Source organism: Rhizobium sp. BK512, from assembly GCF_014194915.1.
Classification (GTDB): domain Bacteria; phylum Pseudomonadota; class Alphaproteobacteria; order Rhizobiales; family Rhizobiaceae; genus Rhizobium.
On record NZ_JACIAS010000003.1, the window covers coordinates 630651 to 688321 of the forward strand.

The 57671-nt window shown below is 60.0% G+C and carries 53 protein-coding genes (2 of these 53 cut by a window edge); 26 read left to right on the forward strand and 27 right to left on the reverse strand.

What is annotated here, in order from left to right; translation table 11 throughout:
• From treZ to FHX06_RS13775, 3 genes are all read left to right on the forward strand, one after another.
• Positions 1–595, forward strand: the end of a protein-coding gene (treZ, locus tag FHX06_RS13765; RefSeq protein WP_183879662.1) for a malto-oligosyltrehalose trehalohydrolase. It extends 1235 nt beyond the left edge of the window; the window shows 595 of its 1830 coding nt (coding positions 1236–1830); its start codon lies off the left edge, out of view; the stop codon is at positions 593–595.
• A 76-nt stretch (positions 596–671) separates the two neighbouring features.
• Complete coding sequence (locus FHX06_RS13770) at positions 672–2135, forward strand: phospholipase D-like domain-containing protein (protein WP_112546346.1); 1464 nt, start codon at positions 672–674, stop codon at positions 2133–2135.
• A 94-nt stretch (positions 2136–2229) separates the two neighbouring features.
• Positions 2230–3054: an endonuclease/exonuclease/phosphatase family protein gene (locus FHX06_RS13775; protein ID WP_112969176.1), complete on the forward strand. Its 825-nt coding sequence runs from the start codon at positions 2230–2232 to the stop codon at positions 3052–3054.
• A gap of 14 nt (positions 3055–3068) precedes the next feature.
• Here FHX06_RS13775 and tehA read toward each other — a convergent pair whose 3' ends face one another.
• Positions 3069–4025 (reverse strand): dicarboxylate transporter/tellurite-resistance protein TehA, encoded by a 957-nt coding sequence (gene tehA, locus FHX06_RS13780; RefSeq protein ID WP_183879664.1) that lies wholly within the window; start codon positions 4023–4025, stop codon positions 3069–3071.
• A gap of 59 nt (positions 4026–4084) precedes the next feature.
• Positions 4085–4423, reverse strand: a complete 339-nt coding sequence (locus FHX06_RS13785; protein ID WP_183879666.1) for a carboxymuconolactone decarboxylase family protein — start codon at positions 4421–4423, stop codon at positions 4085–4087.
• A gap of 120 nt (positions 4424–4543) precedes the next feature.
• Between FHX06_RS13785 and FHX06_RS13790 the strand changes: the two genes are divergently transcribed.
• The gene (locus tag FHX06_RS13790) at positions 4544–5476 is read left to right on the forward strand and encodes an AraC family transcriptional regulator (protein ID WP_113210133.1); all 933 of its coding nucleotides are present in this window, start codon (positions 4544–4546) and stop codon (positions 5474–5476) included.
• Positions 5477–5494: 18 nt separating this feature from the next.
• On the opposite strand, the gene FHX06_RS13795 is transcribed toward FHX06_RS13790, so the two are convergent.
• A complete protein-coding gene (locus FHX06_RS13795; protein ID WP_113014475.1) occupies positions 5495–6400 on the reverse strand; it encodes a LysR family transcriptional regulator in 906 nt (301 codons plus the stop codon).
• A 110-nt stretch (positions 6401–6510) separates the two neighbouring features.
• On the opposite strand from FHX06_RS13795, the gene FHX06_RS13800 reads away from it, so the two are divergent.
• The gene (locus FHX06_RS13800) at positions 6511–7341 is read left to right on the forward strand and encodes an SDR family oxidoreductase (RefSeq protein WP_113210134.1); all 831 of its coding nucleotides are present in this window, start codon (positions 6511–6513) and stop codon (positions 7339–7341) included.
• Between the two features lie 6 nt (positions 7342–7347).
• Here FHX06_RS13800 and FHX06_RS13805 read toward each other — a convergent pair whose 3' ends face one another.
• Positions 7348–8343, reverse strand: coding sequence for an aldo/keto reductase (locus FHX06_RS13805; protein ID WP_113210135.1), 996 nt, complete (start codon positions 8341–8343; stop codon positions 7348–7350).
• A gap of 273 nt (positions 8344–8616) precedes the next feature.
• Between FHX06_RS13805 and FHX06_RS13810 the strand changes: the two genes are divergently transcribed.
• Entirely contained in the window at positions 8617–9507 is an 891-nt protein-coding gene (locus FHX06_RS13810) for a LysR substrate-binding domain-containing protein (RefSeq protein WP_183879668.1), read from the forward strand.
• Between the two features lie 3 nt (positions 9508–9510).
• Here the strand turns inward: FHX06_RS13810 and FHX06_RS13815 are convergent, their stop codons facing one another.
• The 9 genes from FHX06_RS13815 to FHX06_RS13855 all read right to left on the reverse strand — a co-directional run bounded on the left by FHX06_RS13815 (position 9511) and on the right by FHX06_RS13855 (position 18913).
• Complete coding sequence (locus tag FHX06_RS13815) at positions 9511–10053, reverse strand: transcriptional regulator (protein WP_113210137.1); 543 nt, start codon at positions 10051–10053, stop codon at positions 9511–9513.
• 119 nt (positions 10054–10172) lie between these two features.
• A complete protein-coding gene (locus FHX06_RS13820) occupies positions 10173–11249 on the reverse strand; it encodes an ABC transporter ATP-binding protein (RefSeq protein ID WP_113210138.1) in 1077 nt (358 codons plus the stop codon).
• 1 nt (position 11250) lies between these two features.
• Positions 11251–13179 carry a glycoside hydrolase family 127 protein gene (locus FHX06_RS13825; RefSeq protein ID WP_183879670.1) on the reverse strand — a complete coding sequence of 643 codons (1929 nt, stop codon included), beginning with the start codon at positions 13177–13179 and terminating at the stop codon, positions 11251–11253.
• A gap of 27 nt (positions 13180–13206) precedes the next feature.
• Positions 13207–14070 carry a carbohydrate ABC transporter permease gene (locus tag FHX06_RS13830; protein WP_113210139.1) on the reverse strand — a complete coding sequence of 288 codons (864 nt, stop codon included), beginning with the start codon at positions 14068–14070 and terminating at the stop codon, positions 13207–13209.
• Positions 14070–14981 (reverse strand): carbohydrate ABC transporter permease, encoded by a 912-nt coding sequence (locus tag FHX06_RS13835; protein ID WP_112969037.1) that lies wholly within the window; start codon positions 14979–14981, stop codon positions 14070–14072. Before FHX06_RS13835 ends, FHX06_RS13830 begins: the two co-directional genes overlap by 1 nt.
• An 82-nt stretch (positions 14982–15063) precedes the next feature.
• Positions 15064–16302, reverse strand: a complete 1239-nt coding sequence (locus tag FHX06_RS13840) for an ABC transporter substrate-binding protein (protein ID WP_112546200.1) — start codon at positions 16300–16302, stop codon at positions 15064–15066.
• A 40-nt stretch (positions 16303–16342) separates the two neighbouring features.
• Positions 16343–17365, reverse strand: coding sequence for a LacI family DNA-binding transcriptional regulator (locus tag FHX06_RS13845; protein ID WP_183879930.1), 1023 nt, complete (start codon positions 17363–17365; stop codon positions 16343–16345).
• A 187-nt stretch (positions 17366–17552) separates the two neighbouring features.
• Entirely contained in the window at positions 17553–17906 is a 354-nt protein-coding gene (locus FHX06_RS13850; RefSeq protein ID WP_049811517.1) for a hypothetical protein, read from the reverse strand.
• A 38-nt stretch (positions 17907–17944) separates the two neighbouring features.
• A complete protein-coding gene (locus FHX06_RS13855; protein ID WP_409564406.1) occupies positions 17945–18913 on the reverse strand; it encodes a GGDEF domain-containing protein in 969 nt (322 codons plus the stop codon).
• Positions 18914–19145: 232 nt separating this feature from the next.
• Here FHX06_RS13855 and FHX06_RS13860 point away from each other — a divergent pair, with 232 nt between their 5' ends.
• Positions 19146–20117, forward strand: coding sequence for an alpha/beta fold hydrolase (locus FHX06_RS13860; RefSeq protein WP_183879672.1), 972 nt, complete (start codon positions 19146–19148; stop codon positions 20115–20117).
• Positions 20118–20169: 52 nt separating this feature from the next.
• Here the strand turns inward: FHX06_RS13860 and FHX06_RS13865 are convergent, their stop codons facing one another.
• Both FHX06_RS13865 and FHX06_RS13870 read right to left on the reverse strand, forming a co-directional pair.
• Positions 20170–21066 (reverse strand): LysR family transcriptional regulator, encoded by an 897-nt coding sequence (locus FHX06_RS13865; protein ID WP_113014465.1) that lies wholly within the window; start codon positions 21064–21066, stop codon positions 20170–20172.
• A 108-nt stretch (positions 21067–21174) separates the two neighbouring features.
• Entirely contained in the window at positions 21175–21501 is a 327-nt protein-coding gene (locus tag FHX06_RS13870; RefSeq protein ID WP_312866556.1) for a hypothetical protein, read from the reverse strand.
• A 359-nt stretch (positions 21502–21860) separates the two neighbouring features.
• On the opposite strand from FHX06_RS13870, the gene FHX06_RS13875 reads away from it, so the two are divergent.
• Together FHX06_RS13875 and FHX06_RS13880 are read left to right on the forward strand one after the other, a co-directional pair.
• Positions 21861–22964: an NADH:flavin oxidoreductase/NADH oxidase gene (locus tag FHX06_RS13875; RefSeq protein WP_183879674.1), complete on the forward strand. Its 1104-nt coding sequence runs from the start codon at positions 21861–21863 to the stop codon at positions 22962–22964.
• 125 nt (positions 22965–23089) lie between these two features.
• The gene (locus FHX06_RS13880; RefSeq protein WP_183879676.1) at positions 23090–24208 is read left to right on the forward strand and encodes a flavin-containing monooxygenase; all 1119 of its coding nucleotides are present in this window, start codon (positions 23090–23092) and stop codon (positions 24206–24208) included.
• Between the two features lie 50 nt (positions 24209–24258).
• Here the strand turns inward: FHX06_RS13880 and FHX06_RS13885 are convergent, their stop codons facing one another.
• Positions 24259–25245 carry a phosphotransferase family protein gene (locus tag FHX06_RS13885; protein ID WP_183879678.1) on the reverse strand — a complete coding sequence of 329 codons (987 nt, stop codon included), beginning with the start codon at positions 25243–25245 and terminating at the stop codon, positions 24259–24261.
• A 310-nt stretch (positions 25246–25555) separates the two neighbouring features.
• On the opposite strand from FHX06_RS13885, the gene msrA reads away from it, so the two are divergent.
• From msrA to pepT, 16 genes are all read left to right on the forward strand, one after another.
• Positions 25556–26068 carry a peptide-methionine (S)-S-oxide reductase MsrA gene (gene msrA, locus FHX06_RS13890; RefSeq protein WP_029868850.1) on the forward strand — a complete coding sequence of 171 codons (513 nt, stop codon included), beginning with the start codon at positions 25556–25558 and terminating at the stop codon, positions 26066–26068.
• Positions 26069–26402: 334 nt separating this feature from the next.
• Positions 26403–29477 (forward strand): ATP-binding protein, encoded by a 3075-nt coding sequence (locus FHX06_RS13895; protein WP_183879680.1) that lies wholly within the window; start codon positions 26403–26405, stop codon positions 29475–29477.
• Positions 29478–29502: 25 nt separating this feature from the next.
• Positions 29503–30681, forward strand: coding sequence for a YcaO-like family protein (locus tag FHX06_RS13900; protein ID WP_183879932.1), 1179 nt, complete (start codon positions 29503–29505; stop codon positions 30679–30681).
• A 9-nt stretch (positions 30682–30690) separates the two neighbouring features.
• The gene (locus FHX06_RS13905; protein WP_183879682.1) at positions 30691–31434 is read left to right on the forward strand and encodes a TfuA-like protein; all 744 of its coding nucleotides are present in this window, start codon (positions 30691–30693) and stop codon (positions 31432–31434) included.
• A 44-nt stretch (positions 31435–31478) separates the two neighbouring features.
• The gene (locus tag FHX06_RS13910) at positions 31479–32663 is read left to right on the forward strand and encodes a hypothetical protein (RefSeq protein ID WP_183879684.1); all 1185 of its coding nucleotides are present in this window, start codon (positions 31479–31481) and stop codon (positions 32661–32663) included.
• Between the two features lie 19 nt (positions 32664–32682).
• Positions 32683–33225 (forward strand): hypothetical protein, encoded by a 543-nt coding sequence (locus tag FHX06_RS35580; protein ID WP_246715546.1) that lies wholly within the window; start codon positions 32683–32685, stop codon positions 33223–33225.
• A gap of 259 nt (positions 33226–33484) precedes the next feature.
• Entirely contained in the window at positions 33485–34195 is a 711-nt protein-coding gene (queC, locus tag FHX06_RS13920; RefSeq protein WP_183879686.1) for a 7-cyano-7-deazaguanine synthase QueC, read from the forward strand.
• Positions 34195–34551, forward strand: a complete 357-nt coding sequence (queD, locus tag FHX06_RS13925; RefSeq protein WP_113208345.1) for a 6-carboxytetrahydropterin synthase QueD — start codon at positions 34195–34197, stop codon at positions 34549–34551. The genes queC and queD overlap by 1 nt, the downstream gene beginning before the upstream one ends.
• The gene (queE, locus tag FHX06_RS13930; protein WP_246715547.1) at positions 34548–35276 is read left to right on the forward strand and encodes a 7-carboxy-7-deazaguanine synthase QueE; all 729 of its coding nucleotides are present in this window, start codon (positions 34548–34550) and stop codon (positions 35274–35276) included. Before queD ends, queE begins: the two co-directional genes overlap by 4 nt.
• 182 nt (positions 35277–35458) lie before the next feature.
• On the forward strand, positions 35459–36181 hold the full coding sequence (locus FHX06_RS13935) for a FadR/GntR family transcriptional regulator (protein WP_112546215.1): 723 nt from the start codon (positions 35459–35461) through the stop codon (positions 36179–36181).
• Entirely contained in the window at positions 36178–37344 is a 1167-nt protein-coding gene (locus FHX06_RS13940) for a PLP-dependent transferase (RefSeq protein ID WP_183879690.1), read from the forward strand. The genes FHX06_RS13935 and FHX06_RS13940 overlap by 4 nt, the downstream gene beginning before the upstream one ends.
• Positions 37345–37381: 37 nt before the next feature.
• Entirely contained in the window at positions 37382–38644 is a 1263-nt protein-coding gene (locus FHX06_RS13945) for an ABC transporter substrate-binding protein (protein ID WP_113014451.1), read from the forward strand.
• Between the two features lie 94 nt (positions 38645–38738).
• Positions 38739–39674, forward strand: coding sequence for a carbohydrate ABC transporter permease (locus FHX06_RS13950; protein WP_183879692.1), 936 nt, complete (start codon positions 38739–38741; stop codon positions 39672–39674).
• Between the two features lie 3 nt (positions 39675–39677).
• Positions 39678–40508 (forward strand): carbohydrate ABC transporter permease, encoded by an 831-nt coding sequence (locus FHX06_RS13955; protein WP_112969050.1) that lies wholly within the window; start codon positions 39678–39680, stop codon positions 40506–40508.
• 4 nt (positions 40509–40512) lie between these two features.
• Positions 40513–41571 (forward strand): ABC transporter ATP-binding protein, encoded by a 1059-nt coding sequence (locus tag FHX06_RS13960; protein WP_183879695.1) that lies wholly within the window; start codon positions 40513–40515, stop codon positions 41569–41571.
• A gap of 137 nt (positions 41572–41708) precedes the next feature.
• Complete coding sequence (gene pepT, locus FHX06_RS13965) at positions 41709–42941, forward strand: peptidase T (protein ID WP_113210157.1); 1233 nt, start codon at positions 41709–41711, stop codon at positions 42939–42941.
• 20 nt (positions 42942–42961) lie between these two features.
• On the opposite strand, the gene FHX06_RS13970 is transcribed toward pepT, so the two are convergent.
• The 5 genes from FHX06_RS13970 to FHX06_RS13990 all read right to left on the reverse strand — a co-directional run bounded on the left by FHX06_RS13970 (position 42962) and on the right by FHX06_RS13990 (position 47747).
• Positions 42962–43768 carry a cell wall hydrolase gene (locus FHX06_RS13970; protein WP_112546222.1) on the reverse strand — a complete coding sequence of 269 codons (807 nt, stop codon included), beginning with the start codon at positions 43766–43768 and terminating at the stop codon, positions 42962–42964.
• A 159-nt stretch (positions 43769–43927) separates the two neighbouring features.
• Positions 43928–44968 carry a sulfate/molybdate ABC transporter ATP-binding protein gene (locus FHX06_RS13975; protein WP_112546223.1) on the reverse strand — a complete coding sequence of 347 codons (1041 nt, stop codon included), beginning with the start codon at positions 44966–44968 and terminating at the stop codon, positions 43928–43930.
• 10 nt (positions 44969–44978) lie between these two features.
• Positions 44979–45866, reverse strand: a complete 888-nt coding sequence (gene cysW, locus FHX06_RS13980; protein ID WP_183879697.1) for a sulfate ABC transporter permease subunit CysW — start codon at positions 45864–45866, stop codon at positions 44979–44981.
• Positions 45856–46713, reverse strand: a complete 858-nt coding sequence (cysT, locus tag FHX06_RS13985) for a sulfate ABC transporter permease subunit CysT (protein WP_112546225.1) — start codon at positions 46711–46713, stop codon at positions 45856–45858. Before cysT ends, cysW begins: the two co-directional genes overlap by 11 nt.
• An 8-nt stretch (positions 46714–46721) precedes the next feature.
• Entirely contained in the window at positions 46722–47747 is a 1026-nt protein-coding gene (locus FHX06_RS13990) for a sulfate ABC transporter substrate-binding protein (protein WP_112546226.1), read from the reverse strand.
• A 356-nt stretch (positions 47748–48103) separates the two neighbouring features.
• Here FHX06_RS13990 and FHX06_RS13995 point away from each other — a divergent pair, with 356 nt between their 5' ends.
• Positions 48104–49117 (forward strand): porin, encoded by a 1014-nt coding sequence (locus FHX06_RS13995; RefSeq protein WP_112546227.1) that lies wholly within the window; start codon positions 48104–48106, stop codon positions 49115–49117.
• A gap of 90 nt (positions 49118–49207) precedes the next feature.
• Here the strand turns inward: FHX06_RS13995 and FHX06_RS14000 are convergent, their stop codons facing one another.
• The 6 genes from FHX06_RS14000 to kdpA all read right to left on the reverse strand — a co-directional run.
• Complete coding sequence (locus FHX06_RS14000; protein ID WP_113114452.1) at positions 49208–49663, reverse strand: PTS sugar transporter subunit IIA; 456 nt, start codon at positions 49661–49663, stop codon at positions 49208–49210.
• 29 nt (positions 49664–49692) lie between these two features.
• The gene (locus FHX06_RS14005) at positions 49693–50385 is read right to left on the reverse strand and encodes a response regulator transcription factor (RefSeq protein ID WP_112969057.1); all 693 of its coding nucleotides are present in this window, start codon (positions 50383–50385) and stop codon (positions 49693–49695) included.
• Positions 50382–53093, reverse strand: a complete 2712-nt coding sequence (locus tag FHX06_RS14010) for a sensor histidine kinase (RefSeq protein ID WP_183879699.1) — start codon at positions 53091–53093, stop codon at positions 50382–50384. The genes FHX06_RS14005 and FHX06_RS14010 overlap by 4 nt, the downstream gene beginning before the upstream one ends.
• A gap of 64 nt (positions 53094–53157) precedes the next feature.
• Positions 53158–53727, reverse strand: coding sequence for a potassium-transporting ATPase subunit KdpC (gene kdpC / locus FHX06_RS14015; protein ID WP_183879702.1), 570 nt, complete (start codon positions 53725–53727; stop codon positions 53158–53160).
• A 12-nt stretch (positions 53728–53739) separates the two neighbouring features.
• Positions 53740–55800: a potassium-transporting ATPase subunit KdpB gene (gene kdpB / locus FHX06_RS14020; protein WP_183879707.1), complete on the reverse strand. Its 2061-nt coding sequence runs from the start codon at positions 55798–55800 to the stop codon at positions 53740–53742.
• A gap of 210 nt (positions 55801–56010) precedes the next feature.
• Positions 56011–57671 carry the 3' portion of a potassium-transporting ATPase subunit KdpA gene (gene kdpA / locus FHX06_RS14025; RefSeq protein WP_183879709.1) on the reverse strand. 43 nt of this gene lie beyond the right edge of the window, so 1661 of the gene's 1704 nt are visible here — the last part of the coding sequence; the start codon falls outside the window, past its right edge; it ends in the stop codon at positions 56011–56013.

Below are 57671 nucleotides of genomic sequence, written 5' to 3' on the forward strand. Positions count from 1 at the left end.
CGATCCCGAGATGCTGGACGCGTTGACCGCGATCCTCCTGCTTTCACCTCATATTCCCTTTCTCTTCATGGGGGAGGAGTACGGGGAAAGGCGGCCCTTCTATTTCTTCACCGACTACACGGGCGAGCTCGCCAAGATAGTCCGCGAGGGTCGCATGGCGGAAGCCGAGGGTTTCGGCGGATTGAAGGCCGGCAGAAGCGTGGCCGATCTGCCTGATCCAAATGCGCCTTCGACCTTCGAAAATTCAAAACTCGACTGGCAATGGCGGGAGAACGAAGAGGGTCGGAAAAGCCTGGCTTTCGTCGCCGAACTCCTGAAGTTGCGCAAGACCTATATCGTGCCGCTGCTGCGGCAAAACTGGGCCATCGAGAGCGGTGTGCTCGAAGCGCCAGAAGGGGCGGTCGCCGTCTGGTGGAAGTTTGCCAACCTGACGCTGGCGCTGCGCGCCAATTTGTCAGGGCAGGCACTGGTCCTGCCGTCAATCGCGGGAACTGTGATCTACGAGCACTACGGCCGGGAAGCAAAGCCTGCCGAGAATGGCGCGCTGCCGCCGCTTTCGGTTGTCTTTGCCATAGATATTGAGCCGGCAAATTAAGCATCTGAAAAATTCGCGTCGTAAGCGAGCTCCGGACTGATTGAACGCAGGCCATTCGCGGCTATATGCTGTGGCGATGTTTCAGCTGCTGTCGACCTATTGGCCGCATATCCTCTTCGTCATCTCGATTGCCATGGGGGCAGCGGCGGCGATCCATGCCACCATGACCAAGGAAGAGGTCCGGGCTGCAACCGGCTGGGTGGGCGTCATCATCCTCTCGCCGATCGTTGGCGCGCTGCTTTACATGATTGCCGGCATCAACCGTATCCGCCGCAAGTCGCTGAGCCTTCGGCGTGATGCGCTGCTGCCTGCCGCCGATCTGGACGAGCTCGAGAAATTCGACGCGGAGACTGAAGCCGTCATCAGCCAGTTCGGCCGGCGTTTTGCTGCCCTGCAGACGCTCGGCGATCGCGTTACGCGCTACCCGCTGACGACAGGCAATACGATCGACATGCTGGAAAACGGCGACGAAGCCTATGCAGCAATGAAGACGGCAATCGATGACGCGCAGAGCAGCATCCTGCTCGAAACCTATATCTTCGACCGCGACAGGATCGGGCTGCGCATCGCCGACGCGCTGATTGCAGCCGTCAGGCGCGGCGTGGAAGTGCGTGTACTGATCGACGCCGTCGGGGCACGCTATTCGGTGCCGAGCATTCTCGGGTACCTGAAGGAAGGGGGCGTCACCGTCGATGTCTTCAACGGCAATGTCATCATGGGGCTCAGGCTGCCCTATGCCAACCTGCGCACTCACCGCAAGATCCTGATCGCGGATGGAAAGACCGCGTTGACCGGCGGCATGAATATCCGCGAAGGCTTCAGCGAGGAGGCGGTCGGCGGGAGTTTTGCCCACGACACGCATTTCAGCGTCAGCGGCCCGGCGGTTGCCGATCTCTTCGACGTCGCGGCTGAGGATTGGCGTTTCACGACAGGCGAAGTCCTGAACGCGGAGGCTTGGCGCATCGATCGGCCAGAACGCAAGCGCGGCGATCCGGTCTTCATGCGTGTCGTCGCTTCCGGGCCGGACCGGAGCGTGGAGACGAACCACAAGATGCTGATGGGCGCCTTTTCCGTAGCGCGCCAGTCGATCCGGATCATGTCGCCTTACTTTTTGCCGGATCGGGAGCTGATCAGTGCGCTGGCAACAGCAGCCCGGCGTGGCGTGGAGGTCGATATCGTCGTGCCCGCCGCCAACAATCTCGTTCTGGTCGACCGGGCGATGACGGCGCAGTTCGACCAGATGGTCAGGAATTATTGCCGCATCTGGCGTTCGACCGGCAGCTTCAGCCATTCTAAGCTGCTCTCCATCGATGGAACCTGGGCCTATGTCGGCTCCTCCAATCTCGATCCGCGCTCACTGCGGCTGAATTTCGAGGTGGATCTTGAAGTACTGAATGCGGGCTTTGCCGGCGAAATCGATGAGCGCATAGACGATGCCATCAAGTCCGCCACGCCCGTGACGCTTGAGGGGCTGTGGTCGCGGCCCTTCCTGGTGCGGCTTCTCGAAAAGGTGCTTTGGCTGGGTTCGCCGTATCTTTGAACGAGTTTTCGTGATTGCGGCATGGCAAGTTTTATTGCGCTGCCTATAATCTGGGAAAAAAGCTTTTCGAGCAATGGAGCCGGCGTTCCTTCCGATGCAAGCCAAAAAGAAAGACAGTCTCCCCGCCAGTATCATCGCTTCCATCAAGAATAGGAAGAAACGCGTCGAGACCTGGCGCGCCGGGCTGAAGCCGCGCAGTGACGGAACGCTGATCGCCTCCTACAATGTCCATAAATGCGTCGGCACCGATCGACGCTTCGATCCGGAACGCACGAGCCGTGTCATCCATGAGATCGATGCCGATGTGATCGCCTTGCAGGAAGCCGATACGCGCTTCGGCGAGCGTACCGGCATTCTCGATCTCGCCCGGCTGGAGCGCGATACCGGGCTTGTTCCTGTTCCAATTTCAGGGGCTGTGAAAGCACATGGCTGGCACGGCAATGTGGTGCTCGTGCGAAAGGGCCTGGTGCATGACGTGCATCAGGTGAAGCTGCCGGGCCTGGAGCCCCGTGGCGCACTGGTTGCGGAAATAGAGCTCGAATCTGGCGGCAAACTGCGCATCATTGCCGCCCATTTCGGGCTGCTGCGCCATTCGCGGGCACAACAGGCAAAGACGCTGGTCGATCTCATCAGCGACCGTCATGAAATGCCGACAATCCTGCTTGGCGATCTCAACGAATGGCGGCTCGGTGACCGCTCGTCTCTTCACACCTTTCAGATGGCCTTCGGTCCGCTGCCGCCCGCCGTTCCGAGTTTTCCGGCCGGCTTGCCGGTCCTGGCGCTTGACCGCATCATTGCCAACCGGAAAGGGATCATCTCCGCAGTGGAGGTGCATGACACTCCGCTCGCCCGCATGGCGTCCGACCACCTGCCGATCAAGGCGGTGGTCGATCTGCAGCAGGAGCTGGCAAGGACCTGAAATCGTTCGGGCTTTCAGGCCCGGACGGGAGCGGGAAGGAGCTTGCCTTTAAGCAGCAGCCACAGTGTGCCGATCGCGATAAGCGCAAGTGCGATATTGACCAGGATGAAGATCACCGGCGCAAGATGGCTGATCGCTCCAGTGTCGCCATGTCCCATCAGACGCAAGCCGGCAGTCGAAAGCGCCGTCAGGCCGAAGGTGAAGGCCCAGTATGAGCCTGCGAAGGGCTGCTGCATGATCCAGGGCAACTGACGGCCGACAATCAGAACCTGCAATATGGCGTAGCCGAACATGGCATGCACGAACATATCGGGCGCACCCCCGGTGACGCTGAGATAAGCGACACTGCCGACGGCAGGCGGGGCAATCTGGATGCCAAGAGTTGGCCGAAAGGGCGCGGCAAGTTCCGGGGCCATCAGCAGCCGGTGCAGCAGCACGGATTCGATTGCCAGCCACGAGAAGAACCCAGCGCCAAAGGCGAGCTGACCCCAATCGGCATAACCAAGCGTACCTGCCGCAATAGCGGTGACGAAGGAACCGGCAACCGTTGGCAGATAGAGGACCGGCGTGTTGGTGACCGGATCACGTCCGCCACGCCACAGCAGGCCGGTTCGCCACAGCAGGAAAAACAGGGTGACGGCAAATCCGACAATTGCCAGCGCTTCGGCCGCGATACGCGAATAAGGAAGTATGGCAAGTCCTGCCAACATGGTCGCAACACCGATCAGCCCGACAAAGCAGCACTGTATGGGATGTTCAAGCTCGGCCATCGCCTCCTTCGGCGCGACGAGCCATTTTGCAGCGTAGAGGAGAATGAGGATCAGCCAGATGGCGAAGCCGAGCAGGCTGATCGCCTCGCCTATATCAGGCGAGACGGGCCAGACGGCAGAGGCAGCGCGCCAGCTGTTGCCGAGCCCGACAACGCCGAGAACAATGCCAAAGAATGCAGCGGGTATGCGGGGCAGCAACATTTTCGTTTCTCCGGACTAATCCGGCGGGCGCTACGCCCCACCGGCAGGGCAGGTGGTCGTCACTTAGCAATAGCGTCGGCAGCGTCCATGACGCGAGCCGAATAGACAAGAGCAGCGCCTGCATTGACAGAAATTGCAACGCCGAGGGCTTCGGCAATTTCATCCTTGGTGGCGCCGAGCTTCTGGGCTTCGGTTGTATGCACGACGATACAGCCATCGCAACGAACGGTAACAGCGACGGCAAGAGCTATCAGTTCGCGCTGTTTGGCGTCGAGATGATTTGTCTTCTGCCCGGCCGTCGAAAGGGTCTGGTAGCCTTTGATGGTTTCGGGCGCGATCTTGGAGAGTTCGCCGATCCGGCCGAAGAGTTCGCTGCGATATTCCTTCCAGTCCAACATGAAAGTCACTCCATCTGAAATCAGCACCGGCGTGATTGCCTCTGCTTCTGGAAATGACTATGACCGCAAGAGCCGATACTTTGAATGCTCAGGAAGGTCATTTTCTAGCGCGATCGTCTCATGGATGTTTTAAGCCGCCTCATCGAACTTGCCCGCCTACAGCCAACGCTCGACATTCGCTGCCGACTGCAAGGCGCGTTTCATATCGATCACGAACCCGTTGCAGCAGGTACCCTGCCGTTTCATCTGATCCTGGGCGGCGACTGTCTCATTCGCCTCGGCTCCGGTCGTGAAATCACCTTGCACTCCGGCGATTTTCTGCTGCTGGCGCGCGGCGATGCGCATGCGATTATCGGTTTGCGGCCACGCGGAGAAATGCAGCCACTGCGCGTTACGACGGGCGGTATGTTGCCCTTGCGCGAAAATGGTCAAGGCGAGGCCGATGTCGACCTGCTCTGCGGTCATTTTGATTGCGCTCCAGGATCGGCAGCCTTGCTGCTCGACAGCCTGCCTGACGTCTTTCACGTATCGCTCGCTGCGGAATCGGAGGAAATGCTGAAGACGCTTGTTGCCATGCTCTACAGGGAAACAGCTGAAGAGAAGCCGGGAGCATTGGCGATTATCACCGCGACCTGCCTCTCGCTCTTCATCATGGCGGTAAGGGCAGGCAAGGCCTCGCCCATCGCATCGGCGGGACTGTTGCAGCTGCTTGGCGATGCCAGGCTTGGCAAATCCGCAGTGGCGATAATGTCCTCGCCGGCCCTTGCCTGGACGATTGATGATCTTGCCCGCCATTCGGCCATGTCGCGGGCAACCTACGCCCGGCAATTTCGCGAGCGCGCCGGAATGACGGTCGGCGCATTCCTGACCGATATCAGGATGATGCTGGCGAGCGACCTGCTGCTCCGGACGCGGCGAACGGTTGCAGATATTGCTGCAGAGGTCGGTTATGAATCCGAAGCCGCCTTTGGCAAGGCTTTCAAGGCACGACGGGGCATAACACCGGCCCGCTACCGTTCTGCGGAACAGGCAAGGCAGACCGGGCAGCAGTGATGGCGCAAGAACCGTGCGCTAGCCGCTGTGCCGTTCAACTTCCGTCAGGACGGAGATAAAGGCGCGCAGACTCTGCGGCACGTGCCTATGACCGGAATAGTAGAGGCAGAGGCCGGGAATCGGCGGACACCAGTCGTCAAGAACGGAGACCAGTTCGCCGCTGGCAAGATAGGGCCGGGCAACCCTTTCCGCCACATAGGCAATGCCAAGACCCTTCGCAGCCGCCTCCGCCATCAGTCCCACATGATCGAGCGTCAGTGCGCCAGACACCTCCATGGTCACTTCCTGTCCGTGTTTTTCAAACTCCCAGCGATAGAGCTTGCCACTCGGCATGCGCAGGCGAATGCAGCGGTGATGCCTCAGATCCTCCGGTGTTATCGGGGATTTGTGATTTCTCAGATAGGTGGGTGCGGCAACCGCAAGGAAGCGGGCCTCTCCACCGAATTCTACCGCGACCATATCGAGCGGTACGGATTCTCGCAGGCGGATGCCGGCGTCGAAACCTTCGCTGACAATATCCACCAGTCGGTTTTCGGTCACCACATCGAGCGATATCGCGGGATAACGTTCGAGAAAAAGAGGGATGGCCGTATTCATCAGCACACGGGCCGCAATCTCGCTGGCATTGATGCGCAGAGTGCCGCTCGGCTGACCGCTGAATTCGCCGACTGCGTCGAGCGCCAGATCAAGATCCCGCAACACGGGCTTCAGCCTGTCGAGAAGCATTTCGCCGGCTTCGGTGACTGCGACGCTGCGTGTCGTGCGGTGCAGCAGGCGCACGCCCATGCGCGCCTCCATGTTGCGCATCATGTGGCTCAGTGTCGAAGGCGATAAGCCAAGTTCGCCGGCCGCCCTGCGGAAGCTGCGGTATGTGACGATTGCCGCAAAGGCGTTGAGATCATCAAGTGTCGGCCGGTAACTCATGGGTATTTTTCAACAACTCATGCAAGTTTGAACGGATTATCACATCAATAATCACCTCTATCTTTGCTGTCATCAAGCCGCGATCCAGCGGCATCAGAAAGGTAGAGACGATGACGAAGACATGGTTCATCACGGGCACATCCTCGGGTTTCGGCCGGATCATGACCGAGAAGCTGTTGGCGCGCGGCGATCGGGTAGCCGCCACCGTGCGAAAGCGGGAGGCCCTGGCTGACCTTGAGGCGCAGTATGGCGAACGGCTCTGGGTCGCAAACCTGGACGTCACCGACGACCGGGCCGTTCATGCAGTCGTCGACACCGCCTTTCAAAAGATGGGGCGCATCGATGTCGTCGTCAGCAATGCCGGATACGGCCTGTTTGGCGCTGCAGAGGAGGTGAGCGATGCGCAGATCCGTCATCAGATCGATACTAACCTGATCGGCTCCATCCAGGTGATCCGCGCGGCCTTGCCGCATCTGCGTCAGCAGGGCGGCGGTCGCATCCTGCAGGTCGCTTCGGAAGGCGGACAGATCGCCTATCCGAATTTCAGCCTCTATCACGCGACCAAATGGGGGATCGAAGGTTTCATCGAGGCGGTAGCGCAGGAAGTTGCTTCCTTCGGCATCGACATCATCATTGCCGAGCCGGGACCGGCGGGCACGGATTTTGGCGCCGGTCTCGTCAGGCCGCTACAGATGGATGTGTACGAGGGCACGCCGGCCGGCCAGGTGCGCAGGGCAATTGCCGGCGGCTCGTTCAAGATCCTGGGCGACCCGGTGAAAATGACCGACGCGATGATTGCGGCGGCCGAAAAACAACCGGCACCCAAGAGACTTGCGCTTGGCAGCACGACCTATCAGTCGATCCGCAAGGCTCTGGGCGAGCGGCTTGCCGAGCTGGAAGCACAGAAGGAGATCACGCTGTCGACCGATATCGACGTCTGACTGCCCTCAGCGGTCGATCGTCGCCATGATCGTGTCGTTGTAGCGCTTGCCGGAAACCTTGCCGGGGGCAAGCGCTTCATCGAGCGCCTTCATGTGTTCGGCGCCAAGCGCGATGGAGGCAGCGGCGATATTGTCTTCCAGATAGGCGCGGCGTTTGGTGCCGGGGATCGGCACGAAATCGCTGCCCTTGTGGAGGATCCAGGCGAGCGCCACCTGGCCAGGCTTGGCTCCGAGCGAGGATGCAACGGAGCGGACGGCCTCGGCCGCGCGAACATTGGCGTCGTAATTTTCGCCCTGATAGCGCGGATCGCCACGGCGGAAATCGCCTTCCGGATATTCCTCTGCGCGCTTGACTTCTCCGGTCAGGAAGCCTCGGCCGAGTGGGCTGAAGGGCACGAGACCGATGCCGAGTTCCTTCAAGGCGGGAATGACGTCGGCTTCCAGATTGCGCTCCCACAGCGAATATTCACTCTGAACGGCTGAGACGGGCAGGACGGCATGAGCGCGGCGGATATTGGCGACACCGGCTTCGGAAAGCCCGAAATAGCGAACCTTGCCCTCCTTGACGAGTTCGGCAACGGTAGCAGCGACGTCCTCCATCGGGACAGCCGGATCGACGCGGTGCTGGTAGATGAGATCGATGTGGTCGGTGGCAAGACGCTTGAGCGAGCCCTCGACGGCGCTGCGAATGGTTTCCGGCCGGCTGTCGCGCTCGGTGCCGACCTGCTTGCCATCCTTCAGGCGAAAGCCGAATTTGGTGGCGAGCGTCACCTCGTTGCGGCGACCCTTCAGCGCACGGCTGAGCAATTCTTCATTCCTGTAGGGGCCGTAGACCTCTGCCGTGTCGAGAAAGGTGCAGCCGAGCTCGATGGCGCGGTGAAGGGTGGCGATGGATTCCGTTTCATCCGCCGGGCCGTAGGACTGGCTCATTCCCATGCATCCGAGGCCGATGGCCGATACTTCAAGTCCCTGGCTGCCGAGTTTGCGCTTCTGCATCATCATGCTCCTGCTTCTCAAATGGGAGAGGTCTATATAGACCCCGGCGCAGGATTATGAATGCGCGAAAATCCCGATAAACTGCGTGAGCGTTCAGCTGTTGCGGTGGTGCCGGTTGTTGCTGTCATCAGATGTGTAGGTGGCGAGGCGAAGCGCATCCATCAGGACGGCAATGATTTGCTTCCACATGGCGTTTCTCCTTTCGCCAGTGTTCTCTTCCTCTTGCGCGCAAACTTCAAACGAGCTTATCGTCGGTTTCGGATAACTTGAGGTTATGGGATGAAACGCGGCCGGCTTCCCCTGACGGCATTGCGCAGCTTCGAGGTTGCTGGCCGGCTCGAAAGCTTCACGCTTGCGGCGGAGGAACTGTTCATCTCGCAGGCGGCCGTCAGCCGGCAGATCCGCGAGTTGGAGCAACTGTTGGGTGAGCCGCTTTTCGAGCGGCGTCATCGCAGTGTTCTGCTGACGGGAAGCGGACGGAAACTGCTTGCCGTGCTCACTCCATCCTTCGACCGGATCGATGAGTGCCTGGAGGATATCCGCGGGGCTTCAATGTCTGCGGATCTGAAAGTCAGCGTCGAGCCTTCCTTTGCCGCTTGCTGGCTGGTGCCACGACTGCCGGAATTCCGCAAACGTCACCCTGACGTCGAGATCTTGCTCGATGCCGATCCGAGGACGATCGAATTTCGTACCGGGCAGGCGCAGATCGCGATCAGGCACAGCGCCACCGTCACTGCATGGCCACGAACGGAAAGCCGGCACCTGATCGATGTCCGCATGGTGCCGGTGATCGCATCCGATCTTCTGGAGCGTGGCACGCCGATCTCCTCTCCGCATGACATCTTTGCTTATGGGCTTTTGCATGAGGAAACCCGCGACGCCTGGAGCCGGTGGTTTGGGGCGGCTGGCCTTGCCATGCCCGAGACGGCGAGGGGGCCGGTCTATGCCGATGACGGCCTCGTGTTGCAGGCGGCACTGCGCGGCCAGGGCGTTGCGCTCCTTGATGAAGCCTTTGCAGAGGAGGAAATCCGGGGTGGCCGTTTACGACAGCTTTTCGATCTCGCTGTGCCGAACGGCGCCTATTGGCTGGTGACCCGCAGCTTCGACCGCCTTCCACCTCCGGCCGCGGATTTTGTACGCTGGGTCACCGAAAGCTTTCACAAGCACTGACGTCTACCCGCCTGTCGCCATCCGCTTTTGGGCGGCCTCGCGGACAAGCTTCCATCGGGTAAGCTCAAGCGTGGCGTCTGCCAATGCGCGATGCGCCGGGATTGCGACCTTGCTTTCCTCGATGATGCCGTCGATGAGCCTCGACAGCTCTGTCTCGGTGACAGTCGCTCCTGTCAATTCGCGCGCCGTGGCCATAAAGGCATCACGTGACTTGCCGAGCCTGAGAGCATGGCGCGGAAAGCCTGCGGCGCGCAGGAGAACGCTGAGCCATTTTCCGTCCCATGACGGCGCGCTCGCATAAAGATCGTGGCCGGTCAAAACCTCGATCATTTCGCTGGCGACCTGTTCCACCGGCACGCCCTGCGACGCGAGCAGTGCCTGCGGAATCCCGTGGATTGCTTCCGCATCCGCAGCCCAATCGTCCCAGTCGGGGGCAGGCCGGATCAAGGTCGAGTGCGAACGTCCATCCTCGAACACCCAGGCAACTTCGATGGGAACGCTTTTCTTGCTGAGGGACGAAGCCTCGAAGTCCAGGAAAACGATCAATGCAACGCGACAGGCGAGAGCTGCCCTCCAGCGAAAGAGTTTATCCCGATCGGACCGTGCTTCAAGTTTAGGGCGTCGGCTCGAACGAACAGGGAAATGCAGCCTAGCGCTGCCGGCATTTATTTGTCGAGCCGCGTGCCATCGGCGCTGAAGATATGCAGGTGGGCAGGATCACAGCTGAAAGCGAGCTGACTGCCGGTCGCAATGTCGCCAGATCCTCTATATTCGACGGTCAGAGGCTGACCGTCGCCAAGCTGACAGTAGAGGAATTGAGTCCCGCCGAGATATTCGTCGAAATCAACCCTTGCCGCCAGAACCCCATCCCGCGGTTCGGCAATGCTCAGATGTTCCGGCCGCGCGCCGAGCGTGATCTTCTGGCCCGCCGTCAGGCCCGCGCCGCCGATCGGCGAACGAATGCGGTTGCCGGCCACCAGGATGCTGCCGTCACCTACCCAGCTTGCCTCCAGCAGGTTCATGCGCGGCGAACCGATGAAGCCGGCAACAAAGACATTATTGGGTCTTTCGTAGATCTCGCGCGGTGTTCCCGCCTGTTCGATATGCCCGTCACGCAGCACGACGATCTTGTCGGCAAGGGTCATTGCCTCGGTCTGGTCGTGCGTGACGTAGATCATCGTATTGCCGAGCTCACGGTGGAGCCTGGCGATCTCGATGCGCATGGAGACACGCAATTCTGCATCGAGGTTCGACAGCGGCTCATCGAAAAGAAAGACCTCCGGCTTTCGGACGATCGCACGGCCGATCGCCACGCGCTGCCGCTGTCCACCAGATAGCTGGCCCGGTCGGCGGTCAAGCAGATGGTCGATCTTCAGGATCGCCGAGGCCGCCTTGACGCGGGCCTCGATTTCCGAGGCCTGCGTCCGCGCCATTTTCAGGCCGAAGGCGAGATTGTCGCGCACACTCATATGCGGATAGAGCGCATAGGACTGAAAGACCATGGCGATGCCGCGATCAGAGGGATCGAGATCGGTGACGTTACGTCCCTTGATCTCGATCTCGCCGTCGGTGACATCCTCCAGCCCGGCGATCATGCGCAGCAGCGTCGATTTTCCGCATCCGGAGGGACCGACGAAGACGACGAAGGACCCCTCCGATATGGTCAGGTCGATGCCGTGGATGACTTCCAGATTGCCGAAACTCTTGCGAATTTCGGTCAGCACGACGCCCGTATCCGCCATTTTATTCACCGCGCGCCTCTCCGGCTCTGACCCAGACGAGCATCTCGCCCGGTTCGCGATTGTCCCAGAAAGGATAGGGCACGAAACGCGCGCTCGCCTGTTTTGCGGCAGGCGGAGACGTACGGTAGAGCGCGGCGCCCCAATCGGCCGTGTCGCGGCTGATAGGAAGGTCGAGAGCGACTGCCCCGCGAAGGCCTGCAATTTCTGATGTCTTCGCCTGCGAGACATCGGCGGAAAGGGTAATGCCATTCAGCCCCTCGCCATTGTCGGTCTCCTCGACGCAATAGACGAGCGGACCGCGCATCAGCGCCGTGCGGCCGGCATCCTGGCGGACCAGCGGGTTGGCAAAGAGCTTACGGGCGGTCAGCGGGATCGAGAGATCCACTTTGTCGCCGCCCTTCCAATCGCGCTCGATACGCGCATAACCATCGATGACGACGGATTGCAGATCGAGCTTTTCGCCGTTGACGGAGAGCGCCGCACCTTCGGCCCATTCCGGTATGCGTAGCGACAGCGCGAAACGGGCGGGATGGTCGAGCGACACATCGAAATGGATCGCGCCATCCCAGGGATAGCGGGTCTGCTGGGAAAGCTCGACCTTGGCGCCGGCAAGATCAAAACGTGCCTTGCTTTCCCCGTAGAGATGGACGGCAATCTCGTCTTCGGCGATCGCATACATATAGGAGCCGACGGATGCGAGCAGGCGGGCAATGTTCGGCGGGCAGCAAGGGCAATGGTGCCAGATCCAGCGGTGATGCTTGCCGGCACTTTCCAGCGGGTTCTCGTAGAAGAAGCGCGTGCCGTCGAGCGACAGGCCGGCCATCGCACCGTTGTAGAGCGCCTGCTCCATGATATCGGCGTAACGACGATTTGGACCGCGGCCGAGCATGCGGTTCGCCCAGAAGACCAGGCCGACGGAGGCGCAGGTCTCTGCATAGGCGCTTTCGTTCGGCAGGTCGTAATAGTCGGTAAAGCCTTCGTTGGAGGCGGCCGGGCCGATGCCGCCGGTGACATACATCTGCTTGGTCGTCAGGTCGTCCCAGAGAGTCTCGAGTGCTGATGTCAGCGTATCATCGTTGTATTCGGTCGCGATATCGGCCATGCCGGCATAGAGATACATGGCGCGCACCGCATGGCCGACGACCTTCTTCTGTTCGCGCACCGGCAGATGAGCCTGGCCATATTCATAGGTCTTCTGGTGGAAATCGGCAGCACTGCGACCGTCGCGGGCAGCCTCGTCGGTGAAGAAATGCGGTTCGGTGCCGCGCTCGTCGATGAAGAACTTCGAGAGGTCGAGATATTTCTTCTCGCCGGTGACACGCGCCAGCTTGACCAGCGCAAGTTCTACCTCTTCGTGGCCGCAATAGCCGGGGAACTGGCCGGGGCCGTGGCCGAAGACCGTGATCAGGTAATCGGCATAACGGCTCATGATGTCGAGCAGCTTCTTCTTGCCGGTCGCCTGGTAATAGGCGACGGCGCCTTCGATCAGGTGTCCGGCGCAATAGAGTTCGTGATGGTCGCGCAGGTTCGTCCAGCGCCGGCCCGGCTGCACGCGTTGGAACCAGGCGTTCAGATAGCCGTCCTTGTCCTGGAGTTTCTCATACATGTCGATGATCTGGTCGACGCGGGCCTCGAGTTGCGGATTGGGCCGGCGGTAGAGTGAATAGGCCACGGTCTCGATCGACTTGCCGAGATCGCTGTCCCAGAACATCTGCGTCGTGCCGCCCCAGGGGCCGATCGGAATGACGACGCCGGGGCTTGGCTGCGTCACGTCGATTGCCTGCAGCATGCCGGCCTCGACACAGCGGTCGAGCAGCGTTTCGGCGGTGGAATCGCAGATCGCGTCCTGGCGATCGCCAAACAGCCCCTGCAATTCGACACTTGGCACGGGCAGGGGACGGAACTGGCGGTCTCTTTTCAGCTGGTTCATGGCTTCATCCATTTTGTTGAAAGGTCATCATTTCACCGCGCCGGCCATCAGCCCGCGCATGTAGTAGCGTTGCAGGAGCAGGAAGACGATCAGGCAGGGGATCGTCATCACGACGACGCCGGCCTGGACCGCGCCCCAGTTGATGGCGCCGAGGCGTCCGGCGCGCACAGCCGTCATCAGGACGGGAAGCGTGTATTTCTCATTGCTGGAGAGCAGCACGAGGGCGGCCAGGAATTCATTCCAGGCATTGAGGAAGGCAAAGATCGCGACTGTCGCAATACCCGGCAGGACCAGCGGCAAGAGAACACGGATCAGCAGTCGCAGGTCCCGGGCACCGTCGATGCGTGCTGCCTCCTCGATCTCCTTCGGCACGGCGTCGAAGGCGTTGCGCATCATGAAGACGGAGAAGGGAAGTTGCAGCGTGACATAGACGAGGGTCAGCCCCAGCAGCGAGTTGTTGAGGCCGAGCTTCGCCAGGATGATGAAGAGCGGCGTCAGGATCGACTGGAACGGGATCATCAGCGTGGCGATGATCAGCACGAAGAGGGCATTTTTCAGCGGGAAGCGGTAGCGAGAGAAGCCATAGCCAGCGAGCAGGCTGACGGCGACCGTCAGCAGTACCGTTGCCAGCGAAACCAAGAGCGAGTTGATCATGTGCCGCCAGATGCCGGCGCCGAACGTATCGAGCAGCGCATAGGCATCGAAGCTGACACCTGTCGTCGGCCATGGGGGCAGCGGCGGCAGGCTCGACTCCGTACCGTGTCGGAACGAGGCAAAGAGCGTGATGACGAAGGGCGCCAGGAAGAAGATCGAAATGGCGATCCCGGCGACATGATAGGCCGATTGCGACCTGAAGCGCTTGCGGGCGCGGCGTTCCCGTGAGGAGATCATCAGCGTTCCTCCCCGACACGCAGCAGCCAGAGCTGGACGATGGATATCGCCACCAAGATCGCCAGAAGAGCGATCGACAGGGCGGACCCGTAGCCCAGATTGAAGGATACGAAGGACTGGTTGAAGATGTAGTAGACGACCGAGATCATCTTGTTCTGAGGTCCACCCGAGGTCATGATGTAGAACTGGTCGAAGGCAAGGATCGACCCGGTGACCGAGACGATCAGCGCTAGCGCAATCGTTTTGCGCATCAGCGGCAGGGTGAGATGCCGGAAGCGCTGCCAGCGCCCGGCGCCATCGATGCGGGCGGCCTCCGTCAGTTCGGACGGGATGGCCTGCAGCCCGGTCAGCAGGATGATCATCGTAAAGCCCGCGATCTTCCAGACGACCATGACGATGATGGTCGCGAAGGCGGTATCGAAGCTTGCCATGATATTGGGGCTTCGCTCGACGAGGCCGAGTGCGCGAAGGGCAGGGCCGAAGAAGCCGCTATCGACATTGGCAAGCCAGACCCACAGAAGCGACGCCGTCGCCAGTCCCACCACGACGGGCAGGAAGATGATCGTCCGGTAGGTGCTGACGAAGCGGCGTTCCTTTTCGACGAAGATTGCCAGCGGGAAGGCGATCGCAAAGATCGCGATGGTCACGATGACGGTGTAGTAGGCGGTGAAATTCAGAGCCGCCATAAAGCGGCTGTCGTTCCACATGCGGGTATAGTTGGCAAAACCAATCCAGCGCGAGGCGCCCATCAGCGGCCAGTTGTGCAGGCTCATCCAGCCGGTGAACAGCACGGGCATGACGAAGAAGACGATGACGAGCGCCATGGCGGGCGCAATGTAGAGAAAGCCGCGCCATTGCGACCTTCGCCGTTTTCGGACAGCGCGCGTGCGCTGAGGACCGGAACCGGTCATCGAAACCTCCGCATTTTATAAGGTCTTCTAGCTTTGAATCGGCCGGGGAACTGCCACCGTCCCCCGGCCACGGCCGGGAGAGTTATTGGCCGCTGTCGATGATGGACTGCATCTCGGACTGGGCGTTCGAGAATGCGCCATCGACGTCGTCACCGAAGATTGCTGCGTTGGTGAAGGTCGCCCAAGGTCCGTTGGCGCTGTTGATCAGGTCATTGAACTGCAGCGTGTAGGGTGTCTTGGCCACAGCGATTGCCTTCAGGCCCACCTGCATGCGGGGGTCGAGCCCGGCAAGCACCTGGTCGGCAATATCGCCGCGTGTCGGCAGGCTGCCGTATTTCGCCAGGACTTTCTGGCCGTCCATCGAATAGATGTATTCGAGGAATTCCTTGACCGCATCGATCTTCTTCGTGCCCTTGGTGATGACGAAATTGTCGCCGCCGGCAAAGGACGAAGTCTTGCCGTCGACGCTGGGGATCAATGTCACGCCGAAGTTGATATCCGGATACTTGGTGACCAGCGTACCGATGGCAAAGGCGCCGAGGCTCTGTTGGCCGATCTTGCCGTTGGTGAAGCTCAGGAAGCTCGTACCATTGTCGCTTGCTGCACTTGCCGGAACGAGATCCTTTTTCACCATATCGCGATAGAAGCCGACCGCCTTGCGCATCTGCGGAGTATCGAGCGTCGCGGTCTTGCTATCCTCCGAAAGGATATCGGCACCGGCACCCCAGACGAGTGGCGTGAACGTGAAGATCATGCAGCCGCCACAGCCACCGCCCGAGAAGTAGAAGCCATAGGTATCGTCGCCGAGCTTGCGGATCTTTTCAGCGTTCGCCTCGATTTCCTCCCAGGTCGCGGGCGCCTTTTCGGGGTCAAGACCGGCCTTCTTGTAGAGGTCCTTGTTCCAGGCGAAGACAGAGGTTTCGACTGAAAGCGGCAGGCCGTAGATCTTGTCCTGATAGGTGCCGAGCTTGACATGCGACGGCGACAGCGAATTGAAATAGGGCAGGCTCTTGGCCCAGTCCGTCAGGTCTTCGAGCTGACCTGCCGCGGCAAAGGCCGGTGTGTAGATCAGGTCCATCGACAGGGCATCAGGCGCCTGGCCGCCGGCGATTGCCGTTGCATATTTCTGTACCAGTTCGCCGAAAGGCACTTCGGTGGTGACGACCTTGTTTTCATGGCTTGCGTTATAGGACTCGACGACCTTGTTGAAGGCATCGCCGATACCGGTGCGGACCCACATTTCGATCTTTTCGGCAGCAGAAGCTGTCGAAACCAGGCAGAGTGTGGCAAGGCTGGTTGCCACCAATAGACGCTTCATCATGGTTCTCCTCCCAATAAGGCGCGTCTCCTTCGCGCCGTTGCTATATTCCGAGGGTGTCTCCCCCGCATGACTGCCGCACGACGAGACGGCACGGCAGTTTCCTGATGCCAGGCTCCACCGGACGTCCCTCCGCAAGCGCCAGAACCGTCAATCCGGCCTGCCGCCCCAGTTCCTTCAATTCCATATCGACCGTCGTCAGCGGCGGCCGCGTCTGGCCGGCGACAATCTCCCAATTGTCGAAGCCGACCACCGAAACATCCTGCGGCACCCGAATGCCGCGTTCGCGCAGCGCATCGATGACGCCGCGCGCAATCTGGTCGTTGCCGCAGAAGATGCCGTCGGGCTTTTCGCCGCTGCCGCTCCACAATCTTGCGACGGCTTCGTGGCCCCAGCTTTCCGACCAGGCTCCAAACAGAACCGGCCGCTCCTCTCCCGCAACCTTACGATAGGCATCGGCACGCTCACGTACCGAAAAGAAATTCTCCGGTCCGGTGACATGCACGATCCGCTTGCGCCCGAGCTTTGCCAGCCATTCGATGGCAAGCCGCGCGCCCTGCGCATCATCAGAACTGAACGTCACGGTTCCCGGCGCTCCCTCCGTGAAGGCGTAGACGACGGGCACATTCAAATTCGACAGGTCGATCGGCAGCCGTCTGTCCAGACGCTTTCCTGTGGCGATAATGCCGTCGACCTGTTTGTCGAGCATCGCCTCCACATGAATCTGACCGAGTGCCGGATCCTCCTCGATCGCGCACAGGAAAACCGAAACGCCGTGATCAACGAGAGCATCCGATATGCCGGCCATCACCGGCAGGGTAAAGCGACCATAGGTATCGTTGGTAAGAAGCCCGATCGTGAAGCTGCGCTTGCTGAGCAGGCCTCTCGCCAAAGCGTTGGGTCTGTATCCGATCTCGGCCGCTATGCGCTTGACCCGCTCGCGCGTTTCCAGTCCCATCCGGCCTGTATCGTTGAGTGCCTTCGATGCCGTCGAGATGCTGATTCCAGCTGCCGCCGCGACGTCATGAATGGTAATCCGGCCTCTTTTTTCTCCTGTTGTCTCCAGTAACCCCTCCCATCGAGCTTGCGATGAGAAAAGCTTTTCTCAACAGAATTGTCAAGTGGGAAAAGGTTTGCGCAATTGCTTTGATCTTGAGCGGAGCTGCAGAAGATGGATGTACGATGGCAGATGATGAGCCGGCTTTTGGTCGAAGCCTGGCGCTGCGGGCTTGTTAGTGTGCGAACGCAATCACTTAGAGATAGCCGACGTGGTCGCCGAACGGGACATCTTCATCCAGGTTGCCGCTGCCGATGCGCTCGCTCTCACCGGACAGACGTTCTTCGTCCGGATCAGGGGCCTCGGCATGGGGGTGGGTGGAATGATGGTCCAGATGCCGGCCCGCTGCCGGATCATCATCCGCATCGATACGGTCTTCGTCGCTGTCAGCGGAATGATGCTCGTCTTTTTTTCCACTGCCGGCGGTGATCTTTGCCTGTCGCTCGGCGACCCAGGCATTGTCGGGTTCGGAGCCGATAGAGGTGCTGTGGTTTACGTGTGTGGCCGAGGAGGGTGCGGTGGGCGAGGTGGGCGCAATCTTTTCGACCATTGAAATTCCCTGGCTTATGGCCCGACTGGCAGGCTTGTCTATGATTTCTGTCGCCCAAGCGGGTGCGCGTGGGGATCGATGCTGATCTGGTCGCGACCCCTCATCTTGGCCGCATAGAGCGCCAGGTCGGCCCTGCGATAGATATCATTGGCATAGTCTCCGCTCATGACACAGGCAATGCCTGCGGAAAAACTGTAGCGGAAGCTGAGTTGGTCGGCCAGCGGACGGGACTGTCTGACGGCAACCAGCATGCGATTGACGATTTCTGCCGCTTCCTCGGGAGCCGTGTTCGGAAGAACCAGAACAAATTCCTCGCCGCCCACGCGGCCGAGAATATCGGTCTTGCGCACCATTTTTTGCAGCGTAGCGGCGAAATCCTTGAGAACTGCATCGCCCGCAGTATGGCCGAAACGGTCATTGATATATTTGAAATTGTCGATGTCGAGAACTGCGAGGCAACCGACTTTCTCCGGCTGGTGGCCATAATTGCGCACCAGCTCCTCGAGTTTTGACATCACGAAACGTCTGCTAGGGATGCCTGTCAGCTCGTCGGTCTGGGCGGCCTTGATTGCGCTGTCGCGATCTTGCCGCAGCGTCCTCTGATCGGAGCGGATCGATGTTACGTCGCTCGCAATACAGAGCATCCAGCCATTGGCCTGCATGGTTTCGGTCATCCATAACCAACGGCCGTCATGAAGGTCGGTCTCAAAGGCGCGAAACCCGCTTTTCCCTCGGCGGGCAAGCGTCGACAACAGCCAGCTCTCAAAGTCGGTCGCGGCAATGATCGTTCCGCGGCGGGCGTGAAAGTTGCGCCGCATCAGCTCGGCCCATTGGGGCTGTTCCTCTTCTGCGACAAACCAGGCATCGCGAAACGCGCGATTGGCAAAACGCAGCCGGTCATCCTGGTCGTAGACCGCGACCATGACGCCCGCAACGTCCATCAGCTGCGCCATTTGCAACATTGCTTCCGTGTCAGCCAAGGTCATCATGCCCTCAGAACAGATCATCATCAGCTTGCACTATCCGCCCCGCGTGAAGAAACAGTTAGCCGGTCTGCATATGCGCAGACCGTTCTGACATCATCAACAGTTGCGGTGCAATTCCTGCCAGGCTGCAATTATTCCTCCAAGTGGAATAATACCTTCCGCATTCTGCAGATTAACGGATTCCGGTGAATGGCTATTGTTGGTCCCAGGCCAGCACGGGCTGTTGGCGAATTTGTCAAAACGGAGAACTGAGATGAACAGACTGATCCTTTCGCTGATGCTGGCAACTGTCAGCTTTGCTCCCCTTTCCCAAGCTGTCGCCGCTCCTGCCAAGCAGGCTGCGATCACCCAGCAGGTGCCGGTGACCGTGCACTATCGTTCGGCCAAGATCGATGGCGTCAACATGTTCTATCGTGAAGCCGGTCCGTCCGATGGCCCGGTCGTCCTGCTTCTGCACGGCTTCCCGACATCCTCGCACATGTTCCGCAATCTCATTCCGCTGCTCGCGGATCGCTATCACGTCATCGCGCCTGACTATCCGGGCTTCGGTCAGAGCGATGCACCCGATCACACCAAGTTCGCTTACACTTTCGCCCATTACGCAGACATGGTCGATACGCTCATGAACGAACTCGGCGCCAAGAAGTATGCCATGTATCTCATGGATTATGGCGCACCGGTCGGCTACCGCCTGGCTCTCAAGCATCCGGAACGGGTGACCGGGCTGATCGTCCAGAACGGCAACGCCTATGAAGAAGGCCTGCGAGAGTTCTGGGATCCAATCAAGGCTTACTGGTCCGATGATGCCAAGGAAAAGCGCGAGGCCCTGTCCAATCTTGTAGTCCTCGAGACCACCAAGTTCCAGTACACGGACGGCGTCAAGGACCTCACCCGCATCAGCCCCGACAACTGGGTTCACGATCAGGCCCTGCTCGACCGTCCCGGCAACAAGGATATCCAGCTCGATCTCTTCCACGATTACGGCACGAATGTCCCGCTCTATCCGCAGTTTCAGGCCTTCTTCCGCGAACGCAAGCCGCCGACGCTGATCGTCTGGGGCAAGAACGACAAGATCTTCCCCGAAGACGGCGCACATCCTTATCTGCGTGATCTTCCGGACGCCGAAATGCATCTCCTCGATACCGGCCATTTTGCCCTCGAAGACAAGCTGGATGAAATGGCGCCGCTTATTCACGACTTCCTCGACCGCAAGGTCGCAAAGTAAAACTCGCTTATGCGAGAGCCCGCGCATCCAGAGGTGAATGCGCGGGCCTTTGCTAATTGAAGTGCCTGTTGGACCTCAGTTTTCCCACCGCAAAATCGATGAAGCTGCGTACCTTTGCCGAAGCATACCGGCCTTCCGGATGAACGACGTGGATCGGCAGGGCTTCTTCCTCGTAATCGGACAGGATCGTGCGCAGTTCACCTGCCTCGAGCTGCGGTGCGATCTGATAGGACAGGACGCGCGTCAGGCCCCAGCCGGAGGCCGCCGCCGAGATCGCAGCTTCATTGGTGCTGCAGTAGAGGCGCGGATTGACCCGCACGGTCGACTTCTTCTGCACGCCGAATCGCCATTCGAGCGATGTCCATGCACTGGTCGATGCGATGATGCGATGGCGCGACAGATCGCTCGGGCTCATCGGGACACCGTGCTTTTCAAAATAGATGGGCGACCCGCAGATGACACGCCTCACCTGGCCGACACGTGTTGCGGTGAGGCCCGAGTCCGGCAGATGGCCGATACGGATGGCCACATCGATGCCCTCATCCACCATGCTGACAACCCGGTCGACGAACAGGCCACGACCGATGACATCAGGGTAAAGATCGAGATATTCCGTCATCAGCGGCAGGACGAACATTGTCCCGAACATGGCCGAGGTCGTGACGGTGAGGGTGCCCGTCGGTTTGCCGTAGGCGCCGGCAGCGATGGCTTCCGCCTCCGAGAGATCGGCGAGAAGTCTTTGGCAGTCCGCAAAATACTGGGCACCGGCTTCCGTCAGTTTGACAGATCGGGTCGTGCGCGCCAGGAGGCGTGTCCCAATGACCTCTTCCAGGGCGGACACGATGCGTGTGACTGCCGGCGGGCTCATATGGAGTTGCCGTCCTGCATCTGCAAAGCTCTCGGCCTCCGCAACCTTCACGAAGACCCTCATTGCCTGCCATCGATCCATGCGCCCCACATTCTCGTGAAAATCTCGGTCCCGCAGCAAGCTTTAAACGCTTTTATTCCGATCGCAATCTATCGGTCCCATAGCGTCAAGCCGCTGAACGGCAATCTTTTATCTGGCGGGCGATAGGTCCAGTCTCCTGATGAGGGCGGGCAGTTCCGACGCGATGTCCGGAACGCCGAAAGCCATCAGTTGCCGACTCGCGACCATGCTTGCCTCGTCATCACCGGCTTCGATCGCTAGTGCGCATTTCACGGCGATATCGACAAGCAGGTCGAAGCTGCCTCCGCGTTTTGCAGCATCGATCTCCGCGCCGCTCAACGCCAGATGTTTCGCCTCCGCCTCCAGCAATCGGACGGCGTGGGGATCATGTCTCGCGTTTGCGATGGCCAGTTCGATTTGTACGCGCATGATCGGGGTTATGAGATCTTTACTCACTTCATTCTCCAAAGGCTGCGAATAGCGGTCGTCTCTTCGCTCGCCGTTTCGAGCCTGTCGGCAAAGATGTCGGGTGACGCTTTGGCTGGTGGAGCGATCGCGAGCCGTTGGCCATTCGCAGACGGAACACCGTCGACGCATTGGTACACCTGGCCGCATTGGGCTTGAACAGGGGTTCTGCTGAAGACTTTCTTTCCAATAGCGAAACAATCGGACAAAGCCGCTCCGCTGAGGCTTTTTTTGCAAAAGCGGACCCACACCAAAGAACAGTTCCTGACACGCGGAGGCTCTGCTAACCGTCTTAAAACGCCGACAGAGTGCTATAAACCGAGACAACTGCATCAGCTTCGAGGAACGCCATGCCCCAACCCGTCCTGTTTTCTCCTTTCACCGTGCGCAGTCTTGAACTCGCCAACCGTATCGTGATCGCGCCCATGTGCCAGTACTCGGCCGTCGACGGCTGCATGACGGACTGGCATCTGATCCATCTCGGACAGTTGGCGCTTTCCGGTGCCGCACTTCTGACCATTGAGGCAACCGCTGTCGTTCCCGAAGGACGCATCACCTTTGCCGATGTCGGCCTTTATGATGACGCCTCCGAAGCCGCGATGGCCCGTACGCTCGAAAGCATCAGGAAATGGTCGGACATGCCAATTGCCGTGCAGTTGGCGCATGCCGGCCGCAAAGCCTCGACCGAGGTTCCCTGGAGAGGCGGCGGTCAGTTCGCGCCGACCGATCCGAACGGATGGCAGACCGAGGCACCTTCCGCCGTTGCCTTCAACCCGAACTACGTGCCGCCAACTGCGCTCGATCGCGATGGCATGAAGCGGGTCCGCGATGCCTTTGCCGCTGCCGCACGGCGGGCGGCGAAAATCGGCATTGATGCCGTTCAGATCCATGGCGCTCACGGCTATCTGTTGCACCAGTTCCTGTCGCCCTTGTCGAACCAGCGAACCGACGACTATGGCGGCTCGCTGGAAAACCGCGCCCGCTTTCCGCTGGAGGTTCTCGATGCCGTGAGGGATGCCTTTCCCTCCGATCGGCCGGTGACGATGCGCGTTTCTGCGACCGATTGGGTCCAAGGTGGTCTGGAGATTTCCGAGAGTGTGGAATTTGCCAGGATGCTCGAAGCACGGGGCTGCAACGCCATCCACGTATCGAGCGGCGGCCTGCATCCCTCCCAGGCGATCCCGATCAGCCCGAGCTACCAGGTGCCGCTCGCACGAGCAATCAAAAGTGCCGTCAAAATGCCGGTCATCGCCGTCGGCCTGATCACCGAGCCGACGCAGGCCGAGGCAATCGTGGCGACCGGCGATGCGGACCTCATCGCACTTGCGCGAGCCATCCTCTACGATCCTCGCTGGCCGTGGCATGCAGCCGCCGAGCTCGGCGGGCAGGTCAAGGCAGCCAATCAATATCTCCGCTGTCAGCCGCCGCAACTCAAAAACCTGTTTGCGAAATAGGACCGAGCGCAAATATCCGCGTATCCGCGCGCGGAAAACGCTGTCTGCGTGATCGTTGAGGCGGCTGTTTGACACCATGATTATGATGTACCCTTCCGGCCACATTAGATGGGCGGGAGGGGCTCATGACCGATACGGGCACAGTGATCGTCGGAGCAGGTCCCGCCGGTCTTGCCTGTGCGGCGGCGCTCAGGAAAAACGGCCGCTCCTCGTTAATCCTCGAGAGTGCAGACAATCTGGCTGCCTCGTGGCGAAGGCACTATGATCGGCTGCATCTGCATACCGCCAAGGCCCATTCAGGGCTGCCCGGAATGCCCATGCCGGGAGAGTTTCCAAGATATCCCTCGCGGCTGCAGGTGATCGACTATCTCGAAACCTATGCGCGCGCCAACGATGTCAGGATACGGTTTCGCAAATCGGTCACGCGTATCCGGCGGGAGCAAGGCTGGATCGTCGAGACGATCGATGGAGAAGCCTTCGACGCCCGAACCGTGGTGATCGCGACCGGGCTTTCCAAAGCCCCGATAAGGCCTGTCTGGAAAGGCCAGGAGAGCTTCGCCGGGAAGATCCTGCATTCCTCCGAGTTTGGCAATGCGAGGGCATTTGGCGGGGGCCGGGTGCTTGTCGTCGGCTTTGGCAATTCAGCCGGCGAGATCGCGCTCGAATGCGCTGAGGAGGGTCTTGAGGTCGGCATGTCTGTGCGCGGGCCGGTAAATATCGTCCCGCTCGAAATGTTCGGAATTCCGACTGCGACAATCGCCATTGCGCAACGTTACTTTCCGTACCGGCTGGTCGATGCGGTCAACGCGCCGCTTCTGCGTCTGCGCTACCGCGACATGGAGAGATTGGGGCTGCAAAAATCCACCGATGGTCCTCTGACCAACATGGCGGAGAAAGATCGCACACCCCTGATCGATATTGGAACCATGGCAGAGATCAGGGTCGGGAAGATCAGAATATACAAGGGCATTGAAAGCTCGGATCGTCAGCAATTGCATTTCGCCGATGGCCGATCGGCGGATTTCGACACCATCGTCCTGGCGACTGGTTACCGGCCCTTGCTGGAAGCAATATTGCCGGATTGTTCCGAGAGATTTGATGGCGCCGACAGGCCGAAAAGGGGAGATCTCCAGCCAGGGAGTGACGGTCTTTATTTCTGCGGGTTCAATCCGGCCTCAACAGGTCTTTTGCGTCAAATCGGCATCGAAGCCATCAGCATTGCTAGATCGATAGCGGAGCGATGAACGAAGCTCGGATCGAAATCCCATGAGAGCCAATGTCGGGAATGGCGGCTTCAGTAACGACGCCAAGAGCGAATTCCCATGGTCATCGTGCGGAGATCCCGGATCAATCCGCCGGGGCCGTTTTCGTTGGTGGGTTCGAGGCCGAGCTTCGTCAGCCAGCACCACATGCTGACCCGATGGAACAGCGTATAGAGCCAGAGCGCCCGCTCGATATCGGGATGATCGACAGGGCCATAGCCCTCGAAGATGGGTTTCTGGCTGCGCGGATCTTCATGTGCCGAACAAAAGAGCGCCTTTGCAAGATCGAAGAGCTTGTCCGCTGCCCGCGCATTGCCGAAATCGACAAGCCCACTGAGCTGAAGTCCGCCTGGATCGGTGCGCAGGGCCAGCACATTGCCCTGATGAAAATCGTCGTGGCAGAGGACGGCGCCGCTGCTTTCCCGCAGGAGGTCGAAGCTTCCTTCTGCCAGTTGCTGCAGACGACGCCCAAGATCGGCATCGCCGCCGAAGTCGCGGAACCGCCGGAACACATCCTCGAACGCTGATGTCATATAGTCGGTATTCGTCGGCATCGGCCTGGCGATCCCGTGGCCGAGTACGTAGCCATAGGCCGGCATCGGCATTGCATGGATGTGTCTCAGCAATGCACCCATCTGGCGGTAGGCATTGTCGATATCCGGCTCCGCCACCCACCCGCGTAGCGAGCGGCCGGGCAGCAGCGGCAGCAAGGCATATTGCAGCGGCAAGAGGCTTCGAGACCCGTCGATCTCAAGCCACTTTGGCGCAAGCGGCGTCAGTTCCGTGAACCAGCCGGCCACAAGCTTCTCCTTGGCCGGTCCCCATTCAGGTTCGTCGGGATAGATCTTGAGCACCAGCGGTTCGCAATCAGCGCCGGCGAAGTCGATCCTGTAGACCTCCGTGCTGCCGCCATGCAGGCGGGCAAAGCCGTCGGCGACAAGCCCAGGATCGAGATTTTGGACGATCCGCTGGATGGTTTCCCTATCGAGCTCCAAGGTCGTTCGTCTTTCCGGTGCCATCTGTAGTCCCTGGACGACGCGCGCAGCCATTTTCAAGATGCGAGGCCAGAAGTTGCGTACTGGAAAAAGCCACCCGGATGATCGGTCGGCGCGGAGTGGGCGCAGAATGCTGTGCCCAATACAACCGGTCAATCTCGTTCCGTCGAAATATGCCTTGGCTATGCGAGCTTCTGGAGGCCGGACGTCTCTTGATGAAGGTTTCGATGTCACTGTGGTGGACTGGCGATTATTGAGCCGAATACCCATATAGGCGTCAACGAAGCGCACCTGACGATTCCCGTCCAACTCGCGCATTGGAAAGGAAAGTTCTATGACAACAGAACGTGCAGTACTTGCTGGCGGCTGCTTCTGGGGAATGCAGGACCTTATTCGACGCCTTCCCGGCGTTATTTCAACGCGCGTCGGTTACACCGGTGGCGAAGTCCCCAATGCAACCTATCGCAATCACGGCAACCATGCCGAAGCGATCGAGATCATTTTCGATCCGCAAAAGACGAGCTATCGCGATATCCTGGAATTCTTCTTCCAGATCCATGATCCATCGACCCGCAATCGTCAGGGCAATGACATTGGCGCAAGCTATCGGTCCGCAATTTTCTATGCTGACGAGACCCAGCATCGCATTGCCGAGGACACGATCGCCGATGTGGATGCTTCGGGCCTCTGGCCCGGGAAGGTCGTGACGGAAGTCGTTCCCGTCAGCGATTTCTGGGAAGCCGAGCCGGAACACCAAGACTATCTCGAGCGTATTCCGAATGGCTACACATGCCACTTCGCTCGTCCGGGCTGGAAATTGCCGAAGCGGCAGTCGAACGTCGCTTGAGCGTTGTCGACCGGGAATATTGAACGGATTTGACGAGCGGCGGCCTTCCGGGCCGCCGTTTTGATTCACGAGATCATTTCAATCTGTCCGTATGGCCTCCGCATCATAATCAAACCCTTGTTTGATCATCTCGCTTGGGTGCCTGCCGCCATCGTGATATCCACCGCTTTCGGCGAGGGCGATGCGAGGAAATTGCACGCCCCGCTGGCGCTTTTTCCTGCGCCATTCCACGCTCCAGCGATCATGCATTTTGTCCGCCGACAATGCGGAAAACGTATGTTATCGTTTGCTTGAATAGAAGTGATTGTCGATGTTTTGAAGGCAGGAGCCGCGTATGACTCGCGACACGCCAATCGATAAACAGGGGCGGTCTGCAAGTATCACGACCGGCGATAGCCGCTCTTCTGAAATTCATGGCGAGCGGCGGGTCGTGACTGCGCTTTGCTATGATCTGGTCGGCTCTACAAATCTCTTCAATCTGATGGATCTCGAAGACTACCAGGATCTGCTGGCGGCCTTCCTGCAGGCGGCGCGCCAATCCATCACCGCGCATTCCGGCGTCATCCGGGTCGAAGCCGGGGACGGCGGAGTGGCGCTTTTCCCGATCGAACTCGGATCGAGAGATGCAGCATCGGCTGCTATCCGCGCCGGCCTTGGAATCGTTGAAGCGTGCCAGCGCCTTGCCCGCGATCTCAAACGCGACGACGTGCAAGTGCGTGTGGGGGTCGCCACTTCCGTTGCCCTCATCCGGGAAGCGCAGTTGCAGAACTGGATACACGAGCCCGTCACGGGTGCCGCACTCGCTCTTGCAACACGGCTCGAGGCTGCTGCCCAGCCAAACACCGTCCTGGTTTCGGACGAGACACGAAACCTCGCCGGTCGTTCCCACGCCTTCGTATCGGAGGGTACGCGCCTGTTGAAAGGCTTCTCGGAGCCCGAAAGCGTCTGGAGAGCGATCGGCCACAAACGGGAGGTCGACCGGTTTCACGCCTTCGGAAGGCTGGACGGTACTTTCATTGGCCGTGTCCACGAACTCGAACGGATCGGGCAAGCCTGGACCGCCGCCTCTGAAGGCAAGGGCAGGATCCTTGTCATCACCGGCGAGGCCGGTATCGGGAAGTCGCGGATGCTTCGGCAAGTCAGGCGAATGATCCATGCGGAGCCCGCAAGATCGCTGCTCTTCCAATGCCTGCCGGGAGGCGTTCGCTCGACGCTTCACCCGCTGCTTAACAGTTTCCCCCAGCGCCGATCCGAAACCGCTGACGGCGGACGCCTGACGGTCGATATGGTTGCCGCCCAATTCGCTCGACAGGGTATTCAGGATCCGGACGTCATCGACATTTTTTCTTATCTGCTCGGTGCCGATGGGCGCAATGAAGCTCTCGCAGGCAGTTCCCCCAAAGTGATACAACAGCGCGCACGACAGGCGCTGTCAAAGGCATTGAGCGTCATCTGCGAGGAAACGCCGCTGGTCATTGCCGTCGAGGACATTCACTGGATCGATCCGACTTCCGAGCATCTTCTTCACGAAGTGGCCCGGCTCGTGCCCATGCTGCCTGTGCTGCTGATCGTCACCTGCCGACCCGGTTCTGAGGCCGGCATGTTCGACGCGGACGCCGCGGAACATATTTCCCTCGGCCCGCTCGATCGCGATGAAACACGGCTGGCGATCGCGGCGCGCTGGCCGACGGACCGCCAGGATGCACTACCGCAGCTGTTCGAAGTAACCGAGCGCATATCCGGCGGCGTGCCGCTTTTCATCGAGGAAATATGTCAATGGGCCTCTGAAATAACGTCTAGGGACGCGATGAGCGTGCCCCCAAACACATCCCGCAGCCATGTTTCCGCCTTCGAAGGAATATTGGACTTGCGGCTCGAACACCTGGGTCCGGCCAGAGACGTTGCCCGTGCCGGAGCCGTTGTGGGCGATCGTTTCACCATTCCGCTGCTTCGCGCGTTGCTGCCGGACACGAGCAGGAAATCGCTCGTGCATGCGGCCGAAACGCTTTGCGAGACCGGGTTCTTGACCCGCGTGCGTGCTCATGGCGATGTCGCATATGGCTTTCGCCATGCTCTGATCCAGGAGACCATCTATAACGGCCTGCTTAAGACCCAGCGTCAGCTTCTCCACCGGCGCCTGTTCACGGCAGCAAACAGCAATCGTCCGGTCGTAAATTGGCTGGATGCGGGCGCACTTGCCCAGCACGCAGAGTCCGCAGGCCTCCGGGAGCATGCGATTGCATTGTTCATAAAGGCCGGAAAGGAGCTCGCCAGACGTTCGGCAATGGTCGAAGCGCGCCACCATTTTGAACGCGCCTTGGCGCTGTGTGAGTCCGTTCCCGGCGGTGCCGCCGATGGCTTATACCTCTCGGTGCTGACCGAGCTCGGGCCGCTGCTGACGGCAACGGTCGGTCCCAACTCGGCACCGGCGCGGATCCTTTACGAAAAAGGCGTCGAGGTCGCACGACGCCAGGCCAAGGAGGATCAGCCCAAGTGGTTTCCGGTCTATTGGGGTTGGTGGCTGACCGGGCAGAACTTCATGGAGATGCGCAGCCGTGCCCGTGAAGTTCAGGTCATGCTTTCAGGAATTGCCGATCGCGAGATCGAACTCCAGGTCAATCATTCAATCTGGGCGATCGAGTTCAATGTCGGCAGGCAGGAGGATGCCCAGAAAGCGATAAGGGCGGGGCTTGCGCTTTACGACGATGAGGCGGCCAAGGCGAGCCGCAACGTGTTCGGCGGCCATGACGCGAAGGTCTGTGGTCTCGGACAGTTGGCGCTATCCCTCTGGCTGACCGGCCAAACCGAGGCTTCAAGCAAGGCGCTTGCCGATATGGTCGCCTTTGCGGACAGCATCGCCCATATGCCGAGCAAGGCGCACTCGCTGGATACCGAGGCAGTATCGGCATTCTACCGCAACGACCATGCTCGTCTGATCGAGATTTCCAGCAGGATGGGTGATTTCGCGAAAAAACACGAACTGCAATCCTTATCTGCCCTCGCAATGCTCTTTCGCGGATGGGCGACTGCGCATGTTGAAAATCTGTCCCGCGGTCATGAGATGTTCCGCACGGGTTTGGCGCTCCTGAAGGAGCTTGGGGCCGTCGCGGATCTGCCGATCTATCTCTACATGCATGCGACCATGCTCGGCCATGCGCGCAAGTATCAAGCGGCGATCGATGTCGCCACCGACGCGATCCGTGAGGCGAGGGCGACAGGCCATGGTTACTGGCTAGCCGAACTCCACCGGCGTCGCGCGCTTCTGCTGTCGAGCGCCAAGGCTGAAAAGACGGCTCTCCTGTCCGATCTGAGAATCGCCCTCGCCATCGCGGAAGAGCAGGGCGCGGTTGCCTTGCTGCACCGGACGCAACGGTCCTTGAAGGAGCTCGGCCTTGCTGGCGAGTTCTGACATTTGCCCCGCAGGCGTCAGCGAGATGCTCTCGGCATTCTATGCCGGGATCAGAGATGGAAGCATGTCTCCTATACCTGCGGGATCGGACCCCGAAGATGCAGAGGCTTATTTCCGCTCCCTGCTGCCTCTCTGTCGTCGCGCCCGGATCACACGCATCGCCGACCTGACCGGCCTCGACCGGATCGGGCTTCCGGTCATCCAGGCCATACGACCCGCGGCATTGTCCGAAGTCACCTCGCTCGGCCGCGGATTGTCCAAAGCGACTGCTGCCATCGGTGCAATCATGGAGTCGCTCGAGCGCTATTACGCCGAGGCAATCCCTGCTTCTCGCGTCTTCGTGTCGACTGCAGAAAGACTGCAGGTTGGCGCCGGATTCTTCGATGGTTTCAGTCCCGCAGCTTCTCGGGAAAATTGGCGCGAGCGCGAGATCGACTGGATCATGGGCGTCGATATTGCGACCGGCGCTCTCACCCCCGTGCCGTTTGAACTTGTGCATACGATCTACACCGATCCACCACCTCGGCGTGACGGCGTCTTTTTGCGCACCACGACCGGCCTTGCATGCCACCGGTCAGACCTTGCCGCCTTGCTGCATGGGCTACTGGAATGCATAGAGCGGGACGCGATGGCGCGTGCTTTCGAAACCCACGGCCTTATGGACCGGATGAGGCTGTCGTTGTCGGGACTGGGAGCAGCGGCTCAAGATCTTCTGTCACGCCTCGCCGAGCACGGAATATCGGCTGCCTTCTGGTATGCGCCATCGCCAGCAGGGATCCCGGTCGTCTGGTGCCAGACGATCGAAGCTGGCGAAGGCGAGCCCACGCTCGCGCTGCCGACGGAAGGTTATTGTGCCGGTCTTGATATTCATCAGGCGGCGTTCGGCGCGCTGCTTGAAGCGCTGGCGGCCCGTGCCGGTGCGATATCCGGCGCGCGTGACGATCAGACGCGGAGACATTATCTGAGGCCGAGCAAGGCAATGCTTGCCGACGCGCGCGATCTCATCCTAGGCAAAAACGCTCAATCGACCAATTTTCCCGGTGTTTTGCCGCCTGCTGTCGACCTCGTTGATCTTCTGGAGCGGGTCATCGCTGCTGGACTGGGGCCGGTTCTTACCGTTCCGGTTGCTTTGCTGAACGATCCGAGCATTCGTTGCGTGCGCACGATCCTTGCTGGCATGCGCCCCTTTTCCCTCGAGCGGTGAGGATCCGGAATGGATCAGAGCAAGGACGGCCCAATACTCGTTTTTCTCGGTCCGACCCTGCGTTTGCCGGAAGCGCAGCGCCTTCTCGACGCAATATACCTGCAGCCCGTTTCGCAGGGAGACATCATCCTTGCCGCGCACGCATTTCGCCCGAAAGCGATGGTTTTGATCGATGGCTTCTTTGAAGACAGACCCGCCGTGCGGCATAAGGAAATTCTCTGGGCGCTGTCGCAAGGCATCGTGATGGTCGGCGCGGCAAGCATGGGCGCGCTCCGGGCTGCAGAACTATACCCGTTCGGAATGATCGGTGTCGGCCTCATCTATCGCTGGTACAGGCGGTGGCCGCTGACGGCGGAAGATGCCGTCGCAGTCCAATGCGGGCCTGCCGAACTCGGCTTCACGCCTCTCACCGAGGCCCTGGTCGACCTTCAGCGCAGTTTTAAGGCGCTCTTTCTTCATGGCCTGATCTCCAAAGCCGAGATGGATGCCGGTACCGCGGCGGCCCAACGGCTTAATTTTCGGGAGCGCTCCCTCAGAAAGGTGGTGATTGCAGCGCAATGGCTGCCGGAGAAGGCAGCCTTGCTTCGCAGCCATCTCATTATGCAGAAGAAAGCCGATGCCAGACTGGCCCTGCAACTCGCTCCCGCGCTCTCGAAGTTAAAACAGGAAAAGTTGCCCTGTACGATAACCAATACTTTCCTTCGCGATCTGGAAGCCGGATCTATTGACATCACGTTAATTAGAAATTACTAATTTAATAAATTGCCATACAACTCATCTCACCGAGGAGTTGAGCTATGGAATTATATCCCAACATATCACTTGAAAAGTCCGCGCAGGCTCTTGGAACGCGATGCTGGATATTTCCCCAGCCGCCTTTTATCCTTGGCTATGAGCAACCGGACCGGGTCCTGCTGTCCATATTGCCCGATGAAATTGGCGATGGTCCAAGCGACATCTTGATGTATGTCGCCGATCCGCTGTTCGACAAGGAGCCCTACGGTTTCAGCGGTTTCCCACCCTATCGCGGGCCTCGACGACGCTCCGTCCGATCCGGCCCTGATGGTCACTTTGACAGCCTTGATCCGAGATCACGCGATTATCTTGGCGTGCATGCTTATGCCTGCGTTCATTTCGTTCTGGACGTCTGGCGCAATTATCTCGCCCGACCGATGCACTGGTTCTTCTCCGATTACTATTCGAGGCTCGAAATCGTTCCCTTTGTCCGGTGGAACAATGCGCATGCGGGCTTCGGCTTCATCGAGCTCGGCTGCTCCGAAGCAGGTGGCGAAGAATCGCCCTATGCGTTGAATTTCGACACGATCGCTCACGAGATCGGCCATCTGGTCACGCTGTCGCAGATGGGGCTTCCAGACAGCCTTTCCCGCGACGCGGATTTCTTTCCGTTCTCCGAGGCCATTTCGGACAGCATATCGTTGATTTCTTTTCTGCATTTCGAATCGGCCATCGACCGGCTGCTGCGCCGGACGAAAGGAAATCTCCTCCTTTACAACGAGCTCAATCGCTTCGCCGAAACAAGCCCGGAGACGCAAATTCGCCTTGCGACCAACTTCCGGCGCATGTCGCAAGTCACGACCGAGGCCCATGATCGCTCGTTGCCTTTCCTCGGTGCGATCTTCGATACGATCGTCGAACTTTATCACCGTGAGCTGGTCGCCAGCGGCTGCGCCGATCATCGTCTGCTCTCTGTCAATCTTCGCGATCTGACGCAGGACGAGTTTGACTGGTTCCGGCAAACGACGGCGGAGGCTTTTCGCGACAAACCGCTTTTCTTCAAGCTCGCCTTGATCAAGGCGAGAGATTCAGTGGGAGGGGCAATCGGTGCTGCACTTCATAAGCTGGATCCGGGCGCGATGCGTCTTGGGGATGCCGCGCTGGCTATTGTCTCGGCTGCGGATATACGGGCCGCCGCGCAACTGGAGGAAAACTTTGTATGGCGTGAAATCATCGGCTCGAGGTGAGCCAGAACAGGAGGGGAAAATGAGCTGCTGCTCTGAAAATCCGTTCGTCGGAACAGGCAATCTGCCATTCAATCCAAGCGAGGTTCGTCTCTATGGACGAAACGAATATTGTCCGCCCGACGAAGCCCAGCAGCGATCCGAAGCTGCCCAGGCAAAACCTATCCGGGATGGTGGCGTTGAAGCCGGCAAGGACAAGATCAAGCTCAGGGTGGACAACTGCCACATTCTGATCGATCCCGGGAAGGTCGACATAGTCAGCATCGGCGTGATCTATGGCTATGCCTATGAGGGACACTGCTACAAGCTCCCGAAACCGCGGATCATGTATCTCCCGGTCAAGGCCACGGAAATAGAGGGAGATGACTGCGGATGCGATTGCGGCTACTCGAACGCACTCGGCTATTCCGTCTGGTCGCTGGACAAACTCGAACGCGTGATTGCGCTCGATGTGCGCTCCGACGATATCAAGACGCTGATCCTTGACGAGAACCTTCCCGGCAACCGTTCGCCGCTCGCCTATGCGCAGACGCAATCGCTGGCGCCGCAGCGGCTTCGCGATTGAGAACCGGCAAGCGTGTGGATCAAGGCCTGCCTGCTCTCCGTTCGACGCCAGGACGGAGAGCAGGCGTCACCTGCTCGTCCCGGTCCGACACGACGCGACGGTCTGTCTTCGCGAGCGGCGTCCCGCATGCCCTGCAGGTGCTTCGGCATTGATGGTTCTTGCCGGCAAAGTTACTGGACTTTGCGGCACCGGAAGTTTAGTACGTGCCTCCGCTAACCGGTCGCAGCCCACCCGGTTCAACAAAACAAGGGATCCTAAAATGAAAGTACTTGTCGTCTGCTCAGGCGGACTCGACTCCATTTCGCTTGCATACGAGATCGCGGCGAGCCACCAACTGATCGGCCTGATTTCCTTCAACTACGGTCAGCGGCATGTCAAAGAGCTGGAATTCGCGGCACTCTGCGCACAGAAGCTCGACGTTCCGCACGACATCATCGACGTCTCGAACGTGGGCAAGCACCTGACCGGCTCCGCTCTCACGGACGATATTGAGGTACCAGACGGCCACTACGCAGAGGAGACGATGAAGGCAACGGTCGTGCCGAACCGGAACGCCATCATGCTGGCGATTGCATTCGGGCTGGCCGCAGCACGTCAGGCAGACGCCGTGGCGATCGCAGTCCATGGCGGAGACCATTTCATCTACCCCGATTGCCGGCCGGGCTTCATTTCGTCGTTCGAAGTCATGCAACAGCATGCGCTCGAGGGCTATGCAAACGTCAGATTGCTCGCTCCCTATGTGAACGCTACGAAGGCCGACATTGTCATCGATGGCGCCAGGCACCGAACGCCATTTGCGGAGACCTGGTCTTGCTACAAGGGCGGTCGCCTGCATTGCGGAAGATGCGGTACTTGCGTCGAGCGTCGCGAAGCTTTCCATCTCGCCGGTGTCCAGGATCCGACCGTCTATGATGATCCGGATTTCTGGATTGCCGCGACGGGTGGGTACAGAGCAGAAGAGGCGAAGTGATGTACCGGATCACCAAGGAGTTCCATTTTTCCGCCTCACATCAGCTGTCCCATCTTCCCGACGACCACCAGTGCGCGCGTCTCCACGGGCACAATTATATCGTCGAGGTCGAGCTTTCGGCCTCCGACTTGAACGAGGACGGCTTTGTCCGCGACTATCACGAGCTTGCGCCTCTCAAACGGTATATCGACGAATGCTTCGATCACCGGCATCTCAACGATGCGCTGGGCCATGAGCGGGTAACGTCAGAATGGCTCGCCAAGCATTTTTACGACTGGTGCAAGGAAAGGCTGCCGGAAACATCGGCGGTCAGGGTAAGCGAGACGCCGAAGACATGGGCGGAATATCGCGCATGACAGTCAGGGAGCAAAAGATCCGCATCAGCGAAATATTCGGACCGACGATCCAGGGGGAGGGGCCGCTCATAGGCCTTCCCACAGTCTTCGTCAGAACGGGCGGATGCGACTATCGCTGCGAATGGTGCGATACCCTCCATGCCGTCGACAGCGCCTTCCGCGACGAATGGACGCCGATGTCGGTCGACGACATCTGGTCGAAAGTGGAAGCGCTCTCTCAGGGCTGTCCGCTGACGATTTCCCTTTCTGGCGGAAACCCGGCAATTCAGCCACTTGGGCCGCTGATAACCAGGGGAAAGCGCGACGGTTATCAATTCGCTTTGGAAACGCAGGGCTCGATCGCCCAGGACTGGTTTGCAGAATTGGATCATTTGATCCTCAGCCCGAAACCACCGTCCAGCGGAATGGAATTCAAGGCTGGTGAACTAGGGGAGTGCGTGGCAGCTGCACGCAAGGGTCCCAGGATCGCTATGAAGATCGTCATCTTCGATGAGCTTGACTACGCTTTTGCAAGGTCGGTCGCCAGGGAGTTCGAAGAGCTTCCGATCTTTCTCCAGCCGGGCAATCACACGCCGCCGGTGGAAGATGAAGTGCTGGTCGACCTCGACGGCATTCTCAACCGCATGCGGTGGTTGGTCGATCGGGTCGCCTCGGACCGGTGGTTCGACGCGCGCGTTCTCCCGCAGCTCCACGTTCTGCTCTGGGGAAACATGCGGGGCGTGTGATCACCTCCAAGGAAATCTCGGACCGCCAGGGATTTGCGACCTTGTCGCCGGTCGCTGCGGCGTCGCCATCTATCTGTTGAGAGGAACGCAAAACTGCCTTGACGGCTTCCCATCTTTCAGAAATGCTAAGATGTCAGACCAATTTTTAAGGTCGGCTGCCTTGAAAAAGAACCTGGGGAACCATGAAGGCAAATGCTAGCGACAGGCCGGTAATCCGGCCCCTTCCGGCGATGGATCGCGCGCGTCAGGTGACCGATGCGCTCGCGCATTATGTCGAGGATGCCCGGCTCCAGGCGGGTGACCGGCTGCCGGCGGAGCGCGAGCTGATGGCAGCCCTGGCCGTCGGGCGTTCCACTATTCGTGAAGCGATCCGGCATTTCCAGGCGCTCGGCGTCATCGAGACGCGCAAGGGCAGCGGAACTTATCTGCTGAAACCGGTTTCTCGCGATACCGTTCATATGCCGCTGTCACTCGATACGACGCATCTGCGCGATGTGCTGCTACAGACGCTGGAAGTTCGCCGCGGCATTGAATGCGAAGCCGGCATGGTGGCTGCACGGCGGCGCACCGCGAAGGATCTCTTGCTCATCGAGGAAAAGCTCTGTGAGATGGAGCGGGTGCATATAGCCCAGGGCGCATCGGGTCCGGAAGACCTGGCCTTCCATCTGGCGGTCTATGATGCCACCCATAATCCGCTGTTCCGCCAGCTTCTCGAGCAGATGCGCGAGACCTTCGAACGGTTCTGGACGCATCCTTTCGACCGGCAGGACTTTGCCCGCCGGTCCTTTCCCTTTCACCGCACCCTTTTCAACGCCATCGCCGCCCAGGACACCGAAGCGGCGCGGCGTGAGACACTGAAAATCCTCGACGTGGTCGAGGAAGACATCAAGGAAATGTCCCGATGACTGACGGCCTCGAACCGTTCGACCTTGCCTCGCTGATCACCGCCCATGACGAAGGCAACTTCGCCGAAGCGGTCGTGCCGCCGATCTTCCAGACGTCGCTTTTTACCTTCTCCGACTATGACGACATGATCGCCTCCTATCGCGGCGAGAAGGTGCGGCCGATCTATACGCGTGGCCTGAACCCGACCGTGCGCATGTTCGAGGAGATGCTCGCAAAGCTCGAAGGGGCTGAAGATGCGTTGGGCTTTGCAAGCGGCATGGCGGCGATCTCGTCTGCCGTTCTGAGCTTCGTGGAACCGGGCGACCGCATCGTCGCCGTCAAGCATGTCTATCCGGATGCCTTCCGGCTATTCGGCACGATCCTGAAGCGAATGAAGGTCGAAGTGACCTATGTTGACGGCCGTGATGAAGAGGCCGTCGCCAAGGCGCTGCCGGGTGCCAAGGTCTTCTATATGGAAAGCCCGACGAGCTGGGTCATGGAAGCCCATGATGTCGGCGCGCTGGTGGCACTCGCCAAAAAGCACGGCGTGGTCACGATGATCGACAACAGCTGGGCGAGCCCGTTCTTCCAGCGGCCGATAACGCTCGGTGTCGACCTGGTCATTCATTCGGCCTCCAAATATCTCGGCGGACACAGCGATGTCGTCGCCGGCGTCGTCGCCGGCTCGAAGGAGATGATTGCGCGCATCAAGGCTGAATCCTATCCTTATCTCGGTGGCAAGCTGTCTCCCTTCGATGCCTGGCTGCTGATCCGGGGCCTCCGGACGCTGCCCTTGCGCATGCGGGCACATGAGGCAGCGGCCATGGCGATCGCGCAGCGCCTGCAGGCGCTCGATGTAGTCGAGCAGGTCTGTCATCCGGGCCTTGCCAACCGCTTGCCCAACGGCCTCAACGGCACGTCGGGCCTCTTTTCCTTTATATTCCGCGAAGGCATCGATGTCAGAGCCTTCGCAGATCACCTCAAGCTTTTCAAACTGGGCGTAAGCTGGGGTGGACATGAAAGCCTGATCGTACCGGGCGAGGTGGTGCTGCAGCAAAAGGCACAGCCGAATTCCGCACAAACCTTCGGTATCAGCCCGCGATCTGTGCGCCTCCATATCGGCCTCGAAGGAACCGAGGCCCTGTGGAGGGATATCGAGGAGGCGATTGCTGTCGCCTCTTAACTGAAACCTCACAAACAACGACGGAGGGGAACCGAAAATGAAAAAGCTTATTCTTTCAGCGCTCTTTGCAACCACGATGATGGCAGGCACGGCCTTTGCGGACACGACGCTGAAGCTCGTCGAAGTCATCACCAGCCCCGAGCGCACCGAAACGCTGAAGTCGATCGTCGGCAAGTTCGAAGCCGCCAATCCCGGCACCAAGGTCGATATCATCTCGCTGCCCTGGAACGAAGCCTTCCAGAAGTTCGCGACCATGGTTTCGGCCGGCGATGTGCCCGACGTGATGGAAATGCCCGATACCTGGCTGTCGCTCTATGCCAACAACGGCATGCTCGAGAGCCTCGAGCCCTATCTTGCGAAGTGGGAGCACACCAAGGAACTGACGCCGCGCGCGCTCGACCTCGGCCGTGACGTCAACAACACCGCCTATATGCTGCCCTACGGCTTCTATCTGCGCGCCATGTTCTACAACAAGAAGCTGCTCGCAGACGCCGGCGTCAAGGAACCACCGAAGACGATGGAAGACTTCACCAAGGCCTCCGAAGCCGTCTCCAAGCTGCCGGGCAAATATGGCTACTGCATGCGCGGCGGTCCGGGCGGCCTGAACGGCTGGATGATCTTTGCCGCCTCCATGGCCGGCAGCAACAAGTACTTCAACGAAGACGGCACCTCGACCATGAACAGCGAAGGCTGGGCAAAGGGCATCGAGTGGATGGTCGATCTTTATAAGAAGGGCTATGCACCGAAGGATAGCGTCAACTGGGGCTTCAACGAAGTCGTCGCCGGCTTCTATTCCGGCACTTGCGCCTTCCTCGACCAGGATCCGGATGCGCTGATCGCCATTGCCGAGCGCATGAAGAAGGAAGACTTCGGCGTCATGCCGTTGCCGAAGGGGCCGGCTGGCAAGTCCTATCCGACTATCGGTTACGGCGGCTGGTCGATGTTCACGACGAGCCAGAACAAGGACCTCTCCTGGAAGCTGATCGCCACGCTCGAAGGGCCTGAAGGCAATATCGAGTGGAACAAGAAGATCGGCGCTCTGCCGGCCTATACGGCTGCCGAGAAGGATCCCTTCTACGCCGGTGACCAGTTCAAGGGCTGGTTCGAGGAACTCGCCGACAAGGACACCGTCCCGACGGTCATGCCGACCTACCTCGAGGAATTCGCCTTCTTCAAGGATTCCATGGCGATCAAGACCTCGCAGCAGGCGCTGCTCGGTGACATCTCGGCCAAGGATCTCGCCGACCAGTGGGCCGATTACCTCACCAAGGCGCAGCAGAAGTTCCTCGCCAAGAAGTAAGGCCAAAATCGCAAACGGCGGCGGATATCTTCCGCCGCCGCTCATGCAACGACAGACGGCGCGCCGAAGTGCCGCTAGGGGAAGTATCGGGTAAATGACTATCACCGCCGACACGCTCGAGATGCGCCACGACCGCCGGCCATGGCTGCGCCGCCTGGCCGATGCCTCGGAGCCTTATCTCTATAGCGCGCCCTCGTTGATCCTGATCATTGCGGTCATGCTGGTCCCGCTGGTGGTCGGCGTTTCCTATGCCTTCCGCGATATCCAGCTTCTCAATCCTTTTTCAGGTGGCTTCGTCGGGATCGAGCATTTCCGCGAGCTTGCACAGGACAAGGCCTTCTACGGCGCGCTCAAGAATACGCTCTGGTGGACCGGCGCTTCAGTGATCCTGCAATTCATCTTCGGTCTCATCCTCGCCCTCCTGCTCGACAAGCCGTTCTGGGGCAGGGGCGTCATTCAGGCGCTGGTCTTCCTGCCCTGGGCCGTACCGTCATTCCTTGCCGGCCTGAACTGGGCCTGGCTTTTCAATCCGGTCATCGGGCCGATCCCGCACTGGCTGTTTGGGCTCGGGCTGATGAGTGAGCCGGGCAATATTCTCTCCGATCCGCAATATGCGATGTGGGGGCCGATCATCGCCAATGTCTGGTGGGGGATTCCCTTCTTTGCCATCACGCTGCTCGCAGCCCTGCAGGCGATCCCGCGCGATCTTTATGAAGCGGCCTCGATCGACGGTGCCGGCTGGCTCCAGCGTTTCTGGTCGATCACCTTGCCGTTTCTGGCGCCGACGATTGCCATCACTGTCATGCTGCGCACCGTCTGGATTTCGAATTTCGCCGATCTCATCGTCGTCATGACTGGCGGCGGCCCGGCGGACAGGACGCAGATTGTCGCGAGCTACATCTTCACCCAGGCCTTCAAGCGGCTCGATTTCGGCTATGCCTCGGCGATTGCGCTGGTATTGCTGGTCCTGCTTCTTGCCTATTCCATGCTGATCATCCTGCTGCGGCAGAGCCTGCTGGCCAAGGATTGAGCCATGAGACGATCCATTCTCCCCATTATCGCGCACCGTCTGGCGATCCTCGTCTATGTCGTCTTCGCGCTTTTCCCGCTCTTCTGGCTTTTGAAGGTCTCGGTAACGCCGAATGACCTGCTTTACACCGAAGGCGTGCGCATGTGGCCGTCGCGGACCACTTGGGAACACTATAGTTTCGTGCTGCAGCACAGCGCCTTCCCAACCTTCTTCAAGAACAGCGTTATCGTCTCGGCTTCGACGGCGATCACGGTGACGATCTGTGCCTCGCTGTCCGGCTATGCTTTGTCGCGCTTCACCTTCCGGGCGAAATACTGGATCGTGGCGCTGATGCTGCTGACACAGATGTTCCCGCTCGTCATGCTGGTGGCGCCGATCTTCAAGATTCTGTCGCCCCTGCACCTGACGAACAGCCTGACCGGTCTCGTCATCGTCTACACCGCCTTCAATGTGCCCTTTGCGACCTTCCTGATGCAGTCCTTCTTCGATGGCATTCCGAAGGACCTCGAAGAGGCGGCGATGATCGATGGGGCCACCCAGTTCATGGCCTTCCGTCAGATCATCCTGCCGCTGACGCTGCCCGGTATTGCGGCAACTCTCGGCTTCGTCTTCACGGCGGCGTGGAGCGAGCTGCTCTTTGCATTGATGCTGATCAACGGCAATGACGCGGCGACCTTCCCGGTTGGCCTTCTTACCTTCGTTTCGAAATTCTCCGTGGATTTCGGGCAGATGATGGCGGCAGGCGTCATGGCGCTTATCCCGGCCGGCCTCTTCTTCCTGCTCATCCAGCGTTATCTCGTTCAGGGCCTGACGGCCGGCGCGGTCAAGGGTTAGTCACATGGCATCGATCGACATCAAGAATATCAAGAAATCCTACGGCCATTTCCCGGTGCTGCATGGCGTCGATCTGGAAATCAAGGATGGGGAATTCGTCGTCCTCGTCGGCCCGTCCGGCTGCGGCAAGTCAACACTGCTGCGCATGATCGCCGGCCTCGAAGAGGTGACTGATGGTGAAATCTGCATTGCCGGCAATCGTGTCAACGAGCTGCATCCGAAAGACCGCGACATCGCCATGGTGTTCCAGTCCTACGCGCTCTATCCGCACATGAATGTTGCCGGCAACATGAGCTACAGCCTGAAGCTCAGGAAGACGGCGAAGGAGAGGATCGCGAGTGCCGTTGCCGGCGCGGCTTCCAAGCTCGGCCTCGACCCGCTGCTCGAACGGCGCCCGAAGGCGCTCTCCGGCGGCCAGCGCCAGCGTGTCGCCATGGGCCGCGCCATCGTGCGCCAGCCGAAGGCATTTCTCTTCGACGAGCCGCTGTCGAACCTCGATGCGCGCCTGCGCGAACAGATGCGTGCCGAAATCAAGAAATTGCATGGCGACCTCAAGGCAACCTCGATCTACGTGACCCACGACCAGATCGAGGCGATGACGCTGGCGGACCGGATCGTCGCCATGCATGGCGGGGTCGTGCAGCAGGTCGGCAGCCCCTTGGAGCTTTACGACCGCCCCGCCAATCTCTTCGTCGCGGGCTTCATCGGTTCGCCGGGTATGAATTTCCTCGATGCGAGTTATGAGGCAGGCGGAGCGAAGCTGAAGGACGGTACGATCGTACCGCTCAACACGTCGCTTGGCTTGTCGAACGGCGAAAAGGTGACGATCGGCATTCGGCCGGAACACGTCACCATGACGAATGACGGGTCTGGAATTAGCGCCGACGTCGAGCTCGTCGAGCCGACCGGCTTCGGCATCATCCTGCATCTTTCGCTGCACGGCCTGCCGTTCAAGATCTTCACTCTTGATCGTGATGCGCTGAGTGCGGGACCGAAGGTCAATGTCACTTTCCCGGCCAAGCATCTGCATGTGTTCAACAGTGAGGGCAACCGGGTCGATTGAACCGAGGGAGGGCAATTGCCTGTCTTCAGGCAACGGAAGGAGCGGTGATGCGGCCTTGCCGATAGCGGAAAAGAGCTTTCATCACAGGCCCTTCGATGGCTATATGACCGGGTGATGATTATGCTGGACTGGATATTATGACAGACACTGTTCTCGACCGTTTTCTTCGCTATGTCGTCATCGACACGCAATCTGATCCCGCCTCGTCCGCGCAGCCGACGACCGAAAAACAGAAGGATCTCGGCCGGGTTCTCGTCGAGGAGCTCCTGGAGATCGGCCTTTCGGATGCACATCTCGATGAGTACGGCTATGTATATGCGACTATTCCGGCCAATACGGACAAGAGCGTGCCAGTCATCTGCTTCTGCTCGCATATGGACACTGCGCCTGACTTCACCGGCAAGAACGTGAAGCCGCAGATGGTGAAGGCCTATGCCGGTGGGGATATTCAGCTTCCCGGCGATCCAAACCGGGTGATCCGTGTTTCAGAACATCCCGAGCTGAAAAACCAAATCGGCAACGATATCATCACGACCGATGGAACGACTTTGCTCGGCGCAGACGACAAGGCGGGCCTGGCGGAAATCATGGCTGCGGCTCAAGTCCTCGTCGACAATCCCGGGATCAAGCATGGCACGATCAAGATCCTCTTCACGCCGGATGAAGAGGTTGGTCGCGGCGTCAACAAGGTCGATCTGAAGAAGCTCGGCGCGGAATTTGCCTATACGATGGATGGCGAGACCGCCGGCCATATCGAGGATGAAACCTTTTCGGCAGATAGCGTCGATATTGTTATCGCCGGCGTGGCAATCCATCCGGGTTTTGCCAAGGATCGGATGGAAAATGCCATCAAGATCGCAGGCGCGATTATCGACCGGCTGCCGAAAGAGATCGCCCCGGAAACGACCGAGGGAAAGCAGGGCTTCATCCATCCGACAGGGGTGGCGGGCTCGATGGAAAAGGCTGCAATCAGCCTCATCATTCGCGATTTCACCGATGCGGGTCTGGTCGAAAAGGAGACCATGCTCGAAGCGATCGTCAAGGATGTGATGAAGGCTTACCCGGGGTCGACCTATCGTTTCGACGTGAAGGAACAGTATCGCAACATGAAGACGGTGCTCGACCGCCATCCCGAGATCGTCGCGAATGCCGTCGAAGCGGTTCGCCGAGCGGACATGACGCCGGTGCGCGGCAGCATCCGCGGCGGCACTGACGGTTCGCGTCTTTCCTTCATGGGCCTGCCGTGCCCCAACATCTTCGCTGGCGGTCACGCCTTCCACTCGCCGCTCGAATGGATCAGCCGCCAGGATATGGAAAAAGCTGTCAGGACGATCGTGGAGCTTGCCAGGGTTTGGGAAGAGCGCGCCTAGCGCTCTTCATCCTTCTGAATTCAGGTGCCGTTCGCCGAAATGCTTGGACGCAGCATCACGCTGTCATAAGCGGGGCGGGGTGTTGGAATGGCGATGGGCGTACCGGGTTGGGGCTCGATCGCAGTCGCTGCTGCGGGCATCGGCAAAGGAGTGACGCTTGCCGTCGCTGCGGGATCGGGAGACGGGATCGGGACGGGAACGTCCGACGGGATCAGTATCTCGAACTGCGGCGGCAGCATGCTCTCGCCCGGGACGTAGTTCATCGCGACTTCATAGGAAGGCAGCGGTGGCGGCGTTTCAAGCGTGCCGTCTTCGTCACGCTTCTCGTAGAAGGCATTGCCGCCTGCGACCGTCACATAATGCATGTTGTTGTAGGGGAATTTCAACCCTGCCGTGTGGAAAAACATCGCGTCCTTCACCGCCGGATGGCGCTCGCCGCTGAGGATCGCGTCAGCCGCGGTCGTAAGCTCCGGCTCCGCCTGAGATTTGACCTCGCGAGTCATGACACCGGGCGCAAACTGCTTCTTCTGGGCGACGACGCCGCAGATGGAGCCGGCATAGGCGCCGGAAGTGAGTCGGTTCATGACGACACTGCCGACGGCCATATAACCAGCCTCATCCGAATGCTGCGATTCGAAGTACATCGCGCGCTTCAAGCAGTCGCGATCCTTGGTGGTGTAATTGAAAGTGACTTTTGCCGATTGAGCCTGTTTTGTTTTGGCTTTCGCCGGCGCCGCCGGTTTCGGTGTTGTCGTGCAGCTCGCAGCCGCAAGTCCTACGAATAAAATCCCAACCAGGGATTTTCCAAAGGAAATCTCCGCCCTCAACGCTAGGTGCCTCCTATTGGAATTAGTCCAGCCCTTTTCGATCTTAGCGAAAACGTTTTACCCGGCATGTGACAAAAATACAAACAACCGCAGATAACAAAAATAACAAGGGGTTCCCGCCAAAATACGATTCTGGCGGGAGCCGGTATTGCAACGGTGTCAGCTTCGGAAAAGCTTCCAGCGCGTGGGCTTGAAGGCGACGCGTGACCGGTCGAGCCTGTCGGCCTCGCTCGGCGGAAGCTCGATCTCGATATGCGGGCGGTCCTTGCCGATGTCGAGTTCGATGTGGCGGGTACCGGCGACGCGCCGACTTGCAACCGGTTGGCCGGCAATACAGTTTTCGGCCGATTCGCAGAGCCGGACATCGTGCGGGCGGAAATAGAGCTGCGCAGCGCCATCAGCTTCACCATCGGCGTTGAGACCCAGCGAGCGCCCTTCGAAGCGGATATCGCCGCCGGCAACTTCCACCTGCAGGCAGTTCGACTGGCCGACGAAGCCGAAGACGAAGGGCGAATTGGGGCTGTCATAGACCTGGTCCGGCGTGCCGACCTGTTCGATCGCACCCTGGCTCATGACGACGACTCGGTCGGCAAGCTCCATCGCTTCGTCCTGGTCGTGGGTGACGAAGACGGTGGTGTGGCCGGTGCGGTCATGGATTTCGCGCAGCCATTTGCGCAGGTCCTTGCGCACCTGCGCATCGAGCGCCCCGAAGGGTTCGTCAAGCAGCAGGACGTTCGGCTCGACCGCCATGGCGCGGGCAAGGGCTACGCGCTGGCGCTGGCCGCCGGAAAGCTGTGCCGGATAGCGCTTTTCAAGACCTGAAAGCTGTACGAGATCGAGCAGTTCCAGCGCCCGTTTGCGAATCTCCGCCTTGGGCGGACGGCGCGATGAATTGCGCACCTTCAGGCCGAAGGAGACGTTGTCGAGCACCGTCATATGGCGGAAAAGCGCATAGTGCTGGAACACGAAGCCGATATTGCGTTGCTGGACCGTCTTTCTCGACGCATCTTCGTCGCCGAAGAAAATCAGGCCATCGGTCGGGCTTTCGAGGCCGGCGATGAGGCGCAGCAGCGTGGTCTTGCCGGAACCCGACGGGCCGAGCAGTGCGATCAGTTCTCCTGAGCGGATATCGAGCGAGACATCGTGCAGCGCCGGAAAGCGATCGAATTCCTTGCGTAGGTTTTGGACGCGTACTTCCATTCTAATTCCTTCAGTGCCGCCGGCTGGCGGCGATTTCCGCGCTATAGCGCATTTCCAGCAGCGTCTTCAAAACAAGCGTGACGAGGGCAAGCAAGGCCAGAAGCGAAGCGACCGCAAAGGCTCCGGTGAAGTTATATTCGTTGTAGAGGATTTCTACCTGCAACGGCATCGTGTTGGTTTGCCCGCGAATATGGCCTGACACGACCGAAACGGCGCCGAACTCACCCATGGCGCGGGCATTGCAGAGAAGGACGCCGTAGAGCAGGCCCCATTTGATGTTCGGCAGCGTGACGTGCCAGAAGGCCTGCCAGCCGCTCGCGCCGAGCGAAAGAGCTGCCTCCTCGTCCTGCGTTCCCTGTTCCTGCATGAGCGGGATAAGCTCGCGCGCAACGAAGGGGAAGGTGACGAACATGGTGGCGAGGATCAGCCCCGGCGCCGCGAACAGGATCTTGATGTCATTGGCGCTCAGCCACTGGCCGAGCCAGGTGTTGGCGCCGAAGAGCAGCACGAAGACGAGACCCGAGATGACAGGCGAGACCGAAAAGGGCAGATCGATCAGTGTCGTCAGGAACGCCTTGCCCTTGAATTCGAACTTGGCGATCGCCCAGGCAGCGGCGATGCCGAAGACGAGGTTGAGCGGCACGCTGACGCCGGCAACGATCAGCGTCAGGCGGATCGCCGAGAACGTTTCGGCATCCTGGAGTGCTGTGAAGAAAGCGCCGGCACCCTTGCGAAAGGCTTCGACGAAGACGGCTGCAAGCGGCAGGAACAGGATCAAGAGCAGAAAGACGAGCGCAATGACGACCAGCGTGATACGGGCGATCTTGCTCTCTGTGATAGCCGAATGAACCTTGTGCGGCTCTGCGGTTGAAACGGTTGAGGTAGCATTAGACGCCATAACCGTACCTCCGCCTGCTCCAGCTCTGGATAAGGTTGATGACAAGCAGCATCGTGAAGGAGATGATCAGCATGATCGCCGCGATGCCGGTCGCTGCTGCATAGTTGTATTCTTCGAGCTTGATGACGATCAGCAATGGGGCGATTTCCGATTTGAACGGCAGGTTGCCGGCAATGAAGATGACCGAGCCGTATTCGCCGACCGCGCGGGCGAAGGCGAGGGCGAAACCCGTCAGGACCGCGGGCGCAAGGCCCGGCAGCAGCACGCGTGCGATTGTCTGGAAGCGATTGGCGCCGAGCGTGGCGGCAGCCTCCTCCACTTCCTTGTCGATCTCTTCCATGACCGGCTGGACCGTCCGCACGATGAAGGGCAGGCCGACGAAGATGAGGGCGACGACAATGCCGGCCGGCGTGAAGGCGATCTTGATGCCGAGTGGCGTCAGGAACTGCCCGACCCAGCCGTTCGGAGCATAGAGGGTGGTGAGCGCGATGCCGGCGACGGCCGTCGGCAGGGCAAAGGGCAGGTCTACCATGGCGTCGATAATGCGTTTGCCAGGAAACCGGTAGCGTACCAGCACCCAGGCAAGGATGACGCCGAAGACGACATTGAGGCAGGCGGCAATGAATGCGCTGCCGAAGCTGATCCGCAGGGCGCTCAGCGTTCGCTGGTCGAATGCAATGCCGAAGAACTTCTCCCAGCCGAGTGCGCTCGACCGCCAGGCGAGGCCAGACAGCGGGATAAGGACGATGAGGGTAAGCCAGATCAAGGTAAGGCCGAGCGCCAGTCCGAAACCCGGAATGACGCTCGGCCGCTTGAACCGCCACCGTGTGGGGTTATGTGCGCTCATAAGACCTATTATTGGGCCGGCTTGTAGATCTGGTCAAATACGCCGCCATCGCCGAAGAATTTCGGCTGTGCATCCTTCCAGCCGCCGAAGTCGTCAATCGTGGCGAGCGTCAGCTTCGGGAATCGGGCAATATCAGCCGCATCGGCTGCTTCCGGCTTGATCGGCCGGTAATAGTGCTTTGCCGCGATCTTCTGGCCTTCGTCCGAATAAAGGTAGTTCAGGTAAGCTTCCGCGACCTTGCGGGTGCCCTTCTTATCGACGTTGCCGTCAACGATTGCGACCGGCGGGTCGGCGCGGATCGAGAAGGTTGGGGTCACGATCTCGAACTGGTCGGGACCGAGTTCCTCAAGCGAGAGATAGGCTTCGTTTTCCCAGGCAAGCAGAACATCGCCGAGGCCGCGCTGGACGAATGTGGTCGTCGCGCCACGTGCGCCGCTGTCGAGAACCGGAACGTGCTGGAGGAGCTTGGTCACATAATCCTGAGCCTTGGCTTCGTCACCGCCGTTCGCCTGCTTTGCCCATGCCCAGGCGGCAAGGAAATTCCAGCGGGCGCCGCCGGAAGTCTTCGGGTTCGGCGTGATGACCTGCACATCGTCCTTGATCAGATCGCTCCAATCCTTGATGCCCTTCGGGTTGCCCTTGCGGACGAGGAAGACGATCGTCGATGTATAGGGGGTCGAATTGTTCGGGAATTTGGTCTTCCAGTCGGCCGGGATCTTGCCCGTGGCCTTTGCGATCGCGTTGATGTCGCCTTCGAGGGCCAGGGTCACCACGTCGGCATCAAGGCCGTCGATGACCGACCGCGCCTGTGCGCCGGAACCACCATGAGAGGCTTGGATCGTCACGGCTTCACCGGTGTCAGCCTTCCACTTCGCAGCAAAGGCGGCGTTGAAATCCTTATACAATTCGCGTGTCGGGTCATAGGACACGTTCAGAAGCGTCTGGTCGGCGAATGCCGGTGCGACACTGCCGATGGCAAAGCTGCCTGCCATGACCGCGGCCGCGACGAGCCGGGTGAACCTTAAAGTCTGCATGGGAACCCTCCGTGGTTATACGCTAAACTCTATCAACTAGGTCGTATAATGAAACGAAGATTGTTCCGGTTCCGGGGACCAACCTTAGAAAGCCATCCCATTTTCAGTGCGAGATTGCGAATGGGACGTGCTGCCAAGTTGGCCGCGGCCAATTAAGGCACCGTGCCACAGTCGTGATTTTTCTGCCACAGTTCGAGCCGGAAAGTGACATTCGTGTGTCGATTTTTAGTCTTGTTTTGCAGCGGTGACGCTTTCGAGTGCCTACATGGCCTTCCGGTCGTTGGGATTCGGCGACCGATGGTGGGGGTGTCCTTGAAACACTGCTTGCCTCTTTCAAACCGTAAAAGGTCTTTCTGATGTCTATTAAAACTATCCTTCTTGGCTCTGTTGCCGCCCTTGCAGCGGTTTCCGGAGCACATGCAGCCGACGCTATCGTCGCCGCCGAGCCGGAGCCCGTAGAATATGTTCGCGTTTGCGACGCCTACGGGACTGGCTACTTCTACATCCCGGGCACCGAAACCTGCCTTCAGATCAGCGGTTACATCCGTACTGAAGTTCGTTTTGGCCAGAACGTCTCGGGTGATTCCGATGTGAACTTCTGGACTCGCGGTCAGGTTACCTTCCAGACCAAGAACGACACCGAGTACGGCACGCTCACGGGCGTTATCACGCTGCGTACCAACGCTGACAACGCCACCGATCAGGAAACCCTGCTCGATGAAGGTTATATCGACATCGCCGGCTTCCGCGCTGGTAAGCTGTACAGCTGGTGGGACGACGATCTGAGCGGCGAGACGGACACGCTCTCGAGCAACGAGACGACCCACAACTCGATCCGTTATCAGTACGAGACCGACAGCTTCGCAGCCGGTGTCTCGGTCGACGAACTTGAAGAAGACTATGTCGAGAAGCCGGGTGAAGGCCCGAACAACTTCGGCGTTGCAGCCCAGGTCTCGTTCAAGAGTGGCGCATTCAGCGGCTACCTGCTTGGTGGTTACGATACGGATAACGAAGAAGGCGCCATCCGCGCTATCGTTTATGCCGATATCGGTCCAGGCACTCTCGGCCTCGCTGGCATCTGGGCCAGTGGCGCTAACTACTACTACGAAGCGTCCGAATGGACGGTCGCAGCCGAGTACAAGATCAAGCTGACCGACAAGTGGGCCGTCACCCCGGCCTTCCAGTACTTCGACAAGATCGATATCGATGCTGACGGCGACTTCAGCGGCGGCAGCGCTTATACGACCGGCGTCACCATCGACTACCGGATTGCTGACAATCTGCGCAGCAAGCTCAGCGTCCAGTATCACGACGAAGAAGACGGCGACGACGAAACCTTCGGTTTCCTCCGTTTCCAGCGCGACTTCTAATAAAAAGGGGCCGGAGCGGCCCCTTGTCCTCGATTTGCCTTCCCCCCGCCATGGCGGGGAGAAGGTCGGAAGCGCGAAGCGAATTTCTCTTCAGACGCGTGAATCCGCGATGAAATCCGAATAGAATTCATCTGTGCTTTTCGCCTTGCGCATGGCCGCCAGGACGCCATCCGACTGAAGCCTGCGGGCGATGGCGGCGAGCACGTTCAGATATTCCCCACGATTGTTTTCCCCGAAGAGCAGCACGAAGGCGATGTCCGTCGCGATATCGTCGATCGCATCGAAGTCCAGCGGCTGGGCGAAGCGGATCAAGAGACCGCGCGGGCTCGTCATGCCGTTGATGGCTGCATGAGGAACAGCGATGCCGTTGCCGATGCCGGTGGAGCCGAGCTTCTCCCGGGATTCGAGCGCTTTCAGCACGCTCTGGCCGTCAATGCCGAAGGCCTTGCCGGCTTTTTCGGAAATCGTCTGCAGCGCGCGCCACTTGGTGGTCACCGACAGGCCAATGAAGGTGTGCTCCGGCCGGATGATATTGGAGAGGTTCATTACATTCTCGATGCTGTTTTCGGCAGGTATCAGTCAGGCTCACGGAGCCGGTAGCCGACGCCGGTCTCTGTGGTGATATAGTGTGGCTGGTCGGGAATCTGCTCGACCTTTTGCCGCAGCTGGCGCACATAGACGCGCAGATACTGCACGTCCGCGGCCGGACCCCATACCTGCTTCAGAAGAAATTGATGTGTCAGCACCTTGCCGGCATGCTGGGCGAGCACGCGCAGGATGTCGTATTCCTTCGGCGACAGCTTGATTTCCCTGCCGTCGACCTTGACGATGCGCTTGACGAGATCGATCGACAGCCCGCCGGTCTGAAAGATCGCCTTCTCACCCTGCTGCTGCAGCCGGTGGCGGAGCGCCACACGGATACGGGCACCGAGTTCGTTGACGCCGAAGGGCTTCGTCACATAGTCGTCGGCACCACTTTCCAGCGCCTTGACGATGCCGGCCTCGTCGGTACGGCTCGAGAGAATGACGACAGGCATGGTGAGCCCGTCTTCGCGCCATTCCTGCAAAAGGTCATGGCCAGATATGTCGGGAAGGCCAAGATCGAGCACGATGAGATCGGGCTGATCATCCTTGACGGACTGGCGGGCGGCACCGGCATTCGGGGCCTCCTGGACTTCGTAGCCTTGTGCGGTGAGGCCGACGCGCAGAAGCTTGCGGATTGGCGGCTCGTCATCGACGACGAGAATCTTGACGGCTGAACCGGTCATTTGAGTTCATCCAATTTTGGAATGTCGTTCGGTTTTGGAAGGCGGATGGTGAAGACGGCGCCGGACCTGTCTGTCCGGTTGCCGGCTGTGATCGTCCCACTCATCGCCTCGATGAAGCCGCGGCATATGGAGAGGCCGAGGCCGGTGCCGGCGCGCACCTGATCGCCCTTGCGCACGCGGTAGAACGTGTCGAAGACACGGTTGAGGTCTGCAGCAGGAATGCCCGGGCCTTGGTCGGAGACCTGTACGACGACATTATCGGCATCCGCCCAACCTTCGATGCGGATGACAGAGCCTTCGGGCGCGTATTTGGCGGCATTGTCGAGAAGGTTGAAGAGGACCTGCTCGAAGAGAACGGGATCGACGCGGACCATGGGCAGGTCGGCAGGGATTGTCATTTCCGTCCTGTGATGATCGAGAATTTTTGCAGCCCGGCGCAACGCGCTGCCTGCGATATCTCCTGCATAGTGCAGCGCATAGTTCGGTTCCATGGCGCCGGACTCGATCTTCGTCATGTCGAGCAGATTGGCGATGAAGCGGTTGAGACGTTCGGATTCATCGACGACCGTCGACAGAAGATCTGTCCGGTCATCCGCCGACATCGAATCGAAGTAATCGCGCAGTGTGCCGGACGCGCCGAGGATCGCCGCAAGTGGCGTCTTGAGATCGTGGGAGATCGACGTCAGCAGAGCAGAGCGCAGGCGGTCCGCTTCGGCCGCAAGCTTGGCCCGATCGACGTCAGCAACGAGTTGCACGCGTTCGATGGCGAGTGCCGCCTGATCGGCAAGCGCATCGAGAAGCCGCTGCTGTTCCGGCGTCAGCAGCGGTCCGTCCCGGCGGTCACTGTCGAGGCCGATGACACCAACGGCCGTTCGACCGGTACGCAATGGTACATAGAGGCGCTTGGCCCCGGGCAGGGTATCAGCGCCGCGACCGGCGGCGTGATTATGTTCCCAGGCCCAGCGGGCGGCGGCAATATCGGCATCGTCGAGCGTATCGTCAGGTGGATAACCGGCCTTGACGGCAATGGAATTATCTTCCGGCAGGAGGAGAACGACGCGCACCTTGAGCATTGAGGCGATCTGGAAGGCAGTCGCCCAGAGGACGTCATCGAGCGTGCCGGTGCCGGCAAGCTTCTTGGAAAAGAGATAGAGGTCTTCCGTCGTGCGCGCTCTTTGCCGGGCCGCGGCCGCCTGCCGCTGGACGGTTGCCGTCAGGTTGGAGGCGATGACGGCGACACCAAGGAAGAAGAAGAGCGCGAGCACGCTTTCCGGATCGCTGATCGTCAACGTATAGCGCGGCGGCAGGAAGAAGAAGTTGAAGGAGAGGGCACTGATGATACAGGTATAGAGCGCCGGTCTGAGGCCATGGATGACGGCCGATGTCAGCACCGCCATCAGGAAGACGAGCGCCAGATTGCGAACGTCGAGCACCTGATCGAGCACCACGCCGGCAACAAGCGCAATGGCGACGTAGAGCGTTGAAAGTGCGTAAGCCCGGAAGTCCAGCGCGGCCGTGCTCGGTGCCGCCTTTACGCCACGCTGCGCGGCCGGATCTTTCTCGTTGCCGGAAATCACATGGACGCTGATATCGCCCGCGCACCGGATCAGCTCGTCGGTGATGGAGGGGCTCCACCACCATTCGCGCCATGTTGGCTTTTTCGGCGCGCCGATGACGATGTGAGTGACGTTGTTCGCGGTGGCGTGACGCACCAGCTCCTCAGTCACCTCGCGGCCGGGAATGGTGATCGCTTCGCCGCCAAGCTGCTCGGCAAGCCGGAGCGTGGCGGCAATCGTATCACGCTGCGTTTCCGAGAGATTGATGGAGCGGTTGGTCTCGATATAGACGGCCGCCCAGGGGGCACGCAGACGCGCAGCCATGCGTGAGGCGTAGCGGACCAGCGAAGCAGAGCGTGGGTGATCGTCGATCGACACCAGCACACGGTCGCCGGCAGCCCAGGGGCCGGAAATAGCATGCGCCTGCATATGGCTCAGCAGCTGGTCATCGACGCGCTGGGCGGTCTTGCGCAGGGCGAGTTCGCGGAGCGCCGTCAGGTTGCCGGGCGTGAAATAATTGGTCAGAGCGCGTTCGGCGGTCTTTGCCACATAGACCTTGCCATCGTGAAGGCGTTTGATGAGGTCGTCGGGTGTGAGGTCGATGATCTCGATGTCGTCAGCCACGTCGATCACGGAGTCTGGCACTGTCTCGCGCACCCGGATGCGGGTGATCTGCGAAACGACGTCGTTCAGGCTCTCCACATGCTGGATGTTCAGCGTCGAATAGACATCGATGCCACGGTCGAGCAATTCCTTGACGTCGAGATAGCGCTTCGGATGGCGACTGCCCTCGGCATTGGTATGGGCAAGTTCGTCGACGAGAACAAGATCGGGCTTGCGGGCGAGAATGGCATCGAGATCCATCTCTTCGAGCGACTGGCCGCGATAGGCGATCTCCACACGCGGGATGATTTCGAAACCGGCAAGCAGCGCCTCGGTCTCTTTGCGGCCATGGGTTTCGACGACGCCGATCACGACGTCGAGGCCATCGGCGATCTTGGCGTGGCCGGAGACCAGCATTTCATAGGTCTTGCCGACGCCGGGTGCCGCGCCCAGGAAGATTTTCAGGCGTCCGCGCGACTCCGCCCGGGCCTTTTCGAGAAGCGCATCGGGCGAGGGCCTGCCGGCCTGGTCGCGGTTGTCGTCTGGCATGCGTTCGGTCTTTCTTCACGAGCAAGCCCCGGCGCGCATTGCAGCGTTCCGGGGCTCTCAACCTTCACTGAGTCATAGAAGCATCAAGGCTCTGGTTCAACGCCAGAACATTGACGGTCGGTTCGCCGAGCAGGCCGAGTTCGCGGCCCGTAACGGCTGCATCGACCAGCGCCTTGACCTTGGCTTCATCAACACCGCGGGCCTTGGCGACGCGCGGTACCTGGAAGTATGCGGCATCGGGCGAAATATGCGGGTCGAGGCCGCTACCCGAAGCGGTGACGAGGTCGACGGGAACCTCGGCATTCGGGTTGCTCGCCTTGGCAGCCTCATAGTCACCCTTCACGCGGTCGATCAGCTTCTGGCTGGTCGGGCCGAGGTTGGAGCCCGAGGACGCCGCTGCATTGTAGCCATCGCCAGCAGCGGACGGACGACCATAGAAATACTTGTCGCTGGTAAAGGCCTGGCCGATCAGCGTGGAACCGATAACCTGCCCGTTCTTTTCAATGAGGCTGCCATTAGCCTGGTAGGGGAAGATGGCCTGTGCGGCACCTGTCATGGCGAGCGGGTAGAGGAGGCCGGTGATGGCCGTGGTGGCAACGATCATGACGATTGCCGGACGAAGTTCTCTAAGCATTGTTTTAACTCCTTAGGCGAGGCCGAGGGATGCGACGACCATGTCGATCGCCTTGATGCCGATGAAGGGGACGATGATGCCGCCGAGACCGTAGATCAGCAGGTTGCGGGAAAGCAGCGCACCGGCGCCGATCGGGCGGTAGCGCACACCCTTCAGGGACAGCGGGATCAGGGCGATGATGATGAGCGCATTGAAGATGATCGCCGACAGGATGGCGCTCTGCGGCGTGGCGAGGCCCATGATGTTGAGTACGCCAAGCTGCGGGTAAAAAGTCAGGAACATCGCCGGGATGATGGCGAAGTACTTGGCGATGTCGTTGGCGATCGAGAAGGTCGTCAGCGCGCCGCGGGTCATCAGGAGCTGTTTGCCGATTTCGACGATCTCGATGAGTTTTGTCGGGTCGCTGTCGAGATCGACCATGTTGCCGGCTTCGCGGGCTGCGACCGTGCCGGTGTTCATGGCCACGCCAACGTCGGCCTGGGCCAGAGCAGGAGCGTCGTTCGTGCCGTCGCCGCACATGGCGACAAGTTTGCCCTTGGCCTGTTCTTCGCGGATCAGCTGCAGCTTGTTTTCAGGCGTTGCCTGGGCGAGGAAGTCGTCGACACCGGCTTCGGCAGCGATGGCGGCGGCTGTCATCGGGTTGTCACCCGTAATCATGACGGTGCGGATGCCCATGCGGCGCAGCTCGTTGAAGCGCTCGCGGATGCCGCCCTTGACGATATCCTTGAGCTGGATGACGCCGAGCAGCTTGCCGTCGCGGGCAACGGCGAGCGGCGTGCCGCCGGCCTTGGCGATCTCGTCCGATATCGACTGCAGTTCACGCACGATTTCGGCTCCGTTCTTCGAGGAAGCATCGCCGTTGACGTAGCTGAGCACAGCATCGACGGCACCCTTGCGGATCGCCGAGCCTTCGAGATCGACACCGCTCATGCGGGTCTGGGCGGTGAAGGGTACGAATGTGGCCTTCAGGCTTGCCATGTCGCGGCCGCGGATCGCGTATTTTTCCTTGGCGAGCACGACGATGGAGCGGCCCTCGGGCGTCTCATCGGCGAGCGAGGCAAGCTGCGCCGCATCGGCGAGATCCTGTTCGGCGACACCGCGTACCGGCCGGAAGCTGGTGGCCTGGCGGTTGCCCAGGGTGATCGTGCCGGTCTTGTCGAGCAACAGCGTGTCGACGTCACCGGCAGCTTCTACGGCGCGGCCGGACATGGCGAGCACGTTGAAGCGGACGAGACGATCCATGCCGGCAATACCGATCGCCGAAAGCAGGGCGCCGATCGTGGTCGGGATCAGCGTGACGAAGAGGGCAACGAGCACGATGATCGGGATCGAGCCGCCGGCATAGGCCGCAAAGCTCGGGATCGTCGCCGTGGCGAGAACGAAGATCAGCGTCATCCCGGCAAGCAGGATGTTGAGCGCGATTTCGTTCGGCGTCTTCTGACGTTCGGCGCCCTCGACGAGCGAGATCATGCGATCGAGGAAGGTCGAACCTGCCGCCGCCGTGATGCGCACGCGGATCCAGTCGGAGAGAACATGCGTGCCGCCGGTTACGGCCGAGCGGTCGCCGCCGGATTCACGGATGACGGGGGCGGATTCGCCGGTGATGGCCGCTTCATTGACGGAGGCAACACCCTCGACGACTTCGCCGTCAGAGGGAATGATATCGCCGGCTTCGACGAGAACGAGATCGCCGACCTTCAGGCTGGTGCCAGGTACCATGCGGTAGCCGGTGCCGTTGTTGGCGGTCAGGAGCTTCGCCTGGGTCTCGGTGCGCGCCTTGCGCAGCGAGTCTGCCTGCGCCTTGCCCCGGCCTTCGGCGACGGCTTCGGCGAAGTTGGCAAAGAGCACCGTGAACCAGAGCCAGAGGTTGATCTGGAAGGAAAAGGCAAGATTGCCGTTGCCTGAAACGAGATCGCGCAGGAACAGGACTGTGGTCAGCGCCGAGACCGTGGCCACGACGAACATGACCGGGTTCTTGGAAAGGGTGCGCGGGTTGAGCTTGGTGAAAGCAGCGCCCACGGCCGGAATGAGGATGCGAGAATCGAGGATGCTCGCGGATTTTGCCTGGCTCATAAGAGACTCCAGCTTTGAAACGAGGATGGCGAACCGGATTGCCGGTCAGCCCTGTAAAATTCTGAGAACGCAGACGACGACGAGCAGGCCTGCCATCATCACCAGGATGATGTCGGAGGCGCGCGGCATCCGCTGGGCTCCACGCCCCGGCAGACCGGGACGTGGATGGAAGGCTTTTCGGAGCCTGTGACGGATAATCATCGGCAAACCTCAGAAGGTCTGGCCGGCGATCATGACCAGGTGCTCGACAACAGGACCGAGGGCCAATGCCGGGAAGAAGGTGAGACCACCGACGATCAGGATCGTGCCGATGAGCAGGCCGACGAAGAGCGGCCCATCCGTCGGGAAGGTACCTGCCGAGGCGGGTACCGTCTTCTTCGTCACCAGCGAACCGGCAATGGCGAGCGCCGGGATGATGACGAGGAAACGGCCCATCAGCATGCCGAGACCAAGCGTGATGTTGTACCAGGGCGTATTGCCCGTCAGGCCGCCGAAAGCCGAGCCGTTGTTGGCCGCAGCCGACGTATAGGCATAGAGGATTTCGGAGAAACCGTGCGGGCCGGCCGTGCCGACCGAAGCGACTGCCGAAGGCAGGACGCTGGCGATCGCGGTGAAGACCAGCATGGCGAGCGGCAGGCAAAGGATGGCAAGAACGGCCATCTTCATTTCCTTCGCCTCGATCTTCTTGCCGAGATATTCCGGCGTGCGGCCGACCATCAGGCCTGCGACGAAGACAGCGACGATGATGAAGAGAACGATGCCGTAGAAACCCGCACCAACGCCGCCGACGATGACTTCGCCGAGCTGCATGTTGATCAGCGGGATCAGGCCGCCGAGCGCGGTGAAGGAGCCATGCATGGCATTGACCGCACCGCAGGAGGCAGCCGTGGTAACGACCGCAAACAGCGAGGACATGGCAACGCCGAAGCGGACTTCCTTGCCTTCCATGTTGCCGCCAGCCAAGCCGAAGGCGTGCATCAGCGGGTTGCCGGCAGCTTCAGCCCAATAGGTGACGCCGACGCCGACCATGAAGAGGACGCCCATCGCCGTCAGGATCGCCCAGCCCTGGCGCTGGTTGCCGACCATGCGGCCGAAAACGTTGGTGAAGGCTGCGCCAATCGCAAAGATCGAGACCATCTGAATGAGGTTTGAGATTGCGTCCGGGTTCTCGAACGGATGGGCCGAGTTGGCGTTGAAGAAGCCGCCCCCATTCGTCCCGAGCATCTTGATGGCGAGCTGCGAGGCAACGGGGCCGAGGGCGATCGTCTGCTTGGCGCCTTCGAGCGTGGTCGCATCGACATAGGGACCAAGCGTCTGCGGTACGCCGAGCCAGACATAGGCGAGCGTCAGCACGATGCAGATCGGCAGCAGGATATAGAGTGTGGCTCTGACCATATCGACCCAGAAATTGCCGATCGCCTTGCCCGAGGCACGCGAGAAGGCGCGGATCAGACCGATGGCGATGGCCATGCCGGTCGCAGCCGACACGAAGTTCTGAACCGTCAGGCCCATCATCTGCGTCAGGTACGACATGGTGCTTTCGCCGCCATAATTCTGCCAGTTGGTATTGGAGACGAAACTGGTGGCGGTGTTGAAGGCGAGTTCCGGCCCGACCGCGGTCATGCCGGCCGGGTTATAGGGCAGTACGTTCTGGAACCGCATCAGGAGGTAGAGAACGATGACGCCCATCAGGTTGAACATCAGCATGGCGAAGGCATAGGAGGTCCAGTGCTGGTCTTCGCGCTCGCTGGTGCCGGCGACGGCGTAAAGCCCTCGTTCGATCGGAACGAGGACCGGTGAAAGGAATGTGCGCTCGCCGCTGAAGACACGCGTCATGTAACCGCCGAGCGGTTTGACGAGCACAAGGACGA

Excerpts from the sequence above, each read along its gene's own strand:
- FHX06_RS13935 (WP_112546215.1), top strand. The coding sequence starts at position 35,459 with ATGAAGGCAAATGCTAGCGACAGGCCGGTAATCCGGCCCCTTCCGGCG.
- FHX06_RS13960 (WP_183879695.1), top strand. The coding sequence starts at position 40,513 with ATGGCATCGATCGACATCAAGAATATCAAGAAATCCTACGGCCATTTC.
- FHX06_RS13885 (WP_183879678.1), bottom strand. The coding sequence starts at position 25,245 with ATGGCACCGGAAAGACGAACGACCTTGGAGCTCGATAGGGAAACCATC.
- FHX06_RS13770 (WP_112546346.1), top strand. The coding sequence starts at position 672 with ATGTTTCAGCTGCTGTCGACCTATTGGCCGCATATCCTCTTCGTCATC.
- FHX06_RS13950 (WP_183879692.1), top strand. The coding sequence starts at position 38,739 with ATGACTATCACCGCCGACACGCTCGAGATGCGCCACGACCGCCGGCCA.
- FHX06_RS13795 (WP_113014475.1), bottom strand. The coding sequence starts at position 6,400 with ATGAGTTACCGGCCGACACTTGATGATCTCAACGCCTTTGCGGCAATC.
- queE (WP_246715547.1), top strand. The coding sequence starts at position 34,548 with ATGACAGTCAGGGAGCAAAAGATCCGCATCAGCGAAATATTCGGACCG.
- queD (WP_113208345.1), top strand. The coding sequence starts at position 34,195 with ATGTACCGGATCACCAAGGAGTTCCATTTTTCCGCCTCACATCAGCTG.
- FHX06_RS13790 (WP_113210133.1), top strand. The coding sequence starts at position 4,544 with ATGGATGTTTTAAGCCGCCTCATCGAACTTGCCCGCCTACAGCCAACG.
- FHX06_RS14000 (WP_113114452.1), bottom strand. The coding sequence starts at position 49,663 with ATGAACCTCTCCAATATCATCCGGCCGGAGCACACCTTCATTGGCCTG.
- FHX06_RS13895 (WP_183879680.1), top strand. The coding sequence starts at position 26,403 with ATGACTCGCGACACGCCAATCGATAAACAGGGGCGGTCTGCAAGTATC.
- kdpC (WP_183879702.1), bottom strand. The coding sequence starts at position 53,727 with ATGCTTAGAGAACTTCGTCCGGCAATCGTCATGATCGTTGCCACCACG.
- FHX06_RS14005 (WP_112969057.1), bottom strand. The coding sequence starts at position 50,385 with ATGACCGGTTCAGCCGTCAAGATTCTCGTCGTCGATGACGAGCCGCCA.
- FHX06_RS13835 (WP_112969037.1), bottom strand. The coding sequence starts at position 14,981 with ATGACCGGTTCCGGTCCTCAGCGCACGCGCGCTGTCCGAAAACGGCGA.
- queC (WP_183879686.1), top strand. The coding sequence starts at position 33,485 with ATGAAAGTACTTGTCGTCTGCTCAGGCGGACTCGACTCCATTTCGCTT.
- FHX06_RS13910 (WP_183879684.1), top strand. The coding sequence starts at position 31,479 with ATGGAATTATATCCCAACATATCACTTGAAAAGTCCGCGCAGGCTCTT.
- cysW (WP_183879697.1), bottom strand. The coding sequence starts at position 45,866 with ATGGCGTCTAATGCTACCTCAACCGTTTCAACCGCAGAGCCGCACAAG.
- kdpB (WP_183879707.1), bottom strand. The coding sequence starts at position 55,800 with ATGAGCCAGGCAAAATCCGCGAGCATCCTCGATTCTCGCATCCTCATT.
- tehA (WP_183879664.1), bottom strand. The coding sequence starts at position 4,025 with ATGTTGCTGCCCCGCATACCCGCTGCATTCTTTGGCATTGTTCTCGGC.
- FHX06_RS13995 (WP_112546227.1), top strand. The coding sequence starts at position 48,104 with ATGTCTATTAAAACTATCCTTCTTGGCTCTGTTGCCGCCCTTGCAGCG.
- pepT (WP_113210157.1), top strand. The coding sequence starts at position 41,709 with ATGACAGACACTGTTCTCGACCGTTTTCTTCGCTATGTCGTCATCGAC.
- FHX06_RS35580 (WP_246715546.1), top strand. The coding sequence starts at position 32,683 with ATGAGCTGCTGCTCTGAAAATCCGTTCGTCGGAACAGGCAATCTGCCA.
- FHX06_RS13775 (WP_112969176.1), top strand. The coding sequence starts at position 2,230 with ATGCAAGCCAAAAAGAAAGACAGTCTCCCCGCCAGTATCATCGCTTCC.
- FHX06_RS13855 (WP_409564406.1), bottom strand. The coding sequence starts at position 18,913 with ATGATCTGTTCTGAGGGCATGATGACCTTGGCTGACACGGAAGCAATG.
- FHX06_RS13860 (WP_183879672.1), top strand. The coding sequence starts at position 19,146 with ATGAACAGACTGATCCTTTCGCTGATGCTGGCAACTGTCAGCTTTGCT.
- FHX06_RS13900 (WP_183879932.1), top strand. The coding sequence starts at position 29,503 with ATGCTCTCGGCATTCTATGCCGGGATCAGAGATGGAAGCATGTCTCCT.
- FHX06_RS13875 (WP_183879674.1), top strand. The coding sequence starts at position 21,861 with ATGCCCCAACCCGTCCTGTTTTCTCCTTTCACCGTGCGCAGTCTTGAA.
- cysT (WP_112546225.1), bottom strand. The coding sequence starts at position 46,713 with ATGAGCGCACATAACCCCACACGGTGGCGGTTCAAGCGGCCGAGCGTC.
- FHX06_RS13880 (WP_183879676.1), top strand. The coding sequence starts at position 23,090 with ATGACCGATACGGGCACAGTGATCGTCGGAGCAGGTCCCGCCGGTCTT.
- FHX06_RS13865 (WP_113014465.1), bottom strand. The coding sequence starts at position 21,066 with ATGGATCGATGGCAGGCAATGAGGGTCTTCGTGAAGGTTGCGGAGGCC.
- FHX06_RS13850 (WP_049811517.1), bottom strand. The coding sequence starts at position 17,906 with ATGGTCGAAAAGATTGCGCCCACCTCGCCCACCGCACCCTCCTCGGCC.
- FHX06_RS13825 (WP_183879670.1), bottom strand. The coding sequence starts at position 13,179 with ATGAACCAGCTGAAAAGAGACCGCCAGTTCCGTCCCCTGCCCGTGCCA.
- FHX06_RS13840 (WP_112546200.1), bottom strand. The coding sequence starts at position 16,302 with ATGATGAAGCGTCTATTGGTGGCAACCAGCCTTGCCACACTCTGCCTG.
- FHX06_RS13830 (WP_113210139.1), bottom strand. The coding sequence starts at position 14,070 with ATGATCTCCTCACGGGAACGCCGCGCCCGCAAGCGCTTCAGGTCGCAA.
- FHX06_RS13955 (WP_112969050.1), top strand. The coding sequence starts at position 39,678 with ATGAGACGATCCATTCTCCCCATTATCGCGCACCGTCTGGCGATCCTC.
- FHX06_RS13975 (WP_112546223.1), bottom strand. The coding sequence starts at position 44,968 with ATGGAAGTACGCGTCCAAAACCTACGCAAGGAATTCGATCGCTTTCCG.
- FHX06_RS14010 (WP_183879699.1), bottom strand. The coding sequence starts at position 53,093 with ATGCCAGACGACAACCGCGACCAGGCCGGCAGGCCCTCGCCCGATGCG.
- FHX06_RS13905 (WP_183879682.1), top strand. The coding sequence starts at position 30,691 with ATGGATCAGAGCAAGGACGGCCCAATACTCGTTTTTCTCGGTCCGACC.
- FHX06_RS13800 (WP_113210134.1), top strand. The coding sequence starts at position 6,511 with ATGACGAAGACATGGTTCATCACGGGCACATCCTCGGGTTTCGGCCGG.
- FHX06_RS13940 (WP_183879690.1), top strand. The coding sequence starts at position 36,178 with ATGACTGACGGCCTCGAACCGTTCGACCTTGCCTCGCTGATCACCGCC.
- FHX06_RS13805 (WP_113210135.1), bottom strand. The coding sequence starts at position 8,343 with ATGATGATGCAGAAGCGCAAACTCGGCAGCCAGGGACTTGAAGTATCG.
- FHX06_RS13945 (WP_113014451.1), top strand. The coding sequence starts at position 37,382 with ATGAAAAAGCTTATTCTTTCAGCGCTCTTTGCAACCACGATGATGGCA.
- FHX06_RS13820 (WP_113210138.1), bottom strand. The coding sequence starts at position 11,249 with ATGGCGGATACGGGCGTCGTGCTGACCGAAATTCGCAAGAGTTTCGGC.
- FHX06_RS13810 (WP_183879668.1), top strand. The coding sequence starts at position 8,617 with ATGAAACGCGGCCGGCTTCCCCTGACGGCATTGCGCAGCTTCGAGGTT.
- msrA (WP_029868850.1), top strand. The coding sequence starts at position 25,556 with ATGACAACAGAACGTGCAGTACTTGCTGGCGGCTGCTTCTGGGGAATG.
- FHX06_RS13785 (WP_183879666.1), bottom strand. The coding sequence starts at position 4,423 with ATGTTGGACTGGAAGGAATATCGCAGCGAACTCTTCGGCCGGATCGGC.
- FHX06_RS13990 (WP_112546226.1), bottom strand. The coding sequence starts at position 47,747 with ATGCAGACTTTAAGGTTCACCCGGCTCGTCGCGGCCGCGGTCATGGCA.